The organism is Crocinitomix algicola (genome assembly GCF_001661595.2).
GTDB classification, from domain to species: Bacteria; Bacteroidota; Bacteroidia; order Flavobacteriales_D; family Crocinitomicaceae; genus Crocinitomix; species Crocinitomix algicola.
The window spans coordinates 1-57,671 of record NZ_LYPF02000021.1; the positions used below are offsets into that span (position 1 = coordinate 1).

Consider the following 57,671-nt stretch of genomic DNA (forward strand, 5'->3'; position numbering starts at 1 on the left):
AGAGTAGTAGTGAATGTGAAGTTGAACACTTCGCGTTAGGGATTGGAGCAATTGTTTGAGCTCTCCGTCCGTCTGAGACGGACGGAAGCGAGTGTGAAAAGCCCGCCACCCACAGTTGCAAACTGTTGGAGTGGAACGCCCAAAATAAATTCTTTAAATCAGACCAGAGTAATGATGGATTTTATGTGATTTCCTCGTAAATTTGTACTATGGAAGGAGAAATAGTAAACAAAGTTGCGAAGGCTGGAATTGAGCAGATTGATTTGGGAGATTTTGTTTCAAAAGAACAACTCATAAGTATTGATTTGAAGGACCTACTTTGGAACGAATTGGTTTTACGCGAAAAAGAGTTTAGAACATGGGTAAAGGAACATGACTGGAGTGTATACGAAAATAAAAATGTTCATTTGTTTTGCTCAAACGATGCCATTGTTCCCTCTTGGGCCTATATGCTTTTAACAACTCAATTAAGTGAAGCAAAGGATATTTTCTACGGTGAATTGGAAACAATAAAGGAGGATTTATTCTTTAAAAACCTAACAAACTGGGATATTTCGCATTTAACTGATAAGAGGGTAATGGTAAAAGGCTGTTCTACCATTCCAAATCCTAACAAAGCTTTTGTAGTTTTAACTAAACGACTAATTCCAGTTGTTAAAAATTTAATGTTTGGTGAACCTTGTTCAGCAGTACCGGTTTATAAAAAGAAGTAGTAGTTTTTAAAGATTTTTAGATTTAAAGTAATTTACGATTTGTTGAATCGATATCTGAATTGGTATAAACTCAAAACCAAGCGCTTTTCTAACTTTATCATTTGAGTACTTAGTGATTGACATGCTGCTATGGGCGGTTTCTTTGGTAATATTTTGCTTTTTACCGAATAAAAAGGCTAAAACACCTTCAATTCGCCAAACAATTTGCGCCATCCAAGGTTTAGCCTCAATAGTTGGTCCTTTGATCCCAAACTCGCGCGCAATCATCTTAAACAAATCTTTAAAAGCAATATTCTCAGAAATAGTTAGATAACGTTCGTTAATTAAGTTTTTTTCATCCAACTCACAAAAAACAAACGCTACATCACGGGCATCAACGAATGCGTTCATACCTTGTGTATAAAACTTTAGTCCTTTTCGTACCTCTTTAAATATGGTCAACGAACTCTCATTCCAATCCCCTATGCCGAGAATAACGGAAGGATTAATAATTACGACTTCCAAACCTTCTTCTTTACCTCGCCAAACTTCATTTTCGGCGCTGTATTTACTTATAGCATAATTTGAGTTATCCGCAGCGGTAACCCATTTATTACTTTCCGTATAAAATTCCTTGGATGTTCTACCTAATGCCGCAGTTGAACTGACATGACAGAATCTTTTGACTCCATTTTCAAGTGCCATATTAACAACATTTGCAGTACCTTCTTTGTTTATTTTCATTAAACGTTTGAAGTCTTTTTTACGAAATGAAACCAGTGCTGCGCAGTGGTAAACTGTTTCAATTCCATCCATCGCATTATCCAACGACTGGACATCAAGAATATCACCATTCACCCATTCGATCTTATCAAGTAATTTAGGAGCTTTTTCACCCAGGTAATAATGAAAAACAGTTTCAACTTGTTTAAGCGAACTTGTTGGTCTTTTTAATGCACGAATAACTTTGTCTCTTTTGACTAATTCTAGGAGAATGTGACTCCCCAATAAACCTGTTCCGCCTGTTATAAAAACCATGTTTTACAAAGTTAATTTATTTCTTATTTCTGCCATCTGTTGAAGGTAATTAAGGTGAATAAAACTTAAAATAATGGCATAGTAAGAACAAGGAACTAAAAAGGAATGCATTTTGTTTATATTTGTGAGGATTAGAAAAAAACAAATTCATGAAATTTTTAAACATCACATTTGCATTATTATTCAGCATCGGATTATTCGCCCAAGACATGGGGGAAGGAATTTACGCTAAAATAAAAACGGATAAGGGAGATATATTAATTCAGTTAGCCTATGAAAAAGCACCTATGACCGTTGCAAATTTTGTTGCTTTGGCCGAAGGAAAGTTAAAATATGATACCGTAAAGATTACTACTCCTTATTTTGATGGGGTATCATTTCACCGGGTTGTAAAGAATTTTGTAATTCAAGGTGGTGACCCGACAGGAACAGGATCTGGTAACCCAGGGTACTTGTTCCCTGATGAGTTTGATTCGACGCTCACACATAACAGGGCGGGTACATTATCCATGGCAAATTCTGGACCAAACACAAACGGAAGTCAATTTTTTATTACCCATAAAAACACGCCACATTTAGACAATCGTCACTCTGTATTTGGATATGTAATAAACGGCCAGGAAGTGGTTGACAAAATTGAACAAGGAGATAAGATGAACAGTGTAGAAATTATTAGAATTGGAAAGGCGGCGAAAAAATTCAAAGCACATAAAGTATTTGTGAAGCAAGTTGAAGCACGTAATAAAGCAATTGAGGATAAGTTAAAGGCGCGAAACAAAGCATTTTATGATGAGGTAGTTGAAAAATTTCCGAATGCAAAACAAACTGAGTCTGGGTTAATGTATCAAATCATTCAAACTGGCGAAGGGGATCAAATAACATCAAACAATAGTGTTGACGTACATTATGCAGGCACTTTTATGGATGGAAGTAAATTTGATTCATCATACGACAGAGGACAACCTTTCAATGTCATTGTGGATAGAAGTTCAGTAATTAAAGGGTGGCACGAAGGTCTAAAACTTGGTCAATATGGTGGAAAAGTTAAATTAATAATCCCTTATTGGTTGGCATACGGTACGCACGGTAGAGGTAAAATTCCACCAAAAGCTACTTTGGTGTTTGATTTAGAATTAATTCAACCAAATAAGTAGAAATTAAATAGAAGAAATTAAAAAACCGAATCGCAAAAGTGATTCGGTTTTTTTAATACTTTATTTTAAAATAAGAAGTTTTCTTCTTTTTAAGTGACTGACTTTTTTGTGTATCCTTAAGCCAAAACAGAACCTAACTTCTCTAGATAATCAGAGAAACGTTGACTTTCGGTAATTTTTTCATCACCAACAAAAAGAACACTTACAGGCTTATTATTTTCGAGCCAAAATCTAAGTGAAGCCACGGAGGCATTCATTGTTGCGTTCACATCAATTTGGTGTGTTGGTTTGTGAATTTTTTCTACTGCGTCACGTAAATCTTTCGTCTCACGCGTAACATTATGGTCTTCTTGGATAATAACCAAGGAATCTATTACATCAAATAAACTTGCTTTACCGTCAAAAGTTTCTACATCAATTTTAAGTTTAGTTGCCCAATCGTTAATTGCGCTTGCAAATTGATCATTATTCCGTAAAACTATCTTCTTTAACAACATATTTCCTTCACTATAAAGAGGGCAACAAAAGTAGTGCTTTTTTGATTTCCCTAGTTAAAATATAACATTTATTTTACCAACATTTTTATTAATTGCGCTATATCAAGCTTTTCAGCCAATATAGATTGCTTTTTATCGTATTGCAGAAGACGACCTATACTTAAAGTAATCCAATGCATAAAACTGAATGCCCAACATTAGGGCTGCAACAAACAAATGAATGGGTTGAATAATAGCAGGCATTCCTGCGTAAGAAAACAAGACACCTGTTAAAAACAATACAACAACCAACCCAACAATCCATTTTAAAGTCTGAATTCCATAATTCTGTTTACTATTCCACCATAACAATCCCAAGTTAACAATTAGCAACAGCCATGAAAATGACCGATGGAAAAGGAAATCGCCTTCCATTCCTGCAATCCACTCACCGCGATCTACACCATCCATTACCATAAAATCAATTTCTTGTCGCACTTGAGCACCTAAAATGATTTGAACAAAAGTTAGGCCAATTGAAAAATAAAAGAGCCATTTAAAGCCAGGTGACAAGTTTAATTGAAAAGAACGATTTTTAGCAATGCGTATGATTTTGATTTGGACACCAATAATTACCAGGGCAAAAAACATGTGGAGGGTAATTGTCCAAGGCACTAAATTAGTTGCAACCACAATAGATCCAAGCCAAGCTTCAAATCCCATAAAAATGAGATTTAAAAATGTAAGCCCCAATAATAGACGATTTGATCGGTAGCGAATAATTGTCCATATTAATAGAATGAGCACAGCATTTCCTGCCAAAAACCCTACTAATCTATTTCCGTACTCCGTCCATGTTTTGGCCGCGTTAAAATCTTGTTCTATTAATAACGATTTATCGTGTCTTAATTTTTCGGCTGTTTCATCAAATCCTATACGCTCGAGTAGATTTGTAAATTTTACAATTTTCTTATGTCGGTATGCGGCATAGGTGTCTTTATAACCTTGTGGCAATTGATCAGCCGATGTTGGAGGAATAATTTGATCAAAGCATTTAGGCCAATCTGGACACCCCATACCCGACCCTGTAGTACGAACAATACTGCCTGCCAATGTAACTGCAAAAATTAAGATTAATGTTATCCAAGAAAAACGAATATACCCCTTTGACATAATTGAAAATTTGGTGTGCAAAAATACCTCGAATTGCGTTTCTAACCTAATATATTGTACAAGTAATCAAGAAAACAAGCATGATTTTTATCATCGCCATTAATCTATTTTAATGCCTTTTACTAATTCTATTAAGTTCAAAATTTGCCGCCTATCCTGTTAATTTACATCTTATCTATTTAAACCATTTTATTTCTACCATTCATACCATATAACATCACTCGCTTAATCCAATCGTGTAGTTTTATACCGAAGGTTAATAAGCGTGAACCTTTTTCATGGTGAATCAGAGGGTTAAATAGTCGTACGCCAAGACGGTTTTTTTGCCTCTGATTCCTTTTTCTACCATTAAACTTCAGTAGTCTTAACCAGTTTTAATTCCTTACAAATTCATTGAGAATATTATATCCATACCTTTAAATTTACCGCTTCTTTATTGATTAATGTTTAATTTATCACCGATATTGGGATACTATAATTATTTTGCACTCGTTTTATATACAGTTAGAACCATAATCAATGAAAAAAGTTCTTGGAATTTGCTTTTTTATTTTACTGAGCTCTACCAAGTCGTTTGGACAAAACGATCAATATTTGGAGAAAGGACATCTCACGCTAGGGGTGAGAACAACGACTAGTCTCTTTGATCATGATAATATTCCAGGTTTAGGTTCAGGAGGACAATTCCGTTTACAATTATTTGATTTTTTAAGTACAGAAGGGTTTGCCGATTGGATTACACAAGATTTAAAAGGCGCAGGAACAAGGAAAAACGCCCATATCGGTTGGTCGGTTCTTTTTTACCCTAAAAAATTCAATCGAATAACACCTTACGTCAGCGTTGGTCATTGTTTTGATTTCACCCAAGTTAGACCACTGAGCACACCCTTTGAAAATCGATCAGGGGAAACACTTCAACAATGGAGTTCTGCAGCTCAAATTGGAGTGGGAAGTCATTTTTTTATTAGTCAACGCTTTAACCTTTCTTTATCCGCCCAATATATGCTTCATTTTGGTGGTCAATTAGGGTATGAATTAAATGAAGTTTCAGAAGGTGAATACTTTTTAAAAGTAGGACCACAACTGCAAGGAGAAAAAAACACAGAAGGCCATTTACTGTTGTCGGTTAGTTTAAATTACAGAATTGGAGATTTATGGTAAGAAATATGGTTCAAATCGTATTAATTCTTTCGCTATTTTTAGTTGGACTCAGTGCTTTTACGCAAACTGATATTAATTCACGCATTAAAACATCAGCTTCCTATGCTGTAGGATGGCAAACTGAGGCAACTAAAGAATATTTTGTTCATGGTTCGTTTGGGTTTAGACCAAAAGAAACAAAAATTGAATTGCGCGGTGATGGTTTTTATTTTTTGAATGCAAAAGGAAATCGACCGCGTTTCAGCGTAAATCATCAATTATTTGCAGGTGCCTTTTACCGTTTTAGCAATAAAAATTTTCAACCTTATTTAGGTTTTCAGCCGGGAATTGCATTTTCACAATCTTCTGAATATGGTGTACAAAACTCAGAAACCGGTGAATTGGAGTTTGAAACGACAATTAACCCTGTAGGCTCATTTGCTGGAGGACTAGAGCTTTTTGGAAAGGAAATTTTTTATGCCTTTGTTGAGGCGCGCTATATTTTCGGTAAACACACTTCCCATTCTTACCCTATCTACCTGGATGAGTTCCGTTTATCATTTGGTTTAGGATTCCATTTTTAGAAAAAAATAATTGTACAATTAGCAAACCGCCTTACAAGTTATTCGTTAGTCAATAAAATATACATTGAATCAACAATTACTACCCTTGCCTTGTTTAACAATAAATTGTATATTTTTTTATTTAAATTAGACAATGCTTTGAGAAACCTTATAACCACCATATTAGCCCTCATCATTCATCAAAGTGTGAGTGCTTCTCACATTGTTGGGGGCGATATGTATTATGAGTGTCTCGGTGGCAATGAATACAAAATTACTGTTCGGATTTATCGGGATTGCTTGTCTGATGGCGCAGACTTTGACCCTGTATTACCCATTACAGTATTTAACGGTTTAAACGCGCAAATTGACCATTTCACCATCAATGTACCTCCAAGTACTTTATTGGATGTTGTTGCCGATAACCCTTGTATAACTTTGCCAGGCGATGTCTGTATAGAAGAAGCTATCTACGAAAAAACGGTTACTTTACCTGCTTCTCCAACGGGTTATATTTTAGCCTACCAACGTTGTTGTAGAGGACCAGAAGTACTCAATCTATTTGACCCAGGGGAACAAGGATTAACGTTACAAGCAATTATTCCTCCACCGAGTGATGCTGTTTGTAATAGCAGCGCACGTTTTACCAATTACCCACCAATGATTCTATGTGCGGGTCAGGACCTTATATTTGATCATTCTGCAACCGATCCAGACGGGGATGAACTTGTTTATGAACTTTGCACACCATTTCATGGAGGCACAAGTTTTTTTCCAGCTCCTGATCCGGCAACCGCCCCTCCATATGATCCTATTGTGTGGGCTGCTGGATATTTTGCAGACGACCCTTTTGGAGATGGCGAATTAACGATTGATCCTGTTACAGGAAGCTTAGAAGGCGTTCCAAACGTCCCTGGTTTGTATGTTGTCGGCGTTTGTGTCAATGAATTTAGAGATGGTGTCTTAATTAGTACAACCCGACGTGATTTTTTATTCACCGTTTTAGACTGTGAAATTGAATTAGAAGCTGATATCACACCCCAAATAGACCTATCTACTTTTGAATCGTATTGCCAAGGTTTAGAAGTTCATTTTGAAAATGATAGTTACGGAGGTGACTCTTATAAATGGGATTTTGGGGTATCGGGGATTGACACTGATGTAAGCAGCGAATTTGAACCAACCTACACTTTTCCTGAACCAGGAACGTATACTGTCACTTTAATTGTTAACCCCGGACAACCTTGTACCGATACCGCTACTCAAATTTTTACCGTAGAAAATGAACTGACATCTTCTTTCCTTCCTCCTGAAGCGCAATGCATCATTGATAATTCATTTGATTTTTTCGGTGATGGTTTATACCCTCCAACTGAAGAGGGAACAGTTTTTGAATGGGATTTTGGTGAATTTGCCATTCCGACCATGTCCGATGAAGAAAATCCAAGTAATGTGGTATTTACTGCTCCGGGAACGCATGAGGTAAGTTTTACGGTAAATTATGAAATATGCTCAGAAACACATACCGAAGAAATAATTGTTTATCCTGTACCAACAATTAATTTTACCGTAGCTGATGAACTGAAATGTGCTCCTTATACAGCAGAGTTTATTGACCTTTCAACCGCTGGAACAACAATCTATTACGAATGGGATTTTGGTGATGGTATTGGAACATCTACAGAGCAATTCCCGGTTTACATCTACGAAGAAATTGGTGTTTATGACGTTACACTGACAATTAGAACCGACGCAGGTTGTATCGACACATTAACCCTTACTCGCGAAAATTTAATTGAAATATTTCCTCGTCCAACAGCAGGATTTACAGTCAGTCCAGCAATACAAGATGAATACCATGCTGACTTCTTCTTTACGGATCATTCAGTTGATGGTGTAGAACACTGGTTTTACTTTGCAGATGGATTTTCTTCGCAAGAAGATGAAGTATGGCATAATTACAAAGAACCAGGTGTTTTTTACCCTTATCAGATTGTTGTTAACGAATTTGGATGTAAAGATCGGGCGCAAGAAAAAATAACAATTGTACCCGTTATACCTGTTATGGTTCCAAATGCCTTTACACCAGACGGTGACAATTTTAACAATATTTTCCAACCTGTTTTTTACGAAAGTCAGGTATTTCAATTGTATATTTACAACCGCTGGGGAGAACTAATACACTCGGTCTATGAACTGGATGCTTTTTGGGATGGCACAGTTGGCAATGGTGAATTTGCAGCTGACGGTGTATACATCTGGAAAATCATTTACACGGATTATCAAACAGGGTTACCTGTTGAAATCAGTGGACATGTTACACTCCTTAGGTAGGTGAAAAATAATTTAGATCGACCCTTATCGGTCTATTTTAAATTCCAATTTTTTAGTTTTTGGTAGAATTAAAAAATGGAAAATAATAAGAGTCACTGTTGTTAACACTTTGTATAATTCAAGGTTAATCGATTCTTTTTTCCATCATATTTTTAGCACTTATTCAGTCCGTAAATAGTTTATGGATTAGATCGTGTGATTTGTATTTTGCTTTGGTAGAAGAAAGACAAAAAACAAGACCTTTTATAGGTTGCAGTTTTAAACTTGGTAGAAGTTATATAAACCAATTGTATAACTTAAATAAAACAACATGCAACGTTCTATCGTGCACTTGGACTTGGATACTTTCTTTGTTTCTTGTGAACGTTTAATCGACAGTCGATTAAAGGGAAAACCGGTATTAATTGGAGGAACATCTGAAAGAGGAGTTGTAGCTTCTTGTTCGTACGAGGCCCGAAAATTTGGTGTCCATTCTGCTATGCCCATGCGCATGGCGAAACAACTTTGCCCCGAAGCAATTATATTGCGCGGAAATTCGGGCATTTACACTAAATATTCACAGTTGGTGACCGACATCATAAAATCTGAAGTCCCTTTGTATGAAAAGTCTTCAATTGATGAATTTTATGTAGACTTAACTGGGATGGACCAGTTTTTTGGATGTCAAAAAATTGCTTCTAATCTTCGCGCCAAAATAATTTCTGAATCTGGACTCCCAATCTCTTTTGGTATGTCACTCAATAAAACAGTATCTAAAATTGCTACCGGAGAAGCAAAACCAAACAACGAAATTACAATTTTAAAAGGTCAAGAAATTCCATTCTTAGCCCCTTTATCGGTTCGTAAAATCCCTTCTGTTGGAGAGAAAACATACCGCATGCTTTGTGATTTAGGTGTAAAAAATATTGCTGCCCTACAAGCCATGCCAATGGAGATAATGCAAAAAGTCTTTGGGAAAAATGGGATAAGTATCTGGAAAAAAGCAAATGGTATCGATTTAAGTCCTGTTGTTCCCTACCGCGAACGAAAATCGATTTCAACCGAACGCACTTTTGACAAAGACACAATTGACATCAAAAAATTAGAAGGTTTGATGGTCGCGATGGCTGAAAACCTGGTCTATCAATTACGGCGAGGTAATAAATTAACGGCTTGTATTACTGTAAAAATTCGTTATTCAGACTTTCAAACATATACACTTCAGAAAAAAATTGCTTACACAGCATCTGATCATACTGTTATACCAATTGTCTTGGAGCTTTTTCGAAAACTTTATGGACGAAGACTCCTAGTTCGTTTAATTGGAGTTAGATTCAGTCATCTAGTCGAAGGTGGACATCAAATTAATTTATTTGACAATCCTACCACCATTAAATTATACCAAGCAATGGACCATATTCGTGAACGTTATGGAGACCGTGCCATCATGCGTGCATCCGGTTTTGAAGCCAAAAGTATTAGTCGTTGGAATCCGTTTACGGGCGAGCCTCCTCCCCTTCTTGCTAATCGTAGAAGATAATTTTTAAAATATCTTATTATCTTAATACTAAATATTTAAATCGAAACAACATGAAAAGAAGTAGACTATTTTTGCTCACCCTTTCATTATTTGCAGGATTAAACGCTTTCAATCAAACAACTGAAAGTTCTAGCTACAAATACCATTTAGAATATATTATGGGGCCCTATTTATTTGTAGATCATATTCCTTATGATGCTGTTTTCATGAATGGATGTCGGTTGGGATTTAAAATGAATCCCCACTTTGATTTTAATATTGAATATGTAGTAGGTCAAAACCACGACGACCAACACACTTTAGGAATGACGCACAATGTAAACGGACAATTTGCATATTATCCTTTGGTAAATTCTGCTCCCTTTAAACCCTACCTATTTGCTGGAGGAGGTTTTTTCGAATTTAAGGCATTCACGAGTGATGTATATGGTGTGTCCTTCCATGGTGGAGGGGGAACACTAGTAAATTTCACTTCGCGAATAAGCGGATTGTTCGAGGCACGTTACCTAAACCTTTCTCAAATGAAACTAGGCGGAGAACACGAACTAGCCGTATTTTGGGGTGCGCGAATAGCGTTTTAACGTCATTAATCTACAACATTAATTCGAACTCCATCAGAGTGTGCAATAAACTCAGGAGCATACATGCATTGAATTGTCGCATAACCATTCGAGAATTCACCTTTATGTTGTACCCTAAGATCATATTCAAAGACATAAGTTCCTTTTGGAATAAAATCAAAAAAGAAGTGCGTCGCCACATCTTTGGTAGATTGATAATAACCTAAACCGTCTTGATATTTGTAGCGGCTAATCACATTAAGTGGTTCTAATCCAGCACCTCTCATATCCTTCATATGAACGTATTCTAAATTTCTATCCGTTCGTAATTCAATACGTACACGAACTTTATCCCCTACTTCTAATTTGTTATCATTATCCACAGGCATTAATTCTTCCCCATTTTCAGATAAAAACACTTCATAAATATCCTTTTTAAGTTTCAAATTAGATTCTGCAAAGGTTATTTTATCTAAATCCTCAAAATATTGCCAATAAGCAGCTCCCCAAGCTACCCCCGTAGATTGTTTTGAAACATTAATTTTACCCATATCTGCCTTAACGTCATCTCCTTTCCAGGCCGTTTTAAAATAACCTGTTCCCGCTTCAGTATTCACTTGATATGGATTTTCACTTTGTCCATCTGTCAAATACTCAATTCTTTGACCACCGACCGTAATGTTTACCAATTCGTCCGATGCTAATAGGTCAGTTCCTTTCAATAATAAGGCATACACTGCCTCAGCCGTCTGTTTGGTAGTTTTCCAATTTGTTGTTTGCTTTTGCTTAAGTAGCCATATTTTCAGTTCCTCAACTGATTGCTGATCATTCGCTACTTCATCAAACAATTCAATCATCAAAGCTTGCGTTTCAATTGGCGCCTGATACCAATAATAACCGGTTTGAAAATCCTTCCAATACATGCCAAATTCATCATGTTGAATTGCACGATCTTTTAATGACTTAACAATATCATTTGCCAAATCTTTAAGTTCAAATCGATGGGCCGCAAGCGCAATCATTCCTTCAGCATAAATATTAAAATCCAACCAATATTTTTTAGCCTGCTCGGTAAAATAATCAACGGCAATTTTAGTTGAATTATCCATACGAACATCAGGAAAGTAAGATCTTGCGTACAAATATTGTATTTGATTGTACGATAAATGGCGATTATTTTCGAAATTTTCGTCGTAACGTTTTGCCAATTTATAATCACTTACGATTTGATCATCCATAAACTTAATTGCACTTTTAACCATTTTCCAAACCCTAAAATCGGACCGTACTGTTGTTATCCCCAAATTATCTAAATGTCCCATGCCGGTTAAAATATGTTGTGAGATATATCTACTTTCCGGCATTCCTGGAAACCATGACCATCCGCCATTAGAACTTTGCGCCTTTTCAATTTTCTGAAGTGCAATGTTCAATTCGTTCGACATTCGATTCATATCCAATAAAATCGCCAAATTTCTTTTACTAGCGGACTCATTCTGCGCATCTAACACCCATGGTGTTTCCTCTAGAATGACAGCCTTTAATTCTTGATTTTTATTCAAATTAGACAAAAATACCTCTGGACTTTCTTCTTTCCATCGATTTACAACTTCTTTAACCTTTGGATTTGAGTTCATGACATGCGTCGCTATAGCATTTGAATAATACCGCGTAAAAACCTGTTCAGCACATTCGTGCGGATACTCCATCATATATGGCATAGCCTGAATGGCATACCACGCGGGATTTGAGGTAAACTCCAAAGTAAATTGATGATGTTTTAAAGATTTACTCTTTGTAGAATTAAGCAATTTATCAAAAGAAAAATCCTTCGTTTCATTGCCTCTAATCGGCATTGGCATTGATTCTGTTACCAATTGGCGATTTGATAAAATAGGTAAGACATTCTCTTCTCCATCAGAAAATTCACCGGCTTGCGCAACAATTTTGTACTTTACTGTACTCAAATCGTAAGGTACATTTACCTTCCATGCAACGGTTGTGCTCTGCCCTTGGTCTACACTAAAAGTCTTTTGTTTTTGATCTAGCTTAAAGTTATTGCTAACCGGCAACTCTGTTATTGGATCAATTAGAAACAATTCTACTGCCCCATTAAGCGGCTTATCAGATACATTAGAAATCTTAGTGGCTAAATTTATAACATCACCTTCCCTTAAAAAACGAGGCATATTGGGTACCACCATTAATTCCTTTTGAGTAATGATTTCTTCCGTTAAGGTTCCAATTTTTAAATCTTGAGTGTGCGCTAAACCGAGAAATTTCCACTTCGTAAGCGATTCTGGTATGGTGAAGTTAATTTTAATTTCACCATTTTTATTAGTTGTTAATTGTGGATAGAAAAAGGCCGTTTCATTAAAATTAGATCTTGCACTCACATTAGATAAGTCAACTTGTTCCGTTGGCTCTTCAAGAGAAAGGTTGTCTTCTTTATCTTGTTCTACCATTTCAGATGAACCAACATCAAAACTTGCATCATCCATAGCCATCTCATTTTTAGATTTTTTCAGAGCCCTGCTTCTTTCAGCTTGTATTTCCATGGTCTCTTCTAGCTCGTGTTGTTTATAAGCACCATCTCCGTTGGCTGCACCAGCAAAATTGAACATGTAATCGCGTCTTGGATAATAATAACTGGACCATCCAAAATAATTTAAGCTTGCAAAATTTCTACTTGGCGAATTGATGTGCTTATTCCAATAATAGTTCTTATTACCAGCTGATTTGGTTGAAATTCCATGAGGCGAATTCCATGCAAAATTAGAGTAGAACTTTGGATAGATATCCATCATAAAACTATTTGGCGTATTTAAAGCATCTAAACTAGCATCGTAAAGTGTTGCTAACAATTCTGCATTCACTCCCAATTCAGTTTTATCTTTGATAATTAAAGACCATTCTTCATCAGTACCCGGAAGCAATTTATTTCTAAAAGTCGAAAATTTAACCTCCAATTCTTTATTCGTATATGGAACATTAATGGTCACCGTTTGCGAAAAATGTCTATCGTGCAATACTGCATTAAAATGGACAATGAGATTACCTCTATGTTTTTCTTCGACCTTTAATTTGATTAATTTTTGTTCATTTGAAAGCGAAATTATTTCGCTTCTTAACAATTCATTACCCGCTTCAACATCATAACGTACCGAAATATTTTTAGCGGCTGAAGAAACCAACAAATCGATCACCTCACCTGGTTCCGCAGTTAGTTGATTTGCTTTCACCCATAACACCTCATTATTTGCAAGTTTATTCGAGTTGGGATTAAAGCCATCGAAATAATGTACATCTATTACTTCTACGCCATTTTTATCAATTGATTTTGCCGTGTAGCGATATTTACCCGGTTTCCAATCTCTTATTGTTTCAATAGAAATTTCAGTTTGATCTTCCGTTTCAAATTCGTCTTGATAAACCACAGTTTCAATGGGCCAATTTTCAACTAAATTTTCATCTTTATAAGCCTCCAATGGGAATTGATTTTTAAACTCTTCCTTAGTCCATGCTTGCTGATCAGGTTGAGGCCATAATCTTGGAATAAAAATCTGTTTTGGTGTCTTCAGTTTAACAATTTCAATACTCCCGGATGACTTTACATTTTTACCATTTAAATTTTGATTCTTAATGTTGAACGTTAAACCCTTTTGGAGATTGACTTCATTCGCTATATTATTGGATAAAAATAGGCTTTGATATCCTACTTGGACATTGGTAGAAGTAGAACGAGTTTCACCATTAATATCCGTAACGTCGACGTATAGCGTATAAGTGAAAATTGGAAAATTATCAGCTTTAGCTTCTAAATCAGGCGTTGCCTCAAAAGAAATTTTAAATTCACCTAAATTATTAGTTGTCAAAAATCCATTCGCGATTTCTTTTGGCGGAATCGATGGTCGCCATCCCCAATAATAAAACCACTGTCTATAAGCTGTTGAACGCACTACACGATATTTCACGGAAGCCCCATCAATAAAGTTTCCTGCATAAGCCTTAGCAGTACCAGTCACACGAATAGAATCATTCACGCTAAACTCTCCATCAACAGGGGACATTTCTACTTGGAATTTCGGTCTTTTATATTCCTCGACATTAAAAAAAGTGCTACCAAATGAATCTGAAATCTGCATCCTTCCATTTAAAACACCTACCGGCGCAATGAACTCACCTTCAAACGACCCAAATTTATTTGACTTCACTTTTTGCTTACCTATTACTTGATGATTTACATCGTAGAATACGACTTCTGTTTCCAGATCGGGAACAATAGACCTATTTTTATCTTCAGCATTCACCATTATTCCTTTAAAATAAATGGTTTGTCCGGGACGATATATTTTTCTGTCCGTAAAGAAATACGTAGTAATTTGTGGTTTTACATTAGAACGAAAGCCACGGGCATACATCGCCCTATCCGATACATATTCATCATTGTCTAAAGTAAGTGAGACAAAGTACGAACGTGATTGGACATTGGGAAATGCTATTCGCCCATTTTTATCTGATTTAAAAGTGCCTATTTTCTTATTTTTATATCGACGTTGGTTATAATTATATTCCTTGTACGCCACTTCAACATTTGCCCCTTTTACTGGTTTACCATTCTCTCTATTTAAAACGATAATTTCTTGATCGTTATGCTTAGAACGGTGTTGATAAGTTAAATTTGAAACCCAAAAAGGCAAAAAAGTATATCCTTCATTCACGATTTCAAATTTTGCATTTGATCCTACTAGTATATAATAATGACCTAAATCCAATTCAGGCAATTCAATCTCTCTGCCATGTAAATTAAAATCTTCAATGCCATTTAATTCGTAGGCTGACTCAAATACAGGTTTTAATTTTTTTAAACGTTCTAAAATTTCTTCGCCAGAATAACCATAAAATGCATCATATTTTGTTTTCACCACCTTAACATAGGCCTTACTCACATTTCTGTATTCCAATAAATATTTTTGTTTTCTGTTAGGTTGAATAACATCTTCAATCTTTAATTCAAAATTTTTACTTTTTAATTGAGCCAACAAAACTTGACATTGACGTGCACCATACGAATTTGGGTATTCCTCAATAATTTCTTCAGCAATATCCGCAGCCATTCTATTTCTATCCTTATTGGATTGATCTCCATGATAAGAGAAAGATCGACCTGCTTCTGCGTGAAATTCCGCAATTAAATATGCTGCTTCAGCTGCGTATTCTTCCTTTTTATTATTCTCAAACAATAGTTTAAGTCCTTTGAGGTATAGTTTCTCTTTATTTGGGACAACCGCATGAGTTCTCATAAAAGTCAACCGGTCAAGCGTATTATAAAACAACGGTTCTTTATTTCCCTTTTCTGAGTTAAACGCGGTTAAAGCATACAAAATTTTAGTTGCAATAAATCGGGTATTTAGCGAATCTTTAGTCGCAGGATTAAGATTTAAAAATTGACTGTTCGTACCAAAATAATTTATGTCATCCAAAACAAAAGCTTTGGCCGAACCAGGCAACTGAAAAACTTGTCCTTTAAAGAAATCAAATGCACGGTTACCTAAAAAATCATAAAGCGTTGGACGAATTGTTGCCGTATTATAACCTCCACTCATGATAGCATCATAGTCCTTTGTAAGCGTATTCTGTAGAATATTTGATTCCGTTAGCGATTTTATATAATGCCATCTGATCTTTGTTGCGATTCGTTTTAAATCCCAAGTTCTTACATCTTTTAAATCAATATTGACCGTACTTGTTCGATTGGAAAATTTCCAAATGTTTGATGAATAATACCCCCAATAAACCTCTGCCAACAAGGAATGAAAAATTTGTTTACTTGGAGAAGGAACGTTAGGAATGAGACTTTCAAGTTGATAAATTCCCATAACATAATCATCTTCTTCAAGATAACTATTATAACGAAGTTCGAACAATACAGATTTTATCACTTGTTGATGTTGTCGCTCATCCACTGCATTTAAAAAAATATTTTTCACCTCTTTTAAAGCAAGACGATAGAGCCCCTTTTGCTCGAGTGAATCCACTTTCTTCCAATGTTTGTGATAATCATCGTCTCCATTAAACATATTTTCATTTATTTCCGCAATAGCGTTTCCGGATAATATCAAGAAAAAAATTGATAAGACTAGTTGGGTTAAATTAACCTTCATTTGTGTTCGTTTATGTTCGTATAAAAGTACAAATTAGTTTAAGAAAGGTTCAAAAAAATCGAGTGCTACGTCTTTTAGCTGATTTTTTGCCTATTGTGTTTTCATAACTTTGTAGTCCTCAAAAAGCAAAAACGTATAAAATGGAAATTCAAACAGACCAAATAGCTGAAACAATCAACGATTTACGCGATAAGTATTTTGAGAATATTCCACTATCGCATGAAGAAAAACAAGCATTATCTAATTTTGACCAATACAGAATATTAAAATTAAATAATGTTCAATCCGATTCAGAATACAAAAATCAATACCTAAAGCTACAGGCCATGGCAAATTTAGCCTCTTACAAAAAATTTTTAGATATTTCAGTAACAAGCGCTCTAAAAAACTCATAATAAGCGATATAAATACTATCGACTAACCCTACAAGCTTTTTACATTCTTAGTGTATTTTACACATTCTTTAAGTGGGATAATTATTCCTAAAACCAAGGTTTAGAACGACAAAACCGTTTAGTTTTATCAAAACAGTTGATCAAAAGGCTTCAACTAATGGTCGATAGATTGGAGTATTCACTTAGAGACAGGAACATGTGTTAATCAAAATCGTAATGTTTACTGACACTTAATTGCAATCATCAAAATCACCTCCGAATTGGTATTAAAACGTCTTTAACAGGTACTATCAAGATTAACATGGATAGGTTAAGGGCTAAATAAAAAACCCCACTTTGCTATTTGCAAAATGGGGCTTAACTATAAATTAAGTAAGGTTAATCCTAAGTATAAAGATTACTTAGTAATTACCATGCTTTTAGTAACTTTTTCAGCACCAACTACGAAAGTGTAATAGTATACTCCTTCAGCAAAGTCATTAGCATCTAGGTTTAATGTATAAGCACCAGCTGCTTGAGTACCTTGGTTGATTGACTTAACAAGTTTACCAGTAACGTCTACGATTTCAACAGAAACATTAGCAGCTTCATTTAATTCGTAATTAATTACTGAAGTATTGTTAAAAGGATTTGGCATGTTTTGTCCAATAGCAAAATTATTTGCAACTTCATCCTCAATACCTACAAAACTCTGAGTAACTGCAGTTACCATAATTGCATTTGGCTCTAATAATCTGAATGGATCAGTAGCACCAGAAGTATATCCATACACAGTGAAATCATCAACAGCTTGTGCATAGCTAAACTCTACTTCATCACTACCACCGTAGTGACCAGCCATGATTAACATTGTTTGACCTTCATCTAAAACTACAGGATCTTCGAATAATAAACGAATCGTTCCTCCTACTTCATCAGCAGTAATTGTATGGTCACCAGTTTGATCATAATATTCAAATGCACTTCCGTCAGCATTTAACACGTTGATTTGAGCGAAAATTAACTGATCTTCATTCGTCTCAGCATCAGTAATCGTAATATCAACAGCACCTATTTCAGTTCCATCAGCAAAGATATCCATGATGTTACCAATTAATAATGGAGCACCAGTATTTGAAGTTACGTTTGAAATTGACCCAGTTGCAACACCATTATGTCTAGCGAAAAGATTCGCATCATTAACTTCGAATTGATCCATTAACTCATCATTCTCAGTATATGTATCTTCATCGTCTCCTTCGAAGCTCCAAACCACAGAATAAACTCCTTCATCCATTGGATTGAAAGAAGCAGTAGTTGAAAGTGAATCCGTTGCACCAGGTGCTACAGTAACGTTATCAGAAGTACCAGTAAATACAGTTCCTCCATCTCTTTCAACAACAGCTTGTAAATGTAAACCAGTTAATGCTGACCCACCTTGGTTAATCAACTCACCAGAAAACTCGTAATTCAAATTAGCCGCTTGAGCAACAGGAATTTGGTAGTAATCTAAACCATAAGTTGCAGATCCACCAACATTTGCTCTGAAGTAACCCGTTTGTATTTCAGCATCAAAAGAATGACCTTCTACAATTCTGATATTATCAACAAACCATCCGTACTCAATATAGTTCATATCAGCACCATTCATTGCACCATCCCACATTAATCTGATCATTACGTCAGAAGGATCATCTGCAATTGAAGTAGTTAAGTTGAATCTTCTTGTTTCTGGTTGAGCATAAATTGCTCCACCACCAGCAGTTAAAGGATCGATATCATTGTTATCACCAGCTAACACCCAAGTAGTACCACCATCAGTACTTACTTCAACACCTTGTAAAGTAATGAAACGAGCACCATATTGCTCAAACTCCACATGAGGTGCTGGAACACCAGATAAGTCAATAGACATATTATACGTCAAGGTGAATGGTCCGTTTTCAATTGGATCATCTCCTCCACCTGTTGGATCACCGTTAACGAATCTAGCGAAATTACCAGAAGTACCCATATCATCATCTTCTCCAAAATACCATCCTGTTGTAGAAGCTCCTATAGACCAACCACTAACTAAATAATCTCCAGAAGGACCTTCAGCTGTCCATTCTCCAGCATCTTCGAAGCCATTTTCCCAGATAACTGCATCAGCTTCTCTATCCGCTCCTACTGCATTAAACCTACGCTCATTTTCAGAAGGCGCAGTTCTCAACTCCGCTTTTGATGAAGCAGTTGTTACTTGCGCATTTGCCGCACCAACTGTCAAAAGCAAACCTGAAACTAATAAGTAAACCTTTTTCATTTTTTTTTAATTTTAATTTGAATTGTAAATATACAAAAAAACTACTTATTCAGTTAACAATTACTTGACAAAGCGAGTTTCATTGTATATTAATTTAACTATTATTTCAATCCTATAAAAAATAGAATTAACACTAAGGTAACGAAGATTTTCAATTTAGAGTTGGGTTTATCTCAAAATGCGAATAACCCTAAATAAAAATGACACATCAACAGCGTTTATCAAAATAAATAACTCTAAATAATTACATAACAGTCCTTTACAAGAACTAATATAAACCAATCAACGAATGTAAGAATGTAAAACGTTAACACGAATAAAAGTGAATGGTTGAATTTGGTTATTCTTCTGTGTATTTGATTGTTTTATCGGTTATGAAAAAATCGTCGGAATCCTTAAACGCAGGAAAGTGCTCACGGATATTATCTAACATTGAAAACTTCAATTCTATGATTGCTATATCTAATGCATGTTGTTGACTTTGGTAAATTGTATTACCCCAAGGGTCAATTGCCAAAGAATCTCCACTATAAGAAATCGAATTTGCATCTTCACCAACACGATTCACCCCGACACAAAATGCCTGGTTTTCAATCGCCCTAGCATGAAGTAAAGTTTGCCAAACTGCAGATCGTTTTTCGGGCCAATTCGCTGTATAAATAACCAAATCATACTCAGGATTACCATTTTTTAGACGATTACGCGCAAATACTGGAAATCTTAAATCGTAACAAACTTGCAGTAAAATCTTCCATCCAAACAACTCGAAAACAACACGCTTAGAGCCAGGATCATAAGTATCATGTTCGTTTGCCATTCTAAACAAATGCCGTTTATCATAAAAACTCACCACCCCCTCCTCGTTAGTTACTATAAAACGATTATAAAACTTTCCATTTTCCTGAATAATAACAGAACCACCAATATGACAACTCAAATCATTAGCGATTTTCCTCATCCACATCACCGTCTCTCCTTGCATATCTTCTGCCAAGTTTTCTGGATTCATTGAAAATCCAGTTGTAAACATTTCAGGCAAAATCAACAAGTCTATTGTTTGATTCTTAAGTCGATCCAATAATAAATCGGACAAGTACGTTCTATTCGTGTCTTTATCCTCCCAAAAAAGGGGTGTTTGAACCAGAACAACGTTTAAATTTTGCATAATAATTTGCTTGCTTTTATTAACGTCTCGTCTTCTTTAGCGAAACAAATTCTAATTCTTTTATCATCCCTTCCATCCTCATAAAACACAGAAATAGGAATGCTTGCGACACCATATTTTGTAGTCATCAACTTGGCAAATTCCACATCAGACAAGTCGCTAATTTCACTATAATCCAATAAGACAAAATATGTACCTTCGCATACCAATGGTTTAAAACGCGAATTTTCAATTCCTTTCAAAAATAAATCCCGTTTTTTTAAATATATCGCTGCAATTTGGCTTAGATCTGGTCCATTAACTAGATATTTGGCAACGCCATACTGCATGGTATTGTTCGCACAAAAAACGAGGTACTGATGAATTTTACGAAATTCCTTGGTTAATTCTTTCGGAGCTATCACATATCCAAGCTTCCAACCTGTCACATGCAAAGACTTGCCAAAACTTGATGCAACAAAAGTTCTTGTTCTAATAAGATCATCTTGTAAAAGTGATTGATGTTGATTCTTAAAAGTGATATACTCGTATACCTCATCACTGAGCACAAAAAGCTGTGGATGTTTGCTCAATAATTTACGCAATTCCAGCATGTCGTTTTCATTCCAAACAGCCCCTGACGGATTATGTGGATTGTTTACAATTATCAATTTAGTTTTATCCGACACCTTTTCATTCAGTTCATTCCAATTAATTGAAAAATCCTCTGAATTTAAATTGATATGTACAGGTATTCCTTTGTGAACACGTATAGCCGGATCATAACAATCATAAGCTGGGTCAAATACAATCACCTCATCTCCTTCATTCACGAGTGCAGCAATGGTTGTATAAATACCCTGAGTAGCACCTGCAACAACCGTTATTTCCTCTTTTGGATTAACAACGACATTATAATTAACATGTATCGAATTAGCAATTGCAATTCTTAAATCTAACCTTCCCGCTGCCGGGGCATATTGAACTTGGTTTTCGTTCATTGCTTCTACAATATACGTTTTCAATAATGGGTCAATTTCAAAATCTGGAAAGCCTTGAGAAAGATTGATAGCATTATGTTCTTGAGCCAACTGAGACATAACAGAAAAAATAGTTGAACCCACATTAGGCAATTTCGTATTAATTATGCTCATTTACAATTTATTTTTTCATTCCTAAAATTCCGAATAATCCTCGTGTCAACTCTCTGATTAGGGTTTCTCCTAAATCTTGACTTGACGTTTTATGTGTTCTTCTACTTGTTTGAGACGATGATCGTTTTTTCCGAGAAGTGGATCTTCGTAACTCTTTTTCTTTTATTTTTTTTTCTTTTTTTTCAGCCTCACGAATTTCATCTTGCCTTTCCTTAGCTTTTGCTTTTCCTATTTTTTCTGTCAAAATTTCATATGCACTTTTCCGATCAATTTCTTTATTATATTTTTCAGTTAAGGCAGAATAATCAACAATTTCATTAATTTCTTTAGCTGATAAAATATCCATCCTTGTAGCCGGTCCACGCATCAAAGTCGCTGCCAGTGGGGTAGGAATTCCATCTTCGTTTAGACCCGTAATTAACGCCTCACCAATTCCCAAAGCAGTAATCAATTCATCTGTTTTGTAAAAGTCACTTAACGGATAATTTTCTGCCGTTTGTTTAATTGCCCTTCGATCTTTAGCCGTAAACGCACGTAACGCATGCTGTATTTTCAGTCCTAATTGACTCAAAACGACATCTGGAACATCTGTTGGTAACTGTGTACAAAAATAAATCCCAACTCCTTTAGAACGAATCAACTTAATAATTACCTCGATTTGATCCAATAATTCATCCGTAGCTTGATCAAAAACAAGGTGAGCTTCATCAATGAACAAACACAATTTCGGTTTATCATCATCTCCAGCTTCAGGTAAGGTTTCATACAATTCAGCAAGTAAGCTAAGCATGAATGTTGAAAATAACTTTGGCTTGCTTTGAATGTCGGTTAAACGAAGAATAGAAATTTGACCTAATCCTTGGCTATTTGTAAAAATTAAATCCTTGACATCAAAAGAGCGTTCCCCGAAGAATAATTCACCACCTTGCTGCTCCAATTCTATTATTTTTCGCATTATCGTATTTACGGAAGCCGATGAAACCCGACCATATTCTTGGGTTATCTCCTCCTTTCCTTCACCGATAATATACTGAAGGCTTTTTCTTAAATCTTTTAAATCGAGCAGTGGCAAATCGTTATCATCACAATATTTAAAAAGAATTGCCAAAATTCCAGATTGTGTCTCGTTCAGTCCAAATATCTTAGCCAATAAGGTAGGTCCAAACTCTGAAACTGTCGCTTTCATTCGTGTACCTTTACCTTCGGAGATAGAAAACAACTCTACCAATAACTGCTCAGCTTGATAGGGAATTCCCATAGCTGCAGCCCGTTTTTCAATATGCTTGTTTGTTTCTCCAGGTTTAGCCAATCCAGACAAATCCCCTTTTAAATCCATTAGCAAAGAAGGAATTCCTTTTAATGCCATTTGTTCTGCAAGCACCTGTAAGGACTTTGTTTTACCTGTACCTGTTGCACCAGCAATCAATCCATGCCGATTTAATGTGCTTAGCGGAATTTTAACGTTTGCATCTCCAACTGGCTCACCATCAAGCATTGATGCTCCAAGCACAATTGAATCACCTTCAAAAGAATAACCGTTCTTGATATGCTGAATGAAATCTGATGTTTTGCTCATTTACCCTAATTTTTATCTATAATTCTTCGAAAAGATAGAAGTTATGCTCGAATAACGAAGTATTTATTCATTTAAATAATTGAAATATTCCGTACTGTTTAGAACAAGTCTAAATAATAATTGTTTATACAAGTAATCTCACTAAATTTGCAGAAGAAGAGAAAAAGAAAGTATGACTTTAGATATTTCAGCAATTCGCAAGGAATTTCCTATACTCAAAACCAGCATAGGAAAGTATCCGCTTATATATTTTGACAATGGTGCCACTGCTCAAAAGCCCCAGGCTGTAATAGACTGTATAAATCAATATTACCAAGCTGAAAATGCAAACATACACAGAGGAGTTCACCATTTAAGTCAATTAGCCACTGAAAAATATGAAGCTGCAAGAGGAGTAATTAAATCATATATTAACGCCGCTCATGATTACGAAGTAATATTTACAAAAGGAACAACAGACGGCATTAACCTTGTTGCACAGAGTTTTGGTAAACTTTTGCAACCTGGAGATGAAATTTTAATCAGTCAAATGGAACATCATTCAAACATAGTTCCATGGCAAATGATTGCAGAAGAAAGAGGTTTACAACTCCGTTATATTCCAATAAATGAGCGTGGAGAATTAGACCTAACGACAATTGACGAATTGATAAACAACAATACAAAAATTGTTGCTATCACACACATATCAAATGCGTTAGGCACAATAAACCCGATCGAAGAAATAATTGAAAAGAGTCATAAAGTTGGTGCGAAAGTTCTCATTGATGCTGCCCAATCGTTGCAACACACAACGGTTGATGTTCAAAAAATAGATTGTGATTTTTTAGTTTTCTCTGGCCATAAAATATTTGGACCGACAGGAGTGGGAATATTATATGGTAAAGAGGATGTTTTAAATCAAATGCCACCTTATCAAGGAGGAGGAGACATGATAAAAACAGTCACGCTAGAAAAAACAACCTACAATAATTTGCCACATAAATTTGAAGCTGGTACTCCAAATATTGTGGGCGGAATTGGATTAGGCAAAGCTATTGAATGGTTAAGTCAATTCGATCTTGAAGCAATTGCCCAATACGAACAAGAGCTATTGGACTACGCAACGGAAAAACTCCTAAAAATTGAAGGTCTTAAAATTTTTGGCACCAGTGCTAAGAAGTGTGCGACGATTTCATTTTTAATTGACAATACGCACCCTTATGACGTTGGTACGCTGCTCAACCAACAAGGGATTGCCGTAAGAACTGGTCATCACTGTACCCAACCAATAATGGACTTTTATAAAATTCCTGGAACAATAAGAGCATCTTTTAGCTTTTACAATACAAAAGAAGAGATTGATTTATTTATTGGCGCCTTAAATAAGGCCGTAATGATGTTAAAGTAAACTATGACGATAACAGAAAAAGAACAAGGCTTAATCGACAGTTTTTCAATTTATGATGACTGGATGGATAAGTATGAATATATCATTGAATTAGGAAAAGACTTACCCTTAATTTCCGAAGATCAAAAAACAGATGAGAATATCATTAAGGGATGTCAATCTACTGTTTGGTTAGCTGCAGAGAAAAGAGAGGATAAAATCATATTCACTGCAGACGCTGATGCGATAATAGCGAAGGGAATAATTGCTATATTGATAGAAGTAATGTCTAATGAATCGCCTGATACGATAATAAATGCGAAGTTAGACTTTTTAAAAGAAATTGGATTGCAAGAACATTTATCACCTACAAGAAGTAATGGATTAGTTGCTATGGTAAAGCAAATGAAAATGTATGCACTCGCTTTAAAAATGAAATAATGATAGTGTCGAAAGATGGAAATATGGACAAAGCTGCCATAAAGGAAATGGAAAACAATATAATTGCGGGATTAAAAGAGATTTACGACCCTGAAATTCCTGTTGATATTTTTGAGTTAGGATTAATTTATGAAGTAAAAATAAAGGCGGATGGATTTGTGGAGATTGACATGACGCTTACCTCTCCTAATTGCCCAGTTGCCGAAAGTTTACCCGTTGATGTAAAAAACAAAGTTGAGAGCGTTACAGGCGTTAAAGAAGCAAAAGTTAACATCGTTTTCGACCCACCTTGGGACAAAGACATGATGAGTGAAGAGGCTCAATTAGAACTTGGTTTTTTATAAAGTTAAAACCATTTTTTCCATTTAAAATACAAAATGAGAAAAATGGCCATTAAAATCATCACGCCCCAAACATAAAAGTAGCCATATTGTGTATGAAGTTCAGGCATATTGTCAAAATTCATCCCATAAACACCAACAACAAAGGTTAAAGGAATGAATATTGCGGCGACAATAGTTAAGAACTGCATAATATCATTACTGCGTTGCGATAATCGTGCAAAATACAAATTGGTTAACGACTCCAAATCACTTTTCGTCGATTCAAACTCATCAATATTATAGAGAATACTGTCTCGGATATCATTAAAAAACGGAACCGTTTCAGGCTTTATAAATTGGTGATTACTATTCACCAGTTTTGTAATTTGATCTCTAAAAGGATGAAATGCGCTTTTCATATCTCTCAACATTTCTTTCAAGTCTTCAATTGCAAGAAACAACTCCTCCTTTGCATTCTTTCTTAATTGCTCATTAATCGAAAGCAAATCATTATCAATCTGTTCTAATAATGTTTCATAGCCTGACAATGTTGCCTCGATGAGCAAATAAAGTAAATAATCCGCCCCTTTTTTTCGAACTATACCTTGATTCGAACTAATTCGTTCTCGAATGTAATCAAATAAGTCTTCGTGTTTTTCTTGATAAGAAATTAGTGTGTTTCCGGTGAGAATAAAACTTAATTGTTCAGCAACTATTTGGTTTTTAGCATTCGCATAAATACTTTTAAGTGTGATATAGATATACGTTTCATACTCTTCAATTTTCGGTCGTTCTTCAAGCTTTAAGATGTCATCTCTTGTCAATTTATGAATGCCGAAATGATCAAATGATTGCTCAACCATTTCGGCATCTTGAAACCCATGAAAATTCAACCAACGCACATCATTTTTAAAAGAATCAAGTTTTAGATCTTCTAGATTAAAATTCTCTTTTAGCGATACCTTATCTTTATTGTATTGATAAAACTGAATAGTTGAACTCATAAATAATACTGATCAAATTATTGTCCGAGAAGATAAGCAAAAATAAGCGGAGCCACAATTGTTGCATCAGATTCAACGATGAATTTTGGTGTATCAATATCCAATTTTCCCCATGTTATTTTCTCGTTAGGCACGGCACCCGAGTAAGAACCATAACTTGTTGTAGAGTCAGAGATCTGACAGAAATAACTCCAGAAAGGTGTATCTGTTCGTTCTAAATCCTGATATAACATAGGAACTACACAAATTGGAAAATCACCTGCTATTCCTCCACCAATTTGAAAAAAACCAATTCCATTTTCCGAATTCGCGGTATACCAATCTGCCAAAAAAGTCATGTATTCAATTCCGGATTTCATAGTAGATGCTTTTAATTCACCTTTCATCACATAGGAAGCAAATATATTTCCCATTGTGCTGTCTTCCCATCCCGGTACAACGATAGGTAAATTTGCTTCAGCCGCTGCATACATCCAGCTATTTTTAAGATCAATTTCGTAATACTCTTCTAAAACCCCAGACAGCAACATTTTATACATGAATTCATGCGGAAAGTAGCGCTCACCTTTCTCGTCAGCATCTTTCCAAATTTTAAAAATATGTTTTTGTAAACGTCTAAAAGCCTCCTCTTCAGGGATACAGGTGTCAGTTACCCGATTTAGTCCTCTCTCTAGTAAATTCCATTCATCTTGTGGTGTTAAATCACGATAATGCGGCACTCGTTCGTAATGCGAATGTGCAACTAAATTCATGATATCCTCTTCGAGATTTGCACCTGTACAAGAAATAATTTGAACTTTATTTTGGCGAATCATTTCAGCAAATATTTTACCTATTTCGGCAGTACTCATTGCACCTGCCAAAGAAACAAGCATTTTACCCCCATTTTCTAATTGTTTTTCATATCCTTTCGCTGCATCAACTAATGCTGCTGCATTGAAGTGTAAAAAGTGATTCTCAATAAAAGTTCTAATTGTGTTATTCATTTTTTATTTTGATTAAAAGAGTTTTGTAATTATTAAATCTGCAACTTCAAGTAAGATAAGAATAATAATTATCCATTCGAGCATGCTGCTGTGTTTATGTTCAAGAATATTTCGGTACAAATCGAGGTTTTCTTTTACGATATCTAATGAATATTGCAATCCGTGGTGCCGATTTACAACATCCAATTGATTTCTTAATTCTGTATCTAAATTTGATAATAATTCGTTCGACCAAGCTAAATCAGATGTTTCAAAAATCAATAAATTCTCTGCTATTCGATTTTTAAGAACCATTGTTCTTCCAACAAACTTCCTCAACCTTCTTCGCGGCACACCAATATCCCCTGTATGCTTCAGGTTATCCGAAATTTCTCGCGTTTGTTCTAGCAGCAGATTAGTACGGTTTTGATAATTCTCTAAAGCAACACTTTGTGATAAATTAAGCATAACTAAGTGCAAAATATCGATAGAAAACTCAGGTACCACCACTGTGTTAAACGCCACTTCGCTGTTTCTATTTGGTTCAATCTGCAGTTCATAATCTTCTGAAAATAAATTTTCAAAATCTACTTTTTTTCCGGCAATTTTAGAAATCCATTTTTCAATTTCTTTGGATTGAAATCCGCAAAAAACAACACTTCCATACGACTTGATATAAAGGTATTTGCCTTCCGCTTTTTTGAAGAGTAAAAAAGAAGCTTCATCTTTAACAATCTCAAACGGCACTAGGTTCAATACCTTTGCTAAATCAATCCTAGTTCCAATGTGATAGGCATTGATTAAGAACAAATTAGTTTCCATAGAAGGATGTATTATTCTTTACCTTGAAATTTATAGGACAACATCTTATAGTACAATTTTGCTGCGAGAAAATCAGAGGATTTATCGATTTCGTTTGGACACAGTTCAACTATATCAAATCCTACAACATTTTTTTCCTTGAACGTTTTTCTCAAGAATTCGAGTGTTTCATACCATAACAAGCCTCCAGGTTCTGGTGTTCCTGTTGAGCTAAGTATTGAAGGATCAAAACAATCTAAATCTATTGTAATAAATACATTTTCCGTCATTAAATCAACCGCCGCATCCATCCAATAAGGCTCTTCTTGAATTTCGTGTGCAAAAAACGTTTGTTCTTTGTTCATCCATTTCAATTCAGTTTGATCCATACTTCGAATTCCAACCTGTATCAAATTTGTATTCTTACTGGCCTCATGCACGGCACAAGCATGATTACAAGATGAACCCTCATAAGACATTCTTAAATCTGCATGAGCATCTAATTGCAGCACGGTCAAATCCTCGAAACATTCGTTAAATGCGCGAATAGTACCTATTGAAACGGAATGCTCGCCGCCAAAAATTGTCACAAATTTATTTTTTGTTATGTACTTTTTTGTTTGGTTATACACCTCCTCAACCATCGCCTCTGGACTTGAATTTTGAATAACGGGATCTAAGAGATGAATCCCTTGCTTATAAACCTCTGTTCCAGTTTCAATATCGTACAATTCCATATTTTCTGAAGCATCCAAAAAAGCTTCAGGACCTTTATCTGCACCTTTTTGCCATGTACTTGTTCCATCGTAAGGTACTGGCAATAGAACTATTTTAGCTTGTTCTAATTTTCCATACTCAGCAGGAATACCTGCATATGTTTTATTTGTCATGATAACCTAATTTTTCTAAAAAATCATCTGCTGTTTGTTGTTCACTAAACAGTTTAGTTGTTACATTTTTATTCTCGTCTTCCTGAATTAAGATATGCTTTGGGTTAGGAATTAAACAATGTTGTAATCCTCCAAACCCACCTAAAGACTCTTGATAAGCTCCAGTATTAAAAAAGCCTATATACAATGGTTTATTCGCATTAAATTTTGGCAAATAAATGGCATTAATATGCTGTTCTGAATTATAATAATCATCACTATCACAGGTTAAACCACCCAATAAAACTCTCTCATATTCTTTATGCCATTGATTGATTGGCAACATTATAAAACGTTTATTTATTGCCCAAGCATCCGGTAAAGTTGTGATAAAAGAAGAATCAATCATATTCCACTTTTCACGATCATTTTGTTGCTTTTGATAAAGCACTTTGTATATCGCCCCTGCGCTTTCACCAACGGTATAAGATCCAAACTCGGTAAATATATTTGGCACAGGAACACCAGCTTCATCACAAACAGTTTTTATTTGATAGATTATTTCAGAAACCATGTATTCATAATCGTACTCAAATCCCAATGAAGTTTTAATTGGGAAACCTCCGCCTATATTTAACGAATCTAAGCTCGGACATACTTTTTTCAGAGCAACATAGACGTTTAAACACTTCCGTAACTCGTTCCAATAATAGGCATTATCGCGAATGCCAGTATTGATAAAGAAGTGCAGCATTTTCAATGTCACTTTATCTTGACCTTTAATTTCCTTATTATAGAAAGGAACAATATTTTTATAACCAATTCCCAGACGACTGGTATAAAACTCAAATTTAGGCTCCTCCTCTGAAGCAATACGAATACCTATTTTATAATTCCCTTTGATTGCTTGATTTAATAAGCTCACCTCTTCATAATTATCGATAATAGGTATACAGTTATCATGATTATCATTGATTAATTCAGCAATATTCTCGATGTATTTATCCCGTTTAAAGCCATTACACAACACATAAGTATCCGATTTAATCTTCCCTTCTTTTTTCAACGCTTGAACAATATTTAGGTCAAAAGCAGAAGAAGTTTCGATATGAATGTCGTTTTTTAGAGCTTCATCAAGCACATGTTTAAAGTGCGAGCTTTTGGTGCAATAACAATAATTATATGAACCTTTATAATCATTTTCAATCATCGCTTTTTTAAACCATGATTTTGCTAACTGAATATTATGGGAAATCTTAGGTAAATAACTAAATTTCAATGGCGTTCCATATTTTTCAATTAACTCCATAAGATCGATACCATGGAATTGTAATTCTTGTTTTTCAGTAACCTTAAATTCAGGTTGTGGGAAATCGAAAGTTTGTTCGATTAAATCAATGTATCTGTTTTTCATTTTTTCTTCTATTTGGAGCCATTCATCATCGTTTAACTACTCCAAATGATTTAGTTGTTGTTGATAAAATAAATTTTTAAATGCTTTTTAACCTATAGCGATCAACGGCATTCATAATATACCGTTGTACCAATTCATTGGAAAGTTCCTTTTCGGCACCTCTTAACTTTTTTAATCCAGTACGAATTGGTGCCCAACCGATGAGTTCAAACTTATGTTTTTCTTTTAATTCAAACATCATATTCTTATGCCTTACTAAAAAGCAATATAGAAGAGTTGGTTTGTTATTGATCATCGTTTTACCTGACACGAAAGTTTTAAGGTCATCTGGAGTCAACACTATTCCAGCCTCTTCATAAGCTTCTCGAATTATAGCTTGCACGGGAGTTTCACTAGAATTAACGGTGCCTCCTATCAAGGTTAGTTTAGATTTATTTGTCGGTCTTAATAATAATAGGTTTCCATTAAACTCAATTAAAACCTTCGCCTTTAATTTAACCTTTATTTCCTGATTTGATTTAATCATAATCCTCATCGTCGAGTTTTTCATCAGAACCTACGTCATCTAATCCATCGAAATCATCATAATTGTTATCATTATCATCATCTTCTTCATTAACAACAATTTGTTTATGATAATCTCCTGCATTCCATTCAATCATGTAAGTAATATCCTCGTGGTCAAAGACTAAACCATCAAATAAATAGCCCTTGAAAACATTTTTCATTACGGTTAAATTGTCTTCAACACCGTTGGGATACTTTTCCTTAATCGCTTTTTTAAGATTAGGATTAAGTTTTGAATAGGTTGTAATAATTCGCTTATTCATTGTACTCAATTTATGCTAATTAAAATTCTATGGTTAAAATTCTTTTGGTTGGAATTTTAACGCCTTTTGATAAAATCACCTCTTGTTCGTTTATTGATTCTACCGTTGTTTCTATTGTTTTAACTCCTTCAATGTCTTGAAACAAAATAGTGGTTTTGCAATTTTTTTCATTCAATAATAACCTTACTTGTTTCAACTGTTCTGCTCTTAAAGCTTGCTCATCTCTTGAAAACAAAACATCTTCTTTTGGAAAGTGCAACAAAAACACTTCGTCCCTATTAATTTTTACACTTTGCATATTTTGTCATTCACTTGTTCAATAACATGAAACAAATGTCTAGAAAGAAATCTGAACAAATTCGGGAGGAATTTTGGAGAACTTTGGGAGAAAATCTGTAGAAATTCTGAACGGCTTTTTAAAATTGAATACGAACGATATGTTCACCATTATTATGAGAATAGGATAATTGAATTCCTGACACCTCACAAATTCTGGAAATAATGGACAACCCGAGTCCAATAGAATCCTCGTATCCACCAGCGACCTGAAAACGCTCAAACAACTGGTCAGTTGGCACATCTATATTTGGACCAGAATTTATAATTTCTATTCCAGAAGTATTTTCAATTTTTCTTATGCGAATAAAACCATTTTCCACATTATGCATTACAGCATTTTTGATAATATTTTTGATTAAAATATAGGCCAAATTCTCATTCATATGAAAAGAGATATCTTTCTGCAAATCTTTTCTAATATGCAGTTCATCTATTCTAATTTGATCCTCAAATAAGTTTAATGTTTCATCCAAGATATCGTTAAAGGATATTAAGCTTTTATCTTGATAATGATTGTAATCGATTTTAGATAATAAAACCAAAGCTTGATTAACACGAGTCAGTCGATCTAACTTTAGCATAATTTGACTGATTAATTTAAAATCGGCCTTTTCAATATTTTCAGATTGAATGAGTAGTTCAAGCTTACCCCTAATAATTGAAATTGGAGTCATTAATTCGTGGCTCACATTTTCTATGTACCGTTTTTGTTCTTTGTAGTCAGACTGAATTTGACCAACCAGTTCCGATAATTCAACTTGGATATCCGTAATGTTTACAAAATCGTATTTCTGAATAATTTCTTCTTCTTCACTTTCATAATTCCCCTGTTTAATTTGGCGAATAAAACGTCCAAAAGACAACTTAATTCTAGCAGTATTCAATTTTTCATACACCAAAAGCACGAATAATTCCAAAAACAGGCAAGTTATTGCTAAATATCCTTTGTTAGGCAAACGAGTTCCACTGGTAAAATCAATCAAAAAAAGCAATCCCCAAAAAAGTACCTGCGATACTAATAACAAGACTATTATAAGAACTATATTATACCTATTCAATTTCACGTTCTGAGAATTTATAACCTATCCCATAAATTGTTTGGATATAATCATTTCCTCCCTTTTCAAGTATTTTTTTTCTTAAATTTTTAAGGTGGGAGTAGATAAAATCATACGAATCCGAGCGATCGATAAAATCGCCCCAGATATGCTCGGAAATAGATTGTTTAGTAAGCACTCTATTTTTATTAATCAACAAATACAACAACAATTCGTATTCTTTTTTTGTAAGTCTCAGCGTTTTATCGTTTACGGTTACCTCTTGTGCAGCGGTATCAATTATAATTTCGTTGAAAGCTACCCGATTGTCCCCTTCATACATATTTCTTCTTACAACTGATTTGATTCGCGCATTTAATTCAGAGAGGTGAAAAGGCTTTGTTAGATAATCGTCTGCTCCTATCTCTAGACCTGCAACTTTTGTTTCTAAGGAGCTATTTGCCGATAAGATTATTACTCCTGTTGATTTATTTTTCTCTTTTATTTTTGCCAATAAATCAATCCCATCCCCATCAGGAAGGTTTAAATCAAGAATTACGCAATCATAAGTATGCTCATTTATTTTAATTAAACCGTCCTTATAATTTTTTGCACGTTCAAGAACGTATCCGAATGCGTCAAAGTACTTTAAGACAGTGCGTAATATTTCCAAATCATCTTCAACAATTAAGATTTTCATAGAACTAAAGTAGAAAATTAAAAAACAAGACTAACGCGTTAATACAATATAATCCTGCAGTAGCGTTTTCAAGAAAGAAAGTTTTTTTTGCGGAACAGCATCTAATTTTAATTCACTTGCCGCTTTATCAGCTAGTTCACGAATGAGTTCTTTATGTGCATCATTTGGATATTTTTTAACACGAGTAATCGCATTTTTAATCAAAATCATGTCTTCATCCGTAAATTTTGATGCATTTAAATAAGTCGGTTCATGTTTCGATCGATCCTTAATATTTAGTATATCTCTTATCGAATACAACTGTTGGGGTTTATTCCTTACGACAGCGGTTTGTGCCAAAACATCACCCAAACGTTGACCTTTTTCAGTTGTTGTAATAAAAAGCGCTCCAATTGCGCCAACCGAGAACCAAAAATCAATAATTTTAAATGACCATCTTAAAGCATAGTCACCCAATGAAGCGTTTTCTCCATTAAGATTAACCACACGTATACCCATTGCCATTTTCCCTACAGTTTGTCCCTTACACAAATACTCCATTATAAGAGAATAAAACATCATTGGTAAGACAACTAGAATATTTATGAGGATTTCAAATAAATCCATTGTTCTAAACCCGAAACTCACAGAAGCCACCACAAGAATCATGATTAAATAATAAACGAAAACAATCAATAAATCAATAAATAGGGCTATCCCTCTATTTAGTACGGAGGCGGCTTCGTAATCTATTGAAATATTATGCGATGTAAGAACATCAACGGTTTTCATTGAGGTAAAATTTGAGCCATGAAAATACAAAATAATCTCTGTAAAAAACAGATTCGTAGAATTATTTCAATTGGATAAAAGAGGATTTGATAAGAATAATTATTTTTGGGCAAAAATTAAAGCATGGTACAAGAAGAATCAAACGTAAAAATAGATCAATTAATAAAATCTTTAGAGAAAGGATTTGACCAAGAAATGATTGTTAAGTCACTCATGGATTTACGTGAGGATGCCCTTAAAGATGAGGATCCACTTCTAGCAAAAGTACTACGATTAGCTTCAGAATATATAACAGAAGAAGGTTGTTTTGACCACACGGTTGAAAAGGAAGAAGATGAAGAAGGAGAAGAGTTTTTAATTGAGCCTGGAACAGACGCTGAAAACTTGACTTATTTCTTGCATTTATTGAAAAAAGCGGATAATAAATTCAACCGTGAAGAAATCAAAGAAATGCGTACTTTCTTGAAGCTAAAACTGTACTAATCACGTTTAAAAACAACGTGTTAATCGTTCTCAAATCAGTTGTTACGAATTTTTATTCATCAATGATTTGGCTGACCGAATTGTCATTACCATGTCTTCGATGATTGGTTTTAAACCACCTTCATCTTGACTTTTAAGCACATAATTATAATCGCCAATTTTCACCTCTCCATAACAGTGGTATGATTTTGTACCTCCTTGGTCTTTGTGTAAAGTTCGGCGATACATTATAAGGTTTGGCTCATCTACAAGATATTCAACTACAAAAATATCACTCAAGTCGTCTAATCGATCCTTTTCGTTTTTTACTTTGTCAAAGTCTTTACCAAAATCCTCAACAACTAAATTAAATCGAGGACCAATTGATAAATACCAAAGGTAATCCCCATCTTCATGATCCACAGTTGGGTCAATTGAATTTCCGGTTGAAGATTCTACCTGAGGCAGCAATACTTCGAGATCAAGCCCATAATCTTCAAAAGAAAAAGCTTTCATATCAGAAAAATCTAAAGACACGGTGTCAGTCTTAACATTTTCCTCAGTATGATCATCTGCAGCACCACCGCACGCGGAAAGCAAAATGGGAGTAATTAAAAGTGCAAATACTGTATTTTTCATTCTTTTTTTAATGATCTCCAAAAACAAAAAGCATTTGGAACATGTTTACACACAAAGTAAACAAAAAAATTATACTATTCTCATTCTCGTCTACTTAATTACAAAAGTCAGAATGGAAATAGAAAATTAATTTGAGAGATGGGTGGAATCAAATTAAGCTTATTAACTTTATCACGGAATAGACACAATTATGAAAATATCTGTTTGTAGAAAAGCTCATTTTAACGCGGCACATCGTTTATATAACCCGAATTGGGATATGAAAAAAAATGATGAAGTATTTGGTAAATGCAACAACCCAAATTATCACGGACATAATTATCAACTTGAAGTATGGGTGAAAGGAGATATTAATCCTGAAACAGGTATGGTTATTGACTTGAAAATTTTAAAAGATCATATAAAATTAGAAATTGAAGAACGTTTTGACCATAAAAATTTGAACCTAGACACAGAAGAATTTAAAAATCTCATTCCAACCGCAGAAAATATAGCCTTAGTAATTTGGAAGATTTTACGCGAAAAGATTGATGCTCACCTCAGTTTAAAAGTGGTATTATATGAAACGGACCGCAATGTTGTTGAATGCACGGGAGAATAAGTTTACTCGTAAAACTCATATTCAGTAAATTGCAATATCGTCATAAAATCGGTACCTTCATCTCGGTATAAAAAGGCCTTTAACAGCAGTGATTCAGGCATATATACTATTTGAATTTCTTGTTTATATTCTCCGTCTTTATAATAATGCTGTGCTAAAACGTTCGAGTGTTCATCATACTGATATTCCCATTTCGATTTATAATTTCCCATTACCCGTTTTTCTACAATTTTTGATTGAACGCGTCCCATCTCATCATATTCATACGTTGTACTCGTTAAACCTGAGCCCATTTTTAATCTGCCTTCCTCCTTTAGTAAATATCCATCTTCATTAAAATAATAAAACTCCTCTTTATACACCCTACCGCTATTGTTATAATAAATCTTTTTATAATCTTGACCTGACAATTCTTCATAGCTATATTTCTCTATTGAAACACTATACGATTTGCTCAATTTAAATTTCAATCGATCGCCAACCTTATTAATGTCCTTTCGGAACTCTTTAGAAATAATTCGCCCTCGATTATCATAGGTATAATGGTAGGATTGAAAGCCGCTATTATCTGATTTACGATGCGTTTTTAACAGACCGGCACTATCATATTCGTAGAGATTTATTAAAGTATCGCCATATTGCGTTCTGTAATCTTTAATTAATTGACCTAAAGCATTAAACTCGTAAAAATAAACATCATTTGATTTTTTAATATAGGCCATTTTAGCTTTAGAAGCGTAATTCCCTTTTATACTTTTCACTTTGTTACGTTTGATAAACGCTTCATTAAAAAATGGTATATCTCCAAAAGTCTTCCCCTCTGTATTATCAATAATTTGGCTATTAACAGCACCTATATATAGCAGGAATAATATTAATAATTGTAGTTTTTTCACAAGACAAAAAAAGCGCTAAATTCAATTAAAAACGTGGTCAACTCAATTTTTTAGTCCACAATTAATTGATGAAAACCAATAAAATTAGCGATATAGTACGTATTTTGGTGCAAAATTTAGACCCTGTGCTATGACAATGAAGAATTTACTTTTTGGCGCCTTATTCCTATTAGTTTCAGTTCCTAGTTTGGCTGAATCAAAGTATAAAACTGAGAATGTAATTATACTTATAATGGATGGTCCTCGATGGACAGAAACATGGGGAGATCCTAGTCATCAATACATACCTAGGATGGCAAATGATATGGCTCAGCATGGTGTCATTTATACACAATTCAGAAATAATGGTCCTACCTACACCTGTTCTGGCCACACCTCTTTAACCACAGGCATATACCAACGCGTGGAAAATTCGGGAAAAGAGCTCCCAAGACACCCTTCAATTTTTCAGTACTTTTTAAAACAGAGTGGGAAAGCAAAAAAATCAGCTTATGTGATTTCGAGTAAAGACAAGTTAGCCGTTTTAACTAACTGTAAAAAAAGACATTGGAAAGGTAAACACAGACCGTCAAGCGATTGCGGAAATGATGGTTTAATGAGTGGATACCGATCAGATAAAGAAACACTAGAAAACAGTTTAGAAATCTTAAAAAATGATAAACCCAACTTAGCATTAATCAATTTTAGGTTGCCAGATTCTTGGGGACATGCTGGGAATTGGGAAAAGTATTTACAAGGAATTAAAACTAACGATGAGTATATTTACCAAATATTCGAGTTTTTAAGAACGGATGCTCATTACCAGGGTAAAACTACTGTATTTGTGACCAATGATCATGGTAGACATTTGGATGGTCGAAAGGATGGATTTATTTCGCACGGTTGTAATTGCGAAGGTTGTCGGAGAATAAACTGCTTTGCTTATGGCCCCGATTTCAAGGAAGGTATTATCACAGACGTATCGCGCGAATTAATTGATATTACAGCGACAACCTGTGAACTAATGGGAATAACAATGGAGAAAACGAAAGGAAAAGTAATGCGCGAATTGTTTATCGATTGCAAAGCAGACGAAGGCAAATAATTATTCTTCGAAATAAACCCGTTGTACTCGTGAAGAAATAGTACTTATTATTTCGTAAGGAATTGTATCAAGAATTCGAGCCATTTTAAATATTGAATTCTCATTCCCAAAAATTTGAACAGCATCCCCAACCTCAAGCTTATCAGATTTAAGGTCAATCATACACATATCCATGCAAATTTTTCCAATTATTGGATAAAACTGACCATTAATTACAACGGACCATTGATGATTGGATAATTGACGACGCAATCCATCCCCATATCCAATAGGAACGACTGCAATTCTCATTTCGTCACTAGCTATAAATGATCGACCATACCCTATGGACTCACCAGGATGCACGCTTCGAATCTGCGAAATTTCACTCGTTAATTCTAGTGCGTTTTGAAATGGAAATTTGTTTTTTTCTGCTAATAATCCAAACATGCCAATCCCTAATCGCACCATATCAAAGTGCGCCTCCGGGAAATTTAATGCCCCTGCCGAATTCGCAATATGCCGTATTATTGGATAATCAATCTTAGTTTCGATCGTATTCGCCAGCTCACGAAATTTTGAGATTTGCTTTAGCGAATAAGCTCTCTCATTGAAATCGTCAGCCACCGCAAGATGCGAAAAACACGACTTCACAAAAACTTCCGGTTGAGCATTTAATAATGCAGTCAGTTCATTTAAGTCCTCCGACCTAAACCCTAAACGATTCATACCAGTATCCAATTTGATATGAACAGGAAAACGTTGTTTTTCTTTTAGAATTAACTGATGAATAAAACTATTGAGTAAAGCATTAGAATAAATACTTGGTTCCAAATCAAAATCAATCATATCTCCGAAAGCGGCTTTTTCCGGATTCATAACAATTATAGGCAAATCGATGCCCGCCTTTCGTAAAGAAACTCCTTCATCTGCATAAGCCACCCCTAAATAGTTCACACCCTCATGAACTAAAAATCGCGCCATTTCAACGATACCTCCACCATAAGACTGGGCTTTTACCATCCCCAAAAGCATCACATCCTCCCCCACCACATTACGGTATATATTAAGGTTTTTTCGAATCGCGCTTAAATTGATTCGCAACTGCGTAATATGCTTTTTATCGGTATAAAAATTCACCACCCTTTCCAGCTTCCATGCTCTATTTCCGGTGAACAATGCAACCGCATTTTCCATCTTAAAAGGACTCTCATAAAAAGCTGAAATTGTGGGATATATTAATGAAACAAAATCAAATTGATTACCCACTTCAGCACTACCGAAATAAACAACACTGTCAACCTTTAAATTCAACCTATTTTCATCTACCAGATTCAGTAATGAATGTTCAACCTCAACATTTACAACCTCAGCAATAACCAACCAAGCTGTTCTATTTTTTGATTCTTCATTTAGGACCTGAAGACCAATTTCTAACGATTTAGCATCCAATGAATAAGCATCATTGATGAGCAAATTGCCATTAGTTCCATTCAATTTCTCCAAACGCATGGAAATTGGTGGTAAGTGCAATAATTGATGACTCAAAAAAGTCTTATCGACTCCTAAATTCAAGGCCAAGGCAAAAACTAATTTCGCATTAATTTGAGAAGCATGGTCTTTAAAAGCAATATTAACTGGATAATCTGAAAAATCGATCTCAGCAATTTTATTTTCAAGATGAATTTTAAAACTATTATCAATATATTCGATTAAAATCTCGACATCCTCAAACAACTTATACTTCTCTTTCTTTTTAATTTCTAGAGGATTATTTTCTCCAAACCCATCGTTATGAGCGTCACCTAATCCTGTAAAAACACCTATAGTTGGTCGAATTATACGCGCAAGATTCTCCATTTCACCAACTGTTGAAATACCAGCCTCAAAAATGGCCAAATTGTGTGATTCATTGATTTCAAGCACAGAAAGCGGAACCCCAATCTGACTATTATAGCTTTTAGGACTACGGACGATATTATACTTCGACTTTAAAACGTGGTATAACCATTCTTTTACAGTTGTTTTACCGTTACTTCCTGTAATTCCAACAACTGGAATTTTGAATTTATTCCGGTGATAAACCGCCAAATCTTGCAAGGCCTTTACCGGATCTTTTACAATTATTTGCGCCAGACTACTTCCTTTAATTGGCGCATCTGAAAGAACGAGGTTTCCCCCTTTTCTTTTAAAATCATCAATAAAATTTTTACCATGAGATTTATTCCCACTTAAAAGGATAAATAAAGTTAAATCCGAACAAATTGGAGAGCGGCTGTCAACCGTTAAATTTTGTATTATATACTGATCTGTAACTTGATTTGATTCAACAAAGCTTCCATCAATTATTGAGCAAATCTCTTTTACGGATAGATTTAATTTCACTTTTCTTTTAATTCGTTATAGCAGCTTCTGCACAGTGGGACATATTTATCCTTTTCACCTAGCACAACAAGTTGATCATCTTGTGAAATGCGATGTGAGAATCGAGCTTTTCCGGAACAAAAGGTACAAACAGAATTTAATTTTTTCACTTCATCCGCCATTGCCATTAGTAGGGGCATTTCACCAAATGGATTTGCTTTGTAATCCATATCCAAACCAGCAATTACAATCGATTTTCCTTGATCGGCAATAATGCTGCAGACGTTGACAATAGTTGCATCAAAAAATTGAGCTTCATCTATAGCCACAACATCTGCATTATGAAAAAGGTCAAGCATCTCAGCAGGTCGAACAATATTAATCGCTGGCGTTTCATCTTTATCATGTGAAACTATATGATCATCACCATAACGATCATCCAATTGCGGTTTAAAAACGACTACTTTTTTTCCTTCCTTTTGATAATGGCTAATTGCAGCAATTAAATGCTTGGTTTTACCCGAAAACATTGGACCACAAATCACTTTTATTCGACTATTACTCACCCTTGGACTAAAAGCGTAGCGACCAGAGATGTTAACATCATGTTTTTGAGAAATTTTCAATTTAATAACCTTTTGCTATCAAATATAACTTTAATTTTATCCGACACGAAAGAATTGTGAATAAGTTATAGGAAATGGGCAAAACATCTTTTAAGAACACAAAAGATCTAATTGGAGAAATTAGTAAAGAAATCGAAAAACTAGAAAAAGGAGAATTAAACCTCAACGAACTGGACCAACTAGCATGTAAAGGGCAATCATTGTATGAACAATTAATAATTCTTAGATATAAAGCTTTTGACATTCATGGTGAACCAGGAACTACGGCAGAAGAAAAACCACAAGTAATTAAAACGATTGTGGATGAAAAAGTGATACCGGACACGCCCGAAGAAACACCTTTTGATTTCACAAACGTAAATGATAACGCCCCTGAAGTTGAAAGCCAGCCGAGTTTTGACTTTAGCATTGATGAACCTGTATCAACAACTAAAATTGAAGAGGAAGAAATATCAAATGCAAAACCAAAGGACCCAGAACCTAAAAACGAACCCAAAGAACCTTCTTTTACGCTAAAACAAGATAAAACAGAACAACATTCACTTAATGATGTTCTAAAACAAAGTGAAGATGATTTGTCACTTCGTAAAAAATTTCAAAACACACCAATCTCTGACATCAAATCGAACATCTCAATCGCAAAAAAATTCGAATATATATCCACCATGTTTGATAATGATGCAGAAACATACGAACAAACAATTGATTTTTTAAATACGTGTGCTAGTGGAGATGATGCGAGAATGAAATTAAACGAACTCACCACAAAGTATAACTGGAATCTTGAAGACAAATCAATTATCAAATTTATAGAACTAGTAGAAAGAAGGTACTTATAAAAGTAAGTACTATGAAAACTTTAATCACCCCAATTCTATTTTTATTGACTGCCGTATCTTATGGTCAGAAAGAATATGCAAAAATAATCTTAGACTCATTATGCAGCGATAGATACGACGGCAGAGGCTATGTAAATGACGGTGACAATCGTTCTGCCGATTTTATAATTAAAGAACTTAAAAATATTGGTGTTAAACCTTTTAAAAAAAGAGGTTATGAACAGCACTATTTTCTCAATGTAAACACCTTTCCGTATCCTTTAGAAGTAATCAGTGATGGAGACACCTTGATTCCCGGTGTCGATTATCTTGTTGACCCAATATCGGGAAATGCTCAGGGGGAATTTGAGGTTATTGAAATCAATAGTCAAAACTACGCCAGCATCTACAAAAATCAAGTTGACTTAAGCACTCAAAAACCGGCTCAGAAAATATTTGCTTTTAATTTTACAACGGTAAAAGATAAAGAAAAGCTCGAAAGAATAAGGAAGATGGCGTATGCTGGGATGGATTACTTTCCTATAATTTGGGTAGAAAAAAATAAATTAACCTACCGTGTTGGGCGCACGCAAAAAAATTATCCGCTTATAATTCTTTCTGAATCACAATACAATCAACCTAAAAAGATTAATTTAAAAATTCATTCAACCTATAAACCTCAATATAAATCAAAAAATGTCATTGGCTATATACCTGGGAAACGGAAACGAAAATACATTGTATTTACCGCTCATTATGATCATTTAGGACGAATGGGGACTGATACTTACTTTCCTGGTGCAAATGATAACGCGAGTGGCACTGCAATGTTGCTATCACTAGCTAAGCACTATATGCAACATCGACCAAAATATTCGATTGTTTTCTGCTTTTTTAGTGGAGAAGAAGCAGGATTAGAAGGGTCAAAGTATTTTGTTTCAAATCCATACTTTAAAACAAAACGCATAAAATTTGTTCTCAACATTGACATCATGGGCGCCGCTGATAAAGGCATCACATTAGTTAATGCTACCGAACACCCTAATGATTTTGATACATTTACTCGCTTAAATAAAGAAAAAAATTACCTTAACAAGGTTGCTAAAAGAGGACCAACAGCTAACTCTGACCACTACTATTTTACAACGCTAGGTATTCCAGCCTTTTTTATATACTCGATGGGAAGTGTCAGCAATTATCACGACATCCATGATACAGCCGAAAATACACCCCTCAATAAATTTGATGAGGTGCAATCCCTTTTAATTGATTTTGTTTCAAGTAAATAAATTTTAACAAGTACTCGTTAATACGTTAATTTTATTACCCATTAATTCAACTTGAGACACAAGTCTTGATAATTTAAATGCGTATTAAACATCTTTACTTTGCAGCAATCACAACGCCACACTACATTCATCCATCGGAACATTCCGTTCACTAAACTATAAAATTCAAGACTTTATCGAGTTTAAAGATTACCTAAACATCATCATAAATTTAATAAACTGAATAATTTTTTGTAGTTTCATGGCAAATTTTTTTTTTGGAATTATGAAACAATACTACAACTTGAAGAAATCCTGGCTTTTCGCATTTGCATTAGTTTCGGGCTTAGGTGCAAGCGCCCAGCTGTATGAATTCAGCGAGCACACCTTTACGAACGCTGGTGCCGAAGGAAAAGAAGGACCAACATTAATTGACTGTGTAGACGAATACACAGCCGACGGAGCAGCTTGGGCTGCAACATATCTAGACATGAGTACGCCAGGCATCCAAGAGTGGACTGTACCTGCCTCAGGATCCTATACTATAACTGCTGCTGGAGCAAAAGGTGGTTTTCACCCTTGGTCTGGTAATGACGGAGGATTCGGTGCACAAATGACCGGAACTTTTGATTTAGAAGAAGGAGATATTCTTTATATCCTAGTAGGGCAACAAGGTGGAGACGCGCTCAACTTTGATAATGCTGCACCAGGTGGTGGTGGTGGAACCTTTGTTTGGGACCCAACTGATGATGCTGAGCCATTAATTGCTGCTGGTGGTGGTGGTGGCGGTGGAAGAGTCACTTATGACGATATCCACGCAACAGATGAAATAGATGGTCATGGTTCTTACAATAAAGCTAACGGTGGTGTTGGCGGAAATGGTGGACGAAACAATACCGGTGGTGGAAGTTACTGGGCTGGTGGTGGTGCTGGCTGGTTAACTAACGGTACAGGTGGTAACCAAGCCTCTGATTATGTTTACACTGGTTCTTATGCACAAGGTGGTCGTAGACCATTAGAAGGTGGAATTGGAGGACAAAGATATAATGACGGATTTGATGAAGGTGGAGACGGAGGATTCGGCGGCGGCGGCGGCGGCGGATCTGACAATATGGGTACCGGCGGTGGCGGTGGCTATTCTGGCGGTGGCGGTAACTGGGGTTCTAACTCTCACCCTGGTGGTGGCGGAGGATCATATAACTCTGGAGCTGATCAAATTAATATTGCTGGCGTGAACGATGGAATGGGTTATGTTACTATCGTACTTAATTGTGTTCCTCTTGTACCAGATCATACGGACACAGGTGTATGTCATGGTGACCCTGTAACTTTATCTGCAGATTCAGAAACTGGTGGAACTATCTCATGGTCAGGTGGTATTTCTGATGGAACACCATTTATTCCTGCACCAGGAATGACAACTTTCGAGGCATTCAGCACAAGCCCAGATGATTGTGCTTATTCAATTGACGTATATTCAACTGCTGTTCCAGAAATCACAGCACACTCTAGTTTACCATCCGCTTGTGAAGGAGCATTAATCACTTTATGGGGTGAAGGAGGAGATCATTACGAATGGACTGGTGATGGTGATATTGACCCAACTGATAGTGTCGCATTCCTAGCAGAAGCTGGAACAAGAACGTATACTCTTATTGGTTCTGAACTTGGATGTGAAGCGCCTCCTGTTGAACTAGTATTAGAAGGAGCACCACAACCAGAAGTAATCGGAACTGCAACTCCATCCGAAGTATGTATGGGAGAATCATACACTATTAACGGAGGTGGTTCTGGCGCTGTTTCTTACTACTGGGGAGGTGGTTTAGCAGACGGAGGAACAGTTACACCTGAGACTCCTGGAACTTTTGTTCATATGGTTGTTGGTGTATCAGAAGACGGATGTTATGATACAGCATTTGCTACTGTAAATGTAATTCCTGCACCTATGGTAGAAGCTGGTCCAGACAAAACTGTATGTGAAGGTCATGAAGTAACTTTATTAGGTTCAGGTGCTGAAACATATTCTTGGGATATGGGTGTTGAAAATGGAATTCCATTCGTTCCACCTGTTGGATCTACTGAATATACAGTAACTGGAACAAATGCGGCAGGATGTTCAGGAGAAGACATGGTAACTATTAATGTTGTTGACCTTCCTGAAATCACAGATGTTGTAATTGAAGATGAATATTACGGTTATGATGGATCAATTGACATTACAGTAGGTGGTGGATCAGGAGATTATACTTTTGCATGGTCTCATGGACCAACTACAGAAGATGTTGATGGTTTAACAGACGGTGTATACACTGTAACAATTGATGACATCACTATTGATCCAGGAAAATGTCCTGTAGAAGAGACATTTATCTTAACAAGCTACGTTGGAATTGAAGGTGAAGCTGCTCAATCAATTGAAATCTTCCCTAATCCAACTGCAGATCAATTAAACATTAAATTTGAAGGGTCATTTGATTATGAAGTAGTTTCTATTTCTGGTCAAATATTAATCAGTGGTGTTGCTGTTGATCAAGAAGTAATTTCTCTTGCTGATTTAGCTAACGGTACATACATCGTTAAAATCATGTCAGAGGAAGTAACTCATATATCGAATATTGTGAAGAACTAAATTCACTTTCCTTATTAACATTAAAAAGGCTGTTTCAAATTTGAAACAGCCTTTTTTTATAATTACTTCTTAGTATACCTCAAAGAGAGACAAATTAATTCAGTAATATGTTATCTGACACGCTATAATACTGGATTTATTAGCGTTGTCCCCCGCCATCACCATTTGTACGATTATTCTCATCTTCCAATCCGGTCTTCCGTTCCCGAATTTTTTTCATTTCGTTATTCCCGAAGTTATAGGTTAAATTAAAGGCTACACGTTGACTTTCGTATCCCCCTGAACCATCAAACCGGACATCTCCAAAAGTCGCTTTTGCCTTCCACCATGAGGTAAAAAATATATCAGAACCGGATAAACGCAAAGCCAAACGATCATTAAAAAACTTCTTTTCTAAAGCTGCATTAAAAGCACCCAAACTTTGTGTAACATAGGTACCGCCCCAAACTGATGGAGAACTAAACCATCCAGACAATTCAAGCTTAAAGCCCTTTGGCAATAAAAAAGTATTTTGACCATATATACTAACCGTTTCTTGGGTTAATGGCGTGAATTTTTCATCATTAGCCAAATACGAAGTTGAATATGCATTCACTGATAAGTAAACATTCCACCAACTTTTAACCTGTAGTGGCAAACTTAAACCTAAAGTTATCGTTCGCTGGTCGGCAACATTTAAGGTTGTTAAAAAAGATTTATCCGTACCCAACGTATCTGTAATTTGAGCAAAATAATCTTCAACATAACTATAACTAACCGATGTTGTAAAACGGTACTTAAAGGTATGAGACAATCTTGTATTGTAGGCATATTGTGGCTGTAAAAACGGATTCCCCTTCATAAACGATAGTTCGGAAGACTGATTAACAAAAGGATTTAAAGATTGATAATTTGGTCGTTGAATACGTCTACTAAAATTTAGAGCCCACATGTTATTCTGATTCTGATTGAATGTTAATCCCCCACTTGGAAAAAGATTGGTGTAGGATCTACGAACCGAATCTTCAGAATTAATTTGACTACTCTTTAACTCTCCAAAAGATTGAGTATGTTCAACCCGAACCCCTACCTGCAAATTCCATTTTTGATTTAACTTTTTAGCGTAATTAATGTAACCTGCTGCAATGTTTTCTGAATAAAGAAATTCATTCGAACGGCTATCATTTCGATAATCATTACCATCAACTACATCAAAAAATTCAAACACATTATCCGTTTCGACCATTGACACTTTCATTCCAGCGCCTAATTTTCCACCTAAAAAATATTGGCCATAATCCAATTTTGCAGAATATATAGCGATTGAAGTTGGCGTTACCATACGGTAGTTATTTTCAAATAATGTATTCCCGTTGCTTCCATTTAAATATAAATTAGGTTGATAATTAGAGGACTCCCGATTATAGGCAGCATAGTCCAAATCCAGTGTTAACTCATGCCCTAAAGAATCTTGATAACGGTAATTTATATTACCAGCACCTTGTGAATTTGTACCATAACCAGTGTTTTCCGCTATTAACTTTTGTTGTGGCGTATTAGATTCAAAAGGAATAATTAAAGTACTTGTGTTACTTGAGTTTTCAGTGTCAAAATAATTTCCAGAAACCAAAATTCCTAGTGTATGATTATCATTTATAAACCAATCCGTACCAACTTTAGCGTTATGTGCCCCTGCATAATAACTATTATCTGTCTCAGAGCTATACAAATAACCATATTGCCAACGATCCATGTCAAAAAATCCCCAGTTACGTCCATAGTTATTACTATACGAAGCATAAACATTACTCTTTTTATTTCTATGATTTATTGATATAGAACTATTCGCATGATGATTTTTACCATAAGCATAACCCGCTGTAAACGTACCATTAGTACCCAAATTTTTATCACGTTTAAGTATAATATTAATTATCCCAGCGTTACCAGCTGCATCGTATTTAGATGAAGGTTGTGTTATGATTTCTAACTTATCAATATCCGCGGCCTGCAGTGTTTTTAAATAATTAATTAAATCATCACCGGCTAAAATCGAAGGTTTATTATCAATATAAACTTGGACACCTGACTTTCCCTCAACAATAATATCATTATTATTATCGATTATAACACCCGGTGCTTTACGTAACAAATCAAACCCATTAGATCCGGTAGCGTTAAGTGTTTTATCCACATTAAACACAGTTTTATCTGGCTCAACTTCAATTATCGGACGTAATTGTAAGACCTGCACAGCTTCAAGTTCACTGTCCGAAATCATTTTTATAATTCCAATCTCTATTCCATCTCCAAAGAGTTCAAATTCTTCTGAAATATACTTTTCAAATCCGACAGAAGCAATTTGCAGAAAGTACTTTCCGTTAGCCACTCCATTTAAAACAAACTTACCCGTGGTATCTGAAACACCAAATTTAGAAACAGTACTATCTGTACTGTTCTTCAATAAAATATTAGCGAAAGGGATAGGTTCATTATCATTCAACAACTCACCTGTTACTCGGTTAGCTCCTTGCGAAAATGCAATTACGTTAAACTGAGTAAACAGTAGTAAACATGATAATTTTAAAAAATTCAACGTGCACATAATTATAATTTATATGTACAAAGTTCAATATACCATACCGAACAACAATTGGAAATGAAGATGAACAGTTACAAAATCTGTTCAACGTCATAGATTAAGGTTAAAAGGTATTTATTTTTACCCTTTTAATTCATTTTTTTGGATTCTTTATTCCAAAAACCATAAAATAATTGTTTCCAAAACGATTTAGGGAATTGCTCTACATCTTTAAATCCCAGACGAATATCTCTTCCAGAATACGGCACATAATTAGTTCTAAATATATAATCCCATAAACTTAAAGAAATTCCAAAATTAGCACCATATTGATGATCATCGGGTAGTTCGTAGGCATGATGCCAAATATGCATTCTAGGATTGTTAAAAACGTATTTTAATGGACCATAAGAAATATCAATATTGGCGTGATTAATGTGCCCTATTGCGATGGCTAAATAATGTGCAATAAACGCAGTTTCTAGTGTAAAGCCGCCAATAAAAAGCATCGCTAAATATTTCATTGGGGTATAAAAAACATTTTCCATCCAATGATACCTTAAATGAGCAGCAAATCCCATTTGTTCTACTGAATGATGGACTTGATGGAAACGCCATAAAAAGTTGAACCGATGCAATAAAAAATGTGTAAACCACTGCACAAAATCTAACGCTAAAAAGAAAATAATAAATTGCAAAACCGGGTGAAGGCTGGATAGGTTGAACAACGAATAGGCTGACAAGTCTCCGCCTACAATATTTATAAAGCCCTGTTCAGTTATATTGGCAATAGCTGCAAATATTATCAAGCGGAAAAGAAAGAAGTTGAAAATCATATAAAAAGCATCCAACCAAAAATCCTTTCTAAAAACAGGCTGATTCTTGCGCCAAGGAAAAACTATTTCTAACAACCAAACCAAAAGCGATAATCCAATTAATAACCAAAAATAATTGATATACCACGGCTCCGTTTGAAAGGTTATTTCACGCCATAGATATCCTCCATATCCGATGAATGAATCGATAAAAACATCAAAAAATGAAACTATTGAACTTTCAGTTCCTTGCGAATAAGACACTCTACTCACAACAAGTCCAATAAATAAAAATACTACCCTTATGCCCATAAAACGATTCTATTTTTCAATTCTTTCTGTTTGATTAAAAACAGATAATCGACTTTTAGTATACAAACAAATTCTACGCTAAGTTAGTTCAATTGAATCATTATCTTTGTATCATATATTACAAAGCACTGAAATTATGATTGGAAAACTAGAAGAACAACTACAAAATGAATTAGCGGCAATTAAAGAAGCTGGTCTTTATAAAGAAGAGCGAATTATTGTTACACCCCAAGGTGCGGAAGTGACCGTGGATAGTGGTGACGATGTTGTAATCATGTGTGCTAATAATTACCTAGGTTTATCCAGTCATCCTAAAGTAATTGAAGGAGCTAAGAAAGCACTTGACAGTCATGGTTTTGGTATGTCTTCTGTGAGATTCATATGCGGAACGCAAGATATTCACAAAACACTAGAGCGAAAAATTTCTGAGTTTCTAGGAATGGAAGATACGATTTTATATGCTGCCGCTTTTGATGCCAATGGAGGTGTATTTGAACCACTCTTTGGTAAAGAAGATGCCATAATTTCTGATGAGTTAAATCATGCTTCAATTATTGATGGCGTTCGTTTATGCAAAGCTGCACGTTACCGTTATAAAAACTCTGATATGGCAGATTTGGAGGAGCAATTGAAAGCCGCCCAAAGTCATAGGAATAGAATTATTGTAACTGACGGAGTATTTTCTATGGATGGTTACGTAGCTAAGTTAGATCAAATTTGTGATTTGGCAGAAAAATACGATGCACTTGTTATGGTTGACGATTGCCATGCTACAGGATTTATTGGTAAAACAGGACGCGGTACACACGAACACAACAATGTAATGGGACGTGTTGACATCATCACGGGCACACTTGGCAAAGCATTGGGTGGTGCCATGGGTGGATTCACAGCTGCGAAAAAAGAAATCATTGATATGTTGCGACAACGATCTAGACCTTATTTATTCTCAAATTCACTTGCCCCTTCTATAGTAGGTGCTTCTATCGCCGTATTTGATTTGTTAAGTGAATCAACTGAATTGCGTGATCGTTTAGAAGAGAATGCAGCATACTTTAAAGCGGGAGTGAAAAAAGCTGGATTAGACGTCAGAGAAGGAGATTCCCCAATTGTTCCTGTTATGCTTTATGACGCAAAAATTGCGCAAGAATTTGCGGCTAAATTATTAGATGAAGGTGTTTATGCCATTGGATTCTTTTACCCAGTTGTACCGAAAGAACAAGCAAGAATTCGTGTTCAATTGTCTGCTGCCCATACAAAAGCGCAACTTGACAAAGCTATTGCTGCGTTTGAAAAGGTTGGTAAAGAGCTGGGTGTAATTAAATAAAACGAAGATGAAAAAAATTTGGTATATCGCATGCATCAGTCTTGTTATAAGCTGTCAAAATAGTACTAATGAGAATACTGAAGTAGACACAGGCACTGTTCAAGAAATTGAACCGAATCAAAAAGAACTCGATGAAATTGCTTTACTTGAACAGCCTCAGCTAATACAGGACTTCTTTGCTATTGATGAAACTATTTTAGGCGATGATTTTTGTTTTGACAAACAAGAAGTAAGTCAAGCAATTTTACACAATAATTCAGCTGTTGATTGGAAAAAATTTGAACTATCTGATCATTATTTTACAATAAATGAGAGTAAATGTGGTGTCCTTTTAGAATTCATGACTTTTGAATTGGGTGAAAAGAAAGTCGCTTTTTTAAGTCAAATGAACGAAGGCAAACAACAATTCAATTATTTGATCTGGGACAATAAAAAAAATCAATGGAAAAATTCGAATGATTACCCTAAACCCGAGTTAACCGCCTATTTTTCTGACTTAAACGAAGATGAAATAGAGAAAGTCAATGAATATGGTACAGATTTAGTGTATATTAATCCACAATATATTGGAGCAACTTTTGTGTTTTCCGAATGGGGTATGATGATGAATATGGGTGAAAAGCAAATGGATCAATTTACCTCACCTATTCGACATGAATTTGAACTAAAAGTCGTTGACAACCAACTCGTATTAGAACAAGTTGATTTAATTTTGGGCACTGAGAAGGATAGCGTTTTAGCCATTTAAAAGAACGAATAAAACAATATCTCATTTCGTGTGTTTCTAGTACTGAACAACCTTATAAATGAGGATATGATTTTATTTATTTCGATAATCGCTGCTTTTTTCTTTATGGAATTTATGGCTTGGTTTACCCATAAGTATATCATGCATGGATTTTTGTGGAACCTACATGAAGACCATCATAAACCGACCGGTAAACTTTTCCAAAAAAACGATCTATTCTTCCTTATTTTTGCAATTCCCTCTTGGCTAACTATTATGTTTGGCTTCATCTATAACAACTCAATCTCAATAGGAATTGGTTTTGGCATCGCTCTCTACGGTTTAGCTTACTTTTTGATGCATGATGTCCTTATTCATCGTAGAAAAAAATGGTTCGATAAAACTGATAATCGCTATTTTAAAGCCGCAAGAAAAGCGCATAAAGTGCATCATAAAAACCAAGAAAAGGAAGACGGCAAATGCTTTGGCATGCTAATCTTCCCTTTCAAGTATTTTAAAGAAGCTAAATAAAACTACTTTAAACTAACATTTTTACCTAAGGCATATCTTACTCCTACATTGCACATAACAGATCCATTAAATATATTTGGCGGCGTCTCAGGGTAATAATTCTTAGGGTCATTCCGATCACTCTCATTCAAATAAATAGGCGTTCCAAAAATGCCCGCCAGTGATGCATGCACCATTAAATGGTTTGAAATAGGCACATCCAAATTAAGTGAAAGCCTTAAATCGGTATTCAAAAAATGATAATTGACTTGTGCAAAATCATGCTCGCCTATGACTTGTTGATGACCATTACCTTGATCAGTAAAGTAGTCATAATTTTCCGGAGTAACAATCTCAGCAAATTCCCAGGTTCCATCCTCATTGATTGCATATCCAATATTTTGCCTTTGTAAAAACTGACTTCGATATGCAAGATTTAAATCTAAACCTAATGAAAATCCAAATTTTAAATCGCGTTCTAAACCGAGCCTTAGATTAAATTGATTCCTTCTGCTCGTCTGACGTGTCATAAGAACAGTTGTGTCTGAAGCAGAATAGACAGATTCAGGGGAAAAATAGTTCCCTTGACCTCCAACTGTAAACCCAATTTTATAGCGATAGCTTTCACCGAAAGGATTTCGGAATTCTAAACCAAATTTATTGAGTTGATCCGTGGAGAAAACCACTCCTAAATCCTTGTACCTTTCATTAGGTGAATCTTGTCCATACCCTAAAACTGAACTTGATAATCCAATACCTAAACCAATAATTCTAAACCAATTCATAAGCGTTATTTTCACTTGTAAACGAGTCATTTAAGTAAATAGTATCACTCAAACGAAAAATTTATTGGCAAGGTATAGTAGGCTGGCTTGGGTTGACCATTGACCATTGCCGGTATCCATTTTGGCATCAAACCCACCACCCTCAACGCTTCTTTATCGATTGATTTACTCACCCCTTTCTCTACCCGGGTATTCTTAATGTTTCCCTCAATATCAATTGTAAAGCGAACATAAACAATTCCTTGATTTCCGTTTATTAATGCCTCTTTCGGGTAGTTGATGTTTTGGTTAATAAAGTTTGATAGTGCAGAAAATCCTCCAGGATATGTTGGTTCGACATTGATTTGAGTCTCATTGATTTCGCTATCATTGTCAATTGACCTTTTTTCTAATTCGTCCGAATTATTATTTTCTTCTAAATAAAATTCTTGCGAGCTGATTGTTGAATCGGAGCCTATAATTACCAATGCTGTATCTGTTTCCTCCAATTCTTCAATAAAAGAATCTTCAATTGCCTTATCTGAAACGCATGTTTCTAATTTCAATTTTCTTTGAGATGACACAAATTGAACTAGGCTTGTTTCCTTATTTAGGTTGAAATACAAAAAGAATATAGATGTCATTGCAAATGCTATAAACAACCCTCGTAAGAACAACTTCCGAAAACGATATTTGCGATAGGCAAGTTGCGCATCTTGCTTTAAGCCATATGCATTTAAACCTTCCTGAAACAATTGCTGAAACATTACTTTTTGATTAAAATCGGAATCCAACTTTATTTTACGCTCAAACTCCCTGCCTTCCATTTCTGACAACTTTCCAGACAAATACAAGTCGATACGTTCCATTTCTTCTAATTCTCTTCTCATAATTGATGATTTAAAGAATTAGCACCCCAATCAACAGCCATTTTGCGTGCTTTTTCCATGCACTTGTACTTTTTCGTTTTTGCCGTTTGAACTGATTTGTAATTCAACTGCTTCGCAATTGATTCTAAGGAATGCTTTTTATAGTAAAATGATACTAAAACAGTACGACAAGTTTCACCTAGCTTTGAAATAATCTTTTCAACGATTTTATAACGCAACTCTAGTAAGGTAAAATCTTCCAATTCAGATTGATCTTTAAGTTCAATTCCAATTGATTCATTCTTTTTATTTCGAACACGTTTCTTTTTAAGTTCATTCTTCCAAAGAAGTTTACACGTGTTGATTAAGAATCCTTCTACCTTAACTTCAGATTGATCAGAAAAAGCATTCACTTTATTGTACAGGACGATTAAGCCATCTTGAAAAACATCCAAGGCTTCACTTTTTGTGCCCGAATTAGATTTCACATAAGCTTCAACTTTGCTTAAATTTTTATAGAGGTAGCGGAATGCTTTTTCGTGCATTCCACACTTTAGTTGTTGGATTAACTTTTCATTTGTCATTTAATCGGTATTTATCACCAATGTAATCAACTCGAAAAGGTAACCAGAAAATTCAATTTATTTCGAAAATGCCTCAATACATGTTTCTCGAATAGTCCATATTTGATTAAGGTCTACTGCTAATTGAGTGGCATATTTTTTTATAAATTTCTTATGTAAATCTTGCTTGAAGCTATTGATTTGATCTGCATTAATTTCGATCGTCTTCAAGAACTTAAAATCAATTTTTTTTCGCTTTTCGTTTAGACCAGATACATCTACGAATTGTTCATTTATTTCTAAAAAACAATGGGCTTCGGGAATAAAAGCTAGTTCATTTTTCTGTAAAATAGGTTTCAATCGAGAATCGAATTCCGCATCCATTAAAAAAAAACCTATGAACAGGTGTACATTATGCCAACCTTGTTCATGAGCTACTGCCTTTATCAGCGCATTTTTCGTGCTACATGTCCCTTTTTCTTCAGCTAAAACCAACGAATGATTACGGTGGGAGTTTCTACCATAAGGTAACTGTTCAACCCATTCTAATAAACTTTGAAGAGAAAAAATTCCATAATTGGCACACTCATTTGACAATGGTCCTAGCTGACCATCAATTAATAAATGAGCAAGTGGCTGCATAATTTATAATGGAATATTACCGTGTTTTTTCTTTGGTAAGTGCGCGACTTTATTCTTTAACATATCAAAGGCACGAATTAATTTTTTTCGTGTATTTGCCGGTTCAATCACCTCATCAACAAAACCATGTTTAGCAGCGTTGTATGGGTTCGCGAATAGCTCTGCATATTCAGCTTCTTTTTCGGCCAATTTGGCTACTGGATCATCTGCTGATTGAATTTCTTTTCTAAAAATAATTTCAGCAGCACCTTTTGCTCCCATAACCGCAATTTCAGCTGAAGGCCATGCATAATTCATATCTGCACCAATATGTTTAGAATTCATTACATCATACGCTCCACCATAAGCTTTTCTAGTAATAACGGTTATTCTTGGCACTGTTGCTTCACAAAAAGCATAGAGCAATTTAGCGCCATTATTAATAATTCCGTTCCACTCTTGTTCCGTACCAGGCAAGAATCCAGGCACATCTTCTAATACAAGTAATGGGATATTAAAAGAATCGCAGAAACGCACAAAACGACCAGCTTTATTAGATGCATTATTATCCAAAACACCCGCTAAAAAAGCGGGTTGATTCGCCACTACCCCGATGCTTTTTCCACCTAGAAACGCAAATCCTATGACAATGTTCTCAGCATAAGAAGCTTGCACCTCATAAAAAGAATCTGTATCCACAATTTCGCGAATAACATCCTTCATGTCATAAGGTTGATTGGGATTTTCGGGAACGATGTTATTCAAATCAATTCTTCGTTCATCAGAAGGAGAATATTCGTACCGTGGAGATTGTTCTTCACAATTCTGTGGCAAATAAGTCATTAACTTTTTGATATCATTAATGCATTTTAAATCATTTTCAACAGAGAAATGTGCTACACCTGACTTTTGAGAATGCGTAGAAGCTCCTCCTAGTTCCTCACTAGTCACCTCTTCGTGAGTCACCGTTTTAACAACATTAGGACCAGTAACAAACATGAATGAAGAATCTTCAACCATGTAAATAAAATCAGTTAATGCTGGAGAATAAACTGCACCGCCGGCGCATGGCCCCATTATCGCAGAAATTTGCGGAACAACACCAGAAGCTAATGTGTTACGATAAAAAATATCGGCATAACCTCCCAATGAAACAACCCCTTCTTGAATTCTTGCACCTCCTGAATCATTTAGTCCAATTAAAGGAATTCCATTTTGAATGGATAAATCCATAATTCGAACAATCTTTTTAGCGTGAACCTCAGCCAAAGAACCACCAAAAACGGTAAAATCCTGTGAAAAGACATAGATTGGTCGCCCATTCACTAAACCATAACCTGTAACAACTCCATCGCCTAAAAACTGTTGTTTATCCAAACCAAAGTTCGTGGAACGATGTGTTGTAAGCATTCCAATTTCTTCAAAACTTCCCTCATCTAAAAGTAATTGAATCCGCTCACGAGCAGTCAATTTCCCTTTACTATGTTGAGATTCAATACGTTTTTCTCCACCTCCTTTTAAGGCTTCTTCTTTTTTAGAATTTAGTAGGTCTAATTTTGATCCCATGCTATAATTTTAGAATAGAAAACTAAGTTAATACAAATTTCTTAAGCGATGGAATTAAACCGCTGTTGAATCCAATAAAACAACAAAAATAGAGCCTTAGATGTGAGCTTTAAATACAAGAAACTTTGGTATAATATCTGTAACCATAATCTTGTTTAAGTACTATATTTAGGCATGCGAAATTTATTATTATTTATTTTTGTTTTGAGCTCGGTATTCAGTTATGGACAAATTGAAGCAAATCGAACTGCTTATGATTTTGGTGAACTCTATCCAAACGCTCAAACCTACATTGACATTGAATTTACAAATCACACCACTGATAAACATTTTTTATTGAATGTACAAAAGCCAAGGGATGTTTACTATATCTTCTCAAGTAAAGTTCTTTTACCGGATAGCTCTATCACCATTCGTTTAAAAATTAATGAAGGTAAAAAAGGAAAGTTTAACCACGATGTTGACATCTATTTTTCTGATCGTGATCAACCCATAACCATCCAATTAAAAGGAAACGTCAAAGAAGTCTCCCAAAATCCTTTAACCGCTTGTCCCGATTTTAATAGTAGTCCACCATCTGGAGTTCAACGTTATAATTTCGCGCTAACCATAAAAGTTGTAGACTCTCTAACACGTGAACCTATTCATCGTGCAAAAGTTGCTCTAATACATAACAATAAACAAGTAGGTTACTTTACAACCAATAGAGATGGAATAATTCGGAAAGAGGTACCCATTGGACTTTATTTACTTGCCACCCAAAAATCCAATTACTCTAATAATTTTAAAGAATCATACGTAAATTTTCAACAGAATTATATCCTCATACAACTTCAACAACCAAGTGAGGAACCTGTTTATGAAGAAGAAGTTTATGCTGAAGAACCTCAGATTGAAGAAGATGAAGGAAGTATAATAGAGATTGAGATTACTGAAACACCTCCAATTCAGGAAATTCCTGAAGAAACTACACCAATTTTAGAAGAGAATTCTGAAATGGTGGAAACACCGAATTATAATGATACGACAGACTTAAAGGACCTACCTGATAGTCTATTTGACGTTAACCACTTTAAGTTGAACAATATTACTTTTATCTTGGATGTTTCAAGTTCGATGAATGCCGTTGGGAAACTCGAACTTTTAAAATTATCAATGACAGAATTAGTAGATATTTTAAGGGATGATGATTTAATCACCATCTTAAAATATTCATCAAGTGTTGATGTTGTTGTGGAAAGTTTAAGTGGTAAAGAAAAAGAAGAAATTATTTCAGGTGTTGCTGGATTAACCACGAGCAGTTCAACGGCTGGTGGCGACGCTATTGAAGAAGCCTACCGAATGAACAAACAAAATTATAACGATAAAAGAAACAATATTGTCATCATGATAACAGATGGTGCATTTAATAAAGGCAGTAATACCTATTTAGAAACCATTGGCTC

General features: G+C 35.1%; 51 protein-coding genes (1 of these 51 running past the window's edge). 21 read left to right on the forward strand and 30 right to left on the reverse strand.

The annotated features are described in order from the left end of the window. Positions 1-209 precede the first annotated feature (209 nt). Entirely contained in the window at positions 210-713 is a 504-nt protein-coding gene (locus tag A8143_RS13420) for a DUF2480 family protein (protein WP_070138346.1), read from the forward strand. A gap of 6 nt (positions 714-719) precedes the next feature. On the opposite strand, the gene A8143_RS13425 is transcribed toward A8143_RS13420, so the two are convergent. Continuing rightward, entirely contained in the window at positions 720-1,730 is a 1,011-nt protein-coding gene (locus A8143_RS13425) for an SDR family oxidoreductase (protein ID WP_070138347.1), read from the reverse strand. 209 nt (positions 1,731-1,939) lie between these two features. Between A8143_RS13425 and A8143_RS13430 the strand changes: the two genes are divergently transcribed. Further along, positions 1,940-2,884, forward strand: coding sequence for a peptidylprolyl isomerase (locus A8143_RS13430; protein WP_070138432.1), 945 nt, complete (start codon positions 1,940-1,942; stop codon positions 2,882-2,884). 116 nt (positions 2,885-3,000) lie between these two features. Here A8143_RS13430 and A8143_RS13435 read toward each other — a convergent pair whose 3' ends face one another. Both A8143_RS13435 and A8143_RS13440 read right to left on the reverse strand, forming a co-directional pair. Then, the gene (locus tag A8143_RS13435; protein WP_070138348.1) at positions 3,001-3,381 is read right to left on the reverse strand and encodes a hypothetical protein; all 381 of its coding nucleotides are present in this window, start codon (positions 3,379-3,381) and stop codon (positions 3,001-3,003) included. Positions 3,382-3,513: 132 nt separating this feature from the next. Beyond that, entirely contained in the window at positions 3,514-4,533 is a 1,020-nt protein-coding gene (locus tag A8143_RS13440) for a COX15/CtaA family protein (RefSeq protein WP_070138349.1), read from the reverse strand. 519 nt (positions 4,534-5,052) lie between these two features. Here A8143_RS13440 and A8143_RS13445 point away from each other — a divergent pair. The 5 genes from A8143_RS13445 (at position 5,053) to A8143_RS13465 (ending at position 10,670) form a co-directional block, all read left to right on the forward strand. Then, positions 5,053-5,694: a hypothetical protein gene (locus A8143_RS13445; RefSeq protein ID WP_070138350.1), complete on the forward strand. Its 642-nt coding sequence runs from the start codon at positions 5,053-5,055 to the stop codon at positions 5,692-5,694. Next, entirely contained in the window at positions 5,688-6,257 is a 570-nt protein-coding gene (locus A8143_RS13450; protein ID WP_070138351.1) for a hypothetical protein, read from the forward strand. The genes A8143_RS13445 and A8143_RS13450 overlap by 7 nt, the downstream gene beginning before the upstream one ends. A 138-nt stretch (positions 6,258-6,395) precedes the next feature. Beyond that, complete coding sequence (locus A8143_RS13455) at positions 6,396-8,570, forward strand: PKD domain-containing protein (protein ID WP_139134360.1); 2,175 nt, start codon at positions 6,396-6,398, stop codon at positions 8,568-8,570. Between the two features lie 310 nt (positions 8,571-8,880). Continuing rightward, on the forward strand, positions 8,881-10,089 hold the full coding sequence (gene dinB / locus A8143_RS13460; RefSeq protein ID WP_070138353.1) for a DNA polymerase IV: 1,209 nt from the start codon (positions 8,881-8,883) through the stop codon (positions 10,087-10,089). A gap of 50 nt (positions 10,090-10,139) precedes the next feature. Next, positions 10,140-10,670, forward strand: a complete 531-nt coding sequence (locus A8143_RS13465; RefSeq protein WP_070138354.1) for a hypothetical protein — start codon at positions 10,140-10,142, stop codon at positions 10,668-10,670. A 5-nt stretch (positions 10,671-10,675) separates the two neighbouring features. Here A8143_RS13465 and A8143_RS13470 read toward each other — a convergent pair whose 3' ends face one another. Next, positions 10,676-16,813: an alpha-2-macroglobulin family protein gene (locus A8143_RS13470; protein ID WP_070138355.1), complete on the reverse strand. Its 6,138-nt coding sequence runs from the start codon at positions 16,811-16,813 to the stop codon at positions 10,676-10,678. A 140-nt stretch (positions 16,814-16,953) separates the two neighbouring features. Here A8143_RS13470 and A8143_RS13475 point away from each other — a divergent pair, with 140 nt between their 5' ends. Beyond that, positions 16,954-17,208 carry a hypothetical protein gene (locus A8143_RS13475; protein ID WP_070138356.1) on the forward strand — a complete coding sequence of 85 codons (255 nt, stop codon included), beginning with the start codon at positions 16,954-16,956 and terminating at the stop codon, positions 17,206-17,208. Positions 17,209-17,605: 397 nt separating this feature from the next. Here A8143_RS13475 and A8143_RS13480 read toward each other — a convergent pair whose 3' ends face one another. The 4 genes from A8143_RS13480 to A8143_RS13495 all read right to left on the reverse strand — a co-directional run bounded on the left by A8143_RS13480 (position 17,606) and on the right by A8143_RS13495 (position 23,363). Beyond that, on the reverse strand, positions 17,606-19,489 hold the full coding sequence (locus A8143_RS13480) for a T9SS type A sorting domain-containing protein (RefSeq protein ID WP_070138357.1): 1,884 nt from the start codon (positions 19,487-19,489) through the stop codon (positions 17,606-17,608). 340 nt (positions 19,490-19,829) lie between these two features. Beyond that, a complete protein-coding gene (locus A8143_RS13485) occupies positions 19,830-20,654 on the reverse strand; it encodes an amidohydrolase (RefSeq protein WP_070138358.1) in 825 nt (274 codons plus the stop codon). Further along, positions 20,642-21,787: a methionine aminotransferase gene (locus A8143_RS13490; protein WP_070138359.1), complete on the reverse strand. Its 1,146-nt coding sequence runs from the start codon at positions 21,785-21,787 to the stop codon at positions 20,642-20,644. The genes A8143_RS13485 and A8143_RS13490 overlap by 13 nt, the downstream gene beginning before the upstream one ends. Positions 21,788-21,794: 7 nt before the next feature. Further along, positions 21,795-23,363: a helicase HerA-like domain-containing protein gene (locus tag A8143_RS13495; RefSeq protein WP_070138360.1), complete on the reverse strand. Its 1,569-nt coding sequence runs from the start codon at positions 23,361-23,363 to the stop codon at positions 21,795-21,797. Positions 23,364-23,535: 172 nt separating this feature from the next. On the opposite strand from A8143_RS13495, the gene A8143_RS13500 reads away from it, so the two are divergent. From A8143_RS13500 to A8143_RS13510, 3 genes are read left to right on the forward strand one after another with little or no spacing between them, the layout of a single operon-like run. Beyond that, positions 23,536-24,753, forward strand: coding sequence for an aminotransferase class V-fold PLP-dependent enzyme (locus A8143_RS13500; RefSeq protein ID WP_070138361.1), 1,218 nt, complete (start codon positions 23,536-23,538; stop codon positions 24,751-24,753). Between the two features lie 3 nt (positions 24,754-24,756). Beyond that, positions 24,757-25,173, forward strand: coding sequence for a SufE family protein (locus tag A8143_RS13505; RefSeq protein WP_070138362.1), 417 nt, complete (start codon positions 24,757-24,759; stop codon positions 25,171-25,173). Continuing rightward, a complete protein-coding gene (locus A8143_RS13510) occupies positions 25,173-25,517 on the forward strand; it encodes an SUF system Fe-S cluster assembly protein (RefSeq protein WP_175437545.1) in 345 nt (114 codons plus the stop codon). The genes A8143_RS13505 and A8143_RS13510 overlap by 1 nt, the downstream gene beginning before the upstream one ends. 2 nt (positions 25,518-25,519) lie before the next feature. Here the strand turns inward: A8143_RS13510 and corA are convergent, their stop codons facing one another. The 11 genes from corA to A8143_RS13565 all read right to left on the reverse strand — a co-directional run bounded on the left by corA (position 25,520) and on the right by A8143_RS13565 (position 34,226). Then, positions 25,520-26,500 carry a magnesium/cobalt transporter CorA gene (corA, locus tag A8143_RS13515; protein ID WP_070138363.1) on the reverse strand — a complete coding sequence of 327 codons (981 nt, stop codon included), beginning with the start codon at positions 26,498-26,500 and terminating at the stop codon, positions 25,520-25,522. 17 nt (positions 26,501-26,517) lie between these two features. After that, positions 26,518-27,486: a deoxyhypusine synthase family protein gene (locus tag A8143_RS13520; RefSeq protein WP_070138364.1), complete on the reverse strand. Its 969-nt coding sequence runs from the start codon at positions 27,484-27,486 to the stop codon at positions 26,518-26,520. 12 nt (positions 27,487-27,498) lie between these two features. Beyond that, positions 27,499-28,287 (reverse strand): RMD1 family protein, encoded by a 789-nt coding sequence (locus A8143_RS16705; protein ID WP_083261390.1) that lies wholly within the window; start codon positions 28,285-28,287, stop codon positions 27,499-27,501. Positions 28,288-28,298: 11 nt separating this feature from the next. Continuing rightward, the gene (gene speB / locus A8143_RS13530; RefSeq protein WP_070138365.1) at positions 28,299-29,156 is read right to left on the reverse strand and encodes an agmatinase; all 858 of its coding nucleotides are present in this window, start codon (positions 29,154-29,156) and stop codon (positions 28,299-28,301) included. Then, the gene (locus A8143_RS13535) at positions 29,146-30,549 is read right to left on the reverse strand and encodes a type III PLP-dependent enzyme domain-containing protein (RefSeq protein ID WP_070138366.1); all 1,404 of its coding nucleotides are present in this window, start codon (positions 30,547-30,549) and stop codon (positions 29,146-29,148) included. Before A8143_RS13535 ends, speB begins: the two co-directional genes overlap by 11 nt. 76 nt (positions 30,550-30,625) lie before the next feature. After that, positions 30,626-31,075 (reverse strand): NUDIX hydrolase, encoded by a 450-nt coding sequence (locus A8143_RS13540; protein ID WP_070138367.1) that lies wholly within the window; start codon positions 31,073-31,075, stop codon positions 30,626-30,628. Next, positions 31,068-31,379 (reverse strand): hypothetical protein, encoded by a 312-nt coding sequence (locus tag A8143_RS13545; protein WP_070138368.1) that lies wholly within the window; start codon positions 31,377-31,379, stop codon positions 31,068-31,070. Before A8143_RS13545 ends, A8143_RS13540 begins: the two co-directional genes overlap by 8 nt. A gap of 19 nt (positions 31,380-31,398) precedes the next feature. Further along, entirely contained in the window at positions 31,399-31,677 is a 279-nt protein-coding gene (locus A8143_RS13550; protein WP_070138369.1) for a hypothetical protein, read from the reverse strand. Positions 31,678-31,795: 118 nt separating this feature from the next. Next, a complete protein-coding gene (locus tag A8143_RS13555) occupies positions 31,796-32,782 on the reverse strand; it encodes a sensor histidine kinase (protein WP_139134361.1) in 987 nt (328 codons plus the stop codon). After that, positions 32,769-33,455, reverse strand: a complete 687-nt coding sequence (locus A8143_RS13560) for a response regulator transcription factor (RefSeq protein WP_070138371.1) — start codon at positions 33,453-33,455, stop codon at positions 32,769-32,771. The genes A8143_RS13555 and A8143_RS13560 overlap by 14 nt, the downstream gene beginning before the upstream one ends. A 30-nt stretch (positions 33,456-33,485) precedes the next feature. Beyond that, positions 33,486-34,226 carry an RDD family protein gene (locus tag A8143_RS13565; protein WP_070138372.1) on the reverse strand — a complete coding sequence of 247 codons (741 nt, stop codon included), beginning with the start codon at positions 34,224-34,226 and terminating at the stop codon, positions 33,486-33,488. A 123-nt stretch (positions 34,227-34,349) separates the two neighbouring features. Between A8143_RS13565 and A8143_RS13570 the strand changes: the two genes are divergently transcribed. Then, a complete protein-coding gene (locus A8143_RS13570) occupies positions 34,350-34,709 on the forward strand; it encodes a hypothetical protein (RefSeq protein WP_070138373.1) in 360 nt (119 codons plus the stop codon). Positions 34,710-34,751: 42 nt separating this feature from the next. Here A8143_RS13570 and A8143_RS13575 read toward each other — a convergent pair whose 3' ends face one another. After that, positions 34,752-35,327: a hypothetical protein gene (locus A8143_RS13575; protein ID WP_070138374.1), complete on the reverse strand. Its 576-nt coding sequence runs from the start codon at positions 35,325-35,327 to the stop codon at positions 34,752-34,754. 190 nt (positions 35,328-35,517) lie between these two features. On the opposite strand from A8143_RS13575, the gene A8143_RS13580 reads away from it, so the two are divergent. Beyond that, positions 35,518-35,928 carry a 6-pyruvoyl trahydropterin synthase family protein gene (locus tag A8143_RS13580; RefSeq protein ID WP_070138375.1) on the forward strand — a complete coding sequence of 137 codons (411 nt, stop codon included), beginning with the start codon at positions 35,518-35,520 and terminating at the stop codon, positions 35,926-35,928. Positions 35,929-35,930: 2 nt separating this feature from the next. Here the strand turns inward: A8143_RS13580 and A8143_RS13585 are convergent, their stop codons facing one another. Beyond that, entirely contained in the window at positions 35,931-36,824 is an 894-nt protein-coding gene (locus A8143_RS13585) for a hypothetical protein (protein ID WP_070138376.1), read from the reverse strand. A gap of 130 nt (positions 36,825-36,954) precedes the next feature. Between A8143_RS13585 and A8143_RS13590 the strand changes: the two genes are divergently transcribed. Beyond that, positions 36,955-37,908, forward strand: coding sequence for a sulfatase-like hydrolase/transferase (locus tag A8143_RS13590; RefSeq protein ID WP_083261392.1), 954 nt, complete (start codon positions 36,955-36,957; stop codon positions 37,906-37,908). On the opposite strand, the gene alr is transcribed toward A8143_RS13590, so the two are convergent. Continuing rightward, on the reverse strand, positions 37,909-40,272 hold the full coding sequence (gene alr / locus A8143_RS13595; RefSeq protein ID WP_070138377.1) for an alanine racemase: 2,364 nt from the start codon (positions 40,270-40,272) through the stop codon (positions 37,909-37,911). After that, positions 40,269-40,877, reverse strand: coding sequence for a thymidine kinase (locus tag A8143_RS13600; RefSeq protein WP_217494812.1), 609 nt, complete (start codon positions 40,875-40,877; stop codon positions 40,269-40,271). Before A8143_RS13600 ends, alr begins: the two co-directional genes overlap by 4 nt. A gap of 74 nt (positions 40,878-40,951) precedes the next feature. On the opposite strand from A8143_RS13600, the gene A8143_RS13605 reads away from it, so the two are divergent. From A8143_RS13605 to A8143_RS13615, 3 genes are all read left to right on the forward strand, one after another. Further along, positions 40,952-41,716 (forward strand): hypothetical protein, encoded by a 765-nt coding sequence (locus A8143_RS13605; RefSeq protein ID WP_070138378.1) that lies wholly within the window; start codon positions 40,952-40,954, stop codon positions 41,714-41,716. A gap of 11 nt (positions 41,717-41,727) precedes the next feature. Further along, positions 41,728-42,984 carry a M28 family metallopeptidase gene (locus A8143_RS13610; RefSeq protein WP_070138379.1) on the forward strand — a complete coding sequence of 419 codons (1,257 nt, stop codon included), beginning with the start codon at positions 41,728-41,730 and terminating at the stop codon, positions 42,982-42,984. Between the two features lie 265 nt (positions 42,985-43,249). Beyond that, positions 43,250-45,592: a T9SS type A sorting domain-containing protein gene (locus tag A8143_RS13615; RefSeq protein WP_175437547.1), complete on the forward strand. Its 2,343-nt coding sequence runs from the start codon at positions 43,250-43,252 to the stop codon at positions 45,590-45,592. Between the two features lie 139 nt (positions 45,593-45,731). Here A8143_RS13615 and A8143_RS13620 read toward each other — a convergent pair whose 3' ends face one another. Beyond that, entirely contained in the window at positions 45,732-48,176 is a 2,445-nt protein-coding gene (locus A8143_RS13620; protein ID WP_070138381.1) for an outer membrane beta-barrel family protein, read from the reverse strand. A gap of 125 nt (positions 48,177-48,301) precedes the next feature. After that, entirely contained in the window at positions 48,302-49,279 is a 978-nt protein-coding gene (locus A8143_RS13625; RefSeq protein WP_083261394.1) for a sterol desaturase family protein, read from the reverse strand. A 136-nt stretch (positions 49,280-49,415) separates the two neighbouring features. On the opposite strand from A8143_RS13625, the gene kbl reads away from it, so the two are divergent. The 3 genes from kbl (at position 49,416) to A8143_RS13640 (ending at position 51,864) form a co-directional block, all read left to right on the forward strand. Further along, positions 49,416-50,606: a glycine C-acetyltransferase gene (gene kbl, locus A8143_RS13630; RefSeq protein WP_070138382.1), complete on the forward strand. Its 1,191-nt coding sequence runs from the start codon at positions 49,416-49,418 to the stop codon at positions 50,604-50,606. A 7-nt stretch (positions 50,607-50,613) separates the two neighbouring features. Beyond that, positions 50,614-51,354, forward strand: coding sequence for a hypothetical protein (locus A8143_RS13635; protein WP_070138383.1), 741 nt, complete (start codon positions 50,614-50,616; stop codon positions 51,352-51,354). Between the two features lie 66 nt (positions 51,355-51,420). Further along, complete coding sequence (locus tag A8143_RS13640) at positions 51,421-51,864, forward strand: sterol desaturase family protein (protein WP_070138438.1); 444 nt, start codon at positions 51,421-51,423, stop codon at positions 51,862-51,864. Between the two features lie 2 nt (positions 51,865-51,866). On the opposite strand, the gene A8143_RS13645 is transcribed toward A8143_RS13640, so the two are convergent. The 5 genes from A8143_RS13645 to A8143_RS13665 are packed head-to-tail and all read right to left on the reverse strand — an operon-like array spanning position 51,867 to position 56,226. Next, positions 51,867-52,628 carry a hypothetical protein gene (locus A8143_RS13645; protein WP_139134363.1) on the reverse strand — a complete coding sequence of 254 codons (762 nt, stop codon included), beginning with the start codon at positions 52,626-52,628 and terminating at the stop codon, positions 51,867-51,869. A gap of 44 nt (positions 52,629-52,672) precedes the next feature. Next, positions 52,673-53,497 (reverse strand): energy transducer TonB, encoded by an 825-nt coding sequence (locus A8143_RS13650; protein ID WP_070138385.1) that lies wholly within the window; start codon positions 53,495-53,497, stop codon positions 52,673-52,675. Beyond that, the gene (locus tag A8143_RS13655; protein WP_070138386.1) at positions 53,494-54,060 is read right to left on the reverse strand and encodes an RNA polymerase sigma factor; all 567 of its coding nucleotides are present in this window, start codon (positions 54,058-54,060) and stop codon (positions 53,494-53,496) included. Before A8143_RS13655 ends, A8143_RS13650 begins: the two co-directional genes overlap by 4 nt. Positions 54,061-54,117: 57 nt before the next feature. Continuing rightward, on the reverse strand, positions 54,118-54,681 hold the full coding sequence (locus tag A8143_RS13660) for a hypothetical protein (RefSeq protein WP_083261395.1): 564 nt from the start codon (positions 54,679-54,681) through the stop codon (positions 54,118-54,120). Positions 54,682-54,684: 3 nt separating this feature from the next. Continuing rightward, positions 54,685-56,226 carry an acyl-CoA carboxylase subunit beta gene (locus A8143_RS13665; protein WP_070138387.1) on the reverse strand — a complete coding sequence of 514 codons (1,542 nt, stop codon included), beginning with the start codon at positions 56,224-56,226 and terminating at the stop codon, positions 54,685-54,687. Between the two features lie 174 nt (positions 56,227-56,400). Between A8143_RS13665 and A8143_RS13670 the strand changes: the two genes are divergently transcribed. Then, positions 56,401-57,671, forward strand: the 5' portion of a protein-coding gene (locus A8143_RS13670) for a VWA domain-containing protein (protein ID WP_070138388.1). Its footprint extends 184 nt past the window's final position; 1,271 of the gene's 1,455 nt are visible here — the first part of the coding sequence; the start codon lies at positions 56,401-56,403; its stop codon lies beyond the right edge, outside the window.

What these genes read in the sequence shown, in the direction of transcription:
- kbl (WP_070138382.1), top strand. Translation starts at nt 49,416, where the DNA reads ATGATTGGAAAACTAGAAGAACAACTACAAAATGAATTAGCGGCAATT.
- A8143_RS13540 (WP_070138367.1), bottom strand. Translation starts at nt 31,075, where the DNA reads ATGATTAAATCAAATCAGGAAATAAAGGTTAAATTAAAGGCGAAGGTT.
- dinB (WP_070138353.1), top strand. Translation starts at nt 8,881, where the DNA reads ATGCAACGTTCTATCGTGCACTTGGACTTGGATACTTTCTTTGTTTCT.
- corA (WP_070138363.1), bottom strand. Translation starts at nt 26,500, where the DNA reads ATGAGTTCAACTATTCAGTTTTATCAATACAATAAAGATAAGGTATCG.
- A8143_RS13440 (WP_070138349.1), bottom strand. Translation starts at nt 4,533, where the DNA reads ATGTCAAAGGGGTATATTCGTTTTTCTTGGATAACATTAATCTTAATT.
- A8143_RS13550 (WP_070138369.1), bottom strand. Translation starts at nt 31,677, where the DNA reads ATGCAAAGTGTAAAAATTAATAGGGACGAAGTGTTTTTGTTGCACTTT.
- A8143_RS13520 (WP_070138364.1), bottom strand. Translation starts at nt 27,486, where the DNA reads ATGAATAACACAATTAGAACTTTTATTGAGAATCACTTTTTACACTTC.
- A8143_RS13655 (WP_070138386.1), bottom strand. Translation starts at nt 54,060, where the DNA reads ATGACAAATGAAAAGTTAATCCAACAACTAAAGTGTGGAATGCACGAA.
- A8143_RS13425 (WP_070138347.1), bottom strand. Translation starts at nt 1,730, where the DNA reads ATGGTTTTTATAACAGGCGGAACAGGTTTATTGGGGAGTCACATTCTC.
- A8143_RS13645 (WP_139134363.1), bottom strand. Translation starts at nt 52,628, where the DNA reads ATGAATTGGTTTAGAATTATTGGTTTAGGTATTGGATTATCAAGTTCA.
- A8143_RS13560 (WP_070138371.1), bottom strand. Translation starts at nt 33,455, where the DNA reads ATGAAAATCTTAATTGTTGAAGATGATTTGGAAATATTACGCACTGTC.
- A8143_RS13610 (WP_070138379.1), top strand. Translation starts at nt 41,728, where the DNA reads ATGAAAACTTTAATCACCCCAATTCTATTTTTATTGACTGCCGTATCT.
- A8143_RS13430 (WP_070138432.1), top strand. Translation starts at nt 1,940, where the DNA reads ATGGGGGAAGGAATTTACGCTAAAATAAAAACGGATAAGGGAGATATA.
- A8143_RS13605 (WP_070138378.1), top strand. Translation starts at nt 40,952, where the DNA reads ATGGGCAAAACATCTTTTAAGAACACAAAAGATCTAATTGGAGAAATT.
- A8143_RS13625 (WP_083261394.1), bottom strand. Translation starts at nt 49,279, where the DNA reads ATGGGCATAAGGGTAGTATTTTTATTTATTGGACTTGTTGTGAGTAGA.
- A8143_RS13650 (WP_070138385.1), bottom strand. Translation starts at nt 53,497, where the DNA reads ATGAGAAGAGAATTAGAAGAAATGGAACGTATCGACTTGTATTTGTCT.
- A8143_RS13620 (WP_070138381.1), bottom strand. Translation starts at nt 48,176, where the DNA reads ATGTGCACGTTGAATTTTTTAAAATTATCATGTTTACTACTGTTTACT.
- A8143_RS13635 (WP_070138383.1), top strand. Translation starts at nt 50,614, where the DNA reads ATGAAAAAAATTTGGTATATCGCATGCATCAGTCTTGTTATAAGCTGT.
- A8143_RS13485 (WP_070138358.1), bottom strand. Translation starts at nt 20,654, where the DNA reads ATGCAAAATTTAAACGTTGTTCTGGTTCAAACACCCCTTTTTTGGGAG.
- A8143_RS13495 (WP_070138360.1), bottom strand. Translation starts at nt 23,363, where the DNA reads ATGAGCAAAACATCAGATTTCATTCAGCATATCAAGAACGGTTATTCT.
- A8143_RS13665 (WP_070138387.1), bottom strand. Translation starts at nt 56,226, where the DNA reads ATGGGATCAAAATTAGACCTACTAAATTCTAAAAAAGAAGAAGCCTTA.
- A8143_RS13450 (WP_070138351.1), top strand. Translation starts at nt 5,688, where the DNA reads ATGGTAAGAAATATGGTTCAAATCGTATTAATTCTTTCGCTATTTTTA.
- speB (WP_070138365.1), bottom strand. Translation starts at nt 29,156, where the DNA reads ATGACAAATAAAACATATGCAGGTATTCCTGCTGAGTATGGAAAATTA.
- A8143_RS13575 (WP_070138374.1), bottom strand. Translation starts at nt 35,327, where the DNA reads ATGAAAAATACAGTATTTGCACTTTTAATTACTCCCATTTTGCTTTCC.
- A8143_RS13420 (WP_070138346.1), top strand. Translation starts at nt 210, where the DNA reads ATGGAAGGAGAAATAGTAAACAAAGTTGCGAAGGCTGGAATTGAGCAG.
- A8143_RS13570 (WP_070138373.1), top strand. Translation starts at nt 34,350, where the DNA reads ATGGTACAAGAAGAATCAAACGTAAAAATAGATCAATTAATAAAATCT.
- A8143_RS13510 (WP_175437545.1), top strand. Translation starts at nt 25,173, where the DNA reads ATGATAGTGTCGAAAGATGGAAATATGGACAAAGCTGCCATAAAGGAA.
- A8143_RS13465 (WP_070138354.1), top strand. Translation starts at nt 10,140, where the DNA reads ATGAAAAGAAGTAGACTATTTTTGCTCACCCTTTCATTATTTGCAGGA.
- A8143_RS13480 (WP_070138357.1), bottom strand. Translation starts at nt 19,489, where the DNA reads ATGAAAAAGGTTTACTTATTAGTTTCAGGTTTGCTTTTGACAGTTGGT.
- A8143_RS13640 (WP_070138438.1), top strand. Translation starts at nt 51,421, where the DNA reads ATGATTTTATTTATTTCGATAATCGCTGCTTTTTTCTTTATGGAATTT.
- A8143_RS13615 (WP_175437547.1), top strand. Translation starts at nt 43,250, where the DNA reads ATGAAACAATACTACAACTTGAAGAAATCCTGGCTTTTCGCATTTGCA.
- A8143_RS13435 (WP_070138348.1), bottom strand. Translation starts at nt 3,381, where the DNA reads ATGTTGTTAAAGAAGATAGTTTTACGGAATAATGATCAATTTGCAAGC.
- A8143_RS13565 (WP_070138372.1), bottom strand. Translation starts at nt 34,226, where the DNA reads ATGAAAACCGTTGATGTTCTTACATCGCATAATATTTCAATAGATTAC.
- A8143_RS13545 (WP_070138368.1), bottom strand. Translation starts at nt 31,379, where the DNA reads ATGAATAAGCGAATTATTACAACCTATTCAAAACTTAATCCTAATCTT.
- A8143_RS16705 (WP_083261390.1), bottom strand. Translation starts at nt 28,287, where the DNA reads ATGGAAACTAATTTGTTCTTAATCAATGCCTATCACATTGGAACTAGG.
- A8143_RS13660 (WP_083261395.1), bottom strand. Translation starts at nt 54,681, where the DNA reads ATGCAGCCACTTGCTCATTTATTAATTGATGGTCAGCTAGGACCATTG.
- A8143_RS13445 (WP_070138350.1), top strand. Translation starts at nt 5,053, where the DNA reads ATGAAAAAAGTTCTTGGAATTTGCTTTTTTATTTTACTGAGCTCTACC.
- A8143_RS13590 (WP_083261392.1), top strand. Translation starts at nt 36,955, where the DNA reads ATGACAATGAAGAATTTACTTTTTGGCGCCTTATTCCTATTAGTTTCA.
- A8143_RS13490 (WP_070138359.1), bottom strand. Translation starts at nt 21,787, where the DNA reads ATGAGCATAATTAATACGAAATTGCCTAATGTGGGTTCAACTATTTTT.
- A8143_RS13475 (WP_070138356.1), top strand. Translation starts at nt 16,954, where the DNA reads ATGGAAATTCAAACAGACCAAATAGCTGAAACAATCAACGATTTACGC.
- A8143_RS13505 (WP_070138362.1), top strand. Translation starts at nt 24,757, where the DNA reads ATGACGATAACAGAAAAAGAACAAGGCTTAATCGACAGTTTTTCAATT.
- A8143_RS13535 (WP_070138366.1), bottom strand. Translation starts at nt 30,549, where the DNA reads ATGAAAAACAGATACATTGATTTAATCGAACAAACTTTCGATTTCCCA.
- A8143_RS13580 (WP_070138375.1), top strand. Translation starts at nt 35,518, where the DNA reads ATGAAAATATCTGTTTGTAGAAAAGCTCATTTTAACGCGGCACATCGT.
- A8143_RS13500 (WP_070138361.1), top strand. Translation starts at nt 23,536, where the DNA reads ATGACTTTAGATATTTCAGCAATTCGCAAGGAATTTCCTATACTCAAA.
- A8143_RS13470 (WP_070138355.1), bottom strand. Translation starts at nt 16,813, where the DNA reads ATGAAGGTTAATTTAACCCAACTAGTCTTATCAATTTTTTTCTTGATA.